The sequence below is a fragment of the Flavobacterium flevense genome, from assembly GCF_900142775.1.
GTDB lineage: Bacteria > Bacteroidota > Bacteroidia > Flavobacteriales > Flavobacteriaceae > Flavobacterium > Flavobacterium flevense.
Genome location: NZ_FRCC01000004.1, coordinates 57,672 through 115,342 on the forward strand (window position 1 = coordinate 57,672; position 57,671 = coordinate 115,342).

Below are 57,671 nucleotides of genomic sequence, written 5' to 3' on the forward strand. Positions count from 1 at the left end.
TTCAGTAAATGGAGCAAATACGGCTAACAAAGGATGGGAGCTAAGTGTAGGATATGCTGATACCCTTGAAAATGGATTGTTTTTTAATGTAACAACTAATTTTGGAGCAACAAAAAACAAAATTACCCAACTACCGGAAGAAGTAAGAGCTGCCTATCCGGGTACAGCAACTAACTCAATTGTGGGGCATTCTCAATTTGAAATATTTGGATACAAAACCGATGGTTTGTTCCAGAGTCAGGAAGATATAGATTCACATGCTACACAAGTGGCTTCCAGATTAGGAGGTATTAAATACATTGACCTTGATGGTAACGGTGTAATTAATTCTGATGACAGAACTTTTATTGGAAGTACATTGCCTAAATTGGAATACGGAATCAATATTAGTTTAGCGTATAAAGATTTTGATTTCTCTGTGTTTGGTTCAGGAGTTACAGGTCGTATTGGTCAGGATCCATATATTTATTATAATAATTTTGTTCAGGGTAGAGAAAACGCCGGTCCCGGTACTTTGAATGCATGGACACCTACGAACACTAATACCGATGTACCTTCTCTTTCTTTGGCAAACAATGATAATCAGGCGTCTGATTACTTTTTCAGAAACAATTCTTATTTCAAAGTAAGAAATATGCAGCTTGGATATACACTTTCTGAAAAACTAATGGCAAAGACAGGTTTTATTACCAGATGTAGAATTTATGCACAAGGAGAAAATTTATTCTGGTTTACACCAAAAGGCTATATAGGACAGGATCCAGAGCGTACAAGTATAGACAGAATACCTGTTCCTACTACATTTTCATTAGGTCTAAACATTAATTTTTAAACAAGTATCATGAAGAAATATAATATAATAGTTATTAGCTGCCTGTCAATTTTATTTTTGGCATCATGCAGTTCCGATTTTTTAGATTATGAACCTACAGGAGTTTTAACTTCTGAAAGTGTTGCAACAGCAGAAAACGCTGATGCTTTGGTTACAGCAGCTTATGCTGCAATAGGTAATGACGAGATGGTAGGACCAATAACCAATCAATGGGTGTACGGAAGTGTACGTTCAGACGATGCTTACAAAGGCGGTGGAGGTCGTAGTGATGTAGATGTAATTGACCGTTATGAACAATACAATACTACTATTGCTGATTTTGGAGACTGGATGTTGCCAAGAACCTGGACAAATCATTACAAGGCGATTTCAAGAGCTAATTTTGCTTTAGCTGTTATTAATGAATTATCAGAAGCAGAATTTCCAAAAAAGAAAGTAAGACAAGCAGAATTACGTTTTTTAAGAGCGCATTCACATTTTATGTTGAAATTACTATTTAATAAAGTGCCTTTTATTACAGAAGATCTTTCTAAAGAGGAAATTTTGAAAACTTCTAATGATTTATCAAGTGATGCACTATGGAATAAAATAGCCGAAGATTTTCTTTTTGCTTTCGATAACTTAGAACAAGCACAAGATCAGGTGGGAAGAGCTGATAAAAATGCAGCAGCAGCTTATTTGGCAAAATTAAGATTATACCAGGCTTATGAGCAAAACGAAGATCACCAGGTTACTAATATAAATGCGGCCAGATTACAAGAAGTGATTGATTATGCCAATGCAGTAACGGGAGATTTAGAATCAGATTATGCTAATAATTTCTTAGACGGGCATGATAATGGTCTGGAATCTATTTGGGCAGTTCAATTTTCAATCAATGATGGAACAAATGTAGGAAGAGTTAGTTTTGTTACCGGATTAAACTCTCCTCACGGAACACCTCTTTATGGATGTTGCGGTTTTCACTTAGCAAGCCAGAATATGGTAAATGCATTCAAAACAGATGCTAATGGATTACCATTATTAGATACTTTTAATGATTCGGATATATTTAAAACAATTGATGCTAATGGAAATGCGCCTTTGAGTGCAGGAATTACACTTGATCCAAGAATTGATCACACAGTAGGAGTTCCCGGAAGACCATTTAAATATAAAAATACGCTGAAAAATGCAGGTGATATGGTTTATAAATTGAGTTGGGCCAGAGATCCGGGTGTTTATGGTTTTTTTGGAAATATGAAAGAACAACAATCTCCGGACTGTTCTTGTTATGTGAAAAACGGACCATTCATCGGTACCTCAAAAAATGTTGATTTTATCAGATATGCTGATGTGTTATTATTTAAAGCAGAAGCATTAATTCAATTAAACAGATACACAGAAGCCTTGCCTATAATCAACCGAATCAGAGCTAGAGCTGCAGCAAGTGCTACTAAACCATTGGCTGCGGGAGCATCTAATGTGTATAAAGTAGAACAATATCTTTCTTTTCCTTCCAAAGAATATGCTTTGAAAGCATTGATGTTTGAAAGAAGATTAGAATTTGGTATGGAAGGTCCTCGATTCTTTGACCTTGTAAGATGGGGTATTGCAGAACCGGTGTTAAATGCATATCTTGATGAGGAGAAAACGAAAAGAGATTTCCTTTCTAATGCTAAGTTTACAGCAGGAAGAGATGAATATTATCCAATACCTCAAAGAGAAATTAATTTCACAGGAGGATTGTACAATCAAAATCCAGGATATAATTAAGGTTAATAATTGTTGTTAAATTAGTGATTGAATCAGATTAAGGGTGAGTATCTACTTGCCCTTAGCTGTTTCTTGTTTTTTTAATCTAAATAGCTGTTGCTTGTGTTTTGGTAACAAATATTTGCATTGAAAATATTCGAAAAAAAGCATTCTAAAAATAAGGATTATGAAAAAGGGACAACTAAGGTATTTGAATAGAATCATGTTTTTTTGTGGTTGTATGTTAGCTATAGCTGATGTATCGGCACAAGCCATCATTCCCATTGCTACTGAAAATAATATGTTATTGATGCAAACAGACGATAACAATAGATTGCGAACGGTGTATTTTGGGAAACCACTTGAAAACGAAAGGGAATATAAGGCCGTTGTTAGTAATTATAATTACGATGAATCGAATGCCGGGATTTATAATTCAGCATACACTCCTGCGGGAACCTGGAATCTTTCTGAGCCTGCCATTCAGGTAAAACATGCTGATGGAAATCCGTCATTGGAATTAAAGTATGCGAGTCATAAAAAAGAACAGATAGATGCCAATACTTCGGTAACCAGTATCCTTTTAAAAGATCCTGTTTATCCCTTTGAAGTGACTTTGTTTTATAAAGTTTGGAAAAAAGAGAATGTAATTGAGCAATGGACAGAAATAAAACATAAGGAGAAAAAACCGGTTTTGTTGCAAAAATATGCTTCGGCTAATTTATATTTTGCCAATAAAAATTTTTATCTCACGAGTTTTCAGGGAGAATATCTAAAAGAAATGCAACCTGTTGAAACCAGGCTTTTACAGGGAATAAGAACTGTAGATTCTAAACTGGGAACCAGAGCAATGTTGTTGCAAACGCCTAATTTTATCTTGTCATTTGGTAAGCCAGCTTCCGAAAATGAAGGGACAGTGATGTTAGGACAATTGGCTTGGAGCAGTAATTTCAAATTGGATTTCGAGATTGATTCGCACAAAAATCTTCGTCTTATTGCAGGAATCAACCCGTTTGCATCGGAATATTCATTGGCTCCAAACGAAACCTTTAAAACTCCTTCTTTAATTTATGCATTGTCGAATAACGGTACAGGAGAAGCCAGTAGAAATTTGCACAATTGGGTCAGAAAACACAGGATATTAGATGGTCAGGGAGAACGCCTTACTTTATTGAATAATTGGGAGGCGACCTATTTTGATTTTGATGAAAATAAAATAGCCGATTTGTTTAAAGATGCTAAAGATTTAGGTGTCGACATGTTTTTGTTAGACGATGGTTGGTTTGGGAATAAATACCCACGAAATAACGATGATGCAGGATTGGGTGACTGGCAGGAAAATAAAAAGAAATTACCTAGCGGGTTGGGTTATTTAGTTAAAGAAGCTAAAAAAGAAGGCGTGAAATTTGGTATCTGGATTGAACCTGAAATGGTTAATCCCAGAAGCGAATTGTATGAAAAACATCCTGATTGGGTAATACGACAACCGGAAAGACCTGAGATTTATTATAGAAATCAACTGGTTTTGGATTTGTCAAATCCCGAAGTACAGGATTTTGTTTTTGGAATCGTGGATGATTTGTTTGTAAAAAATCCTGAATTAGCGTTCATCAAATGGGATTGTAATGCGGTTATTTATAATGCTTATTCGGCTTATCTAAATAAAAAAGGAATTCCTCAATCTAATCTGTATGTAGATTATGTCCAAGGATTATACAAAGTATTGCAGCGCATTCGTGCTAAATATCCAACAGTTCCCATGATGCTGTGTTCCGGGGGTGGTGGTCGTGGAGATTATGAATTTTTGAAATATTTTACCGAGTTTTGGCCTAGTGATAACACTGAGCCTTTAGAGCGTATATTTTTACAATGGGATTATTCTTATTTTTTTCCTTCTATTGCAACAGATAATCACGTAACCGACTGGGGAAAACAACCGCTAAAATTCCGGGTGGATGTAGCTAGTATGGGTAAATTAGGGTTTGATATTGTAGCCAGTAAATTAGATACAAATGACAAAATATTTTGTAAACAAGCGATCAGCAATTATAACTCCTTCAAAGATATTGTGTGGCACGGAGATATGTTTCGTTTGGTAAATCCACATGAGAATGATATTGCAGCCTTAATGTATGTTAATGAAAATAAAAGTAAAGCGATTGTTTTTAACTATTTGGTAAACAATAGATTTAGTATTACAGCAACAAAACAGCCAGTAGTTTTAAACGGCTTAGATCCAAAGAAAAAATATGCGGTAAAAGAAATTAATCTGTATCCGGATATTTCCTCTTCATTAAAAGGAGATAATATCTTTACAGGTGATTTTTTGATGAAAGTAGGCTTTAATCCTCATGTTACTTTACAAAGGACTAGTGTAGTTCTTGAGATTAGTGAAGTTGAATAATAAAGTGTAATTTGTATTGTTTGTAGAACAGCTTATGTTCTTAATTTTAAAATTATGAAAAATAAAAAAGAATTAAAAGCAGTTTGCTTTGGAGAGGTGCTTTGGGATGTTTTCCCTACACACAAAAAAATTGGAGGTGCTCCGCTGAACGTGGCGCTGAGATTAAATTCTTTTGGAATTCAAACCACCATCATAAGCAAGGTAGGACTTGATGAAAACGGTTCGGATATCAAAGAATTTATTGCTGAACAAAATAATGATATTGATTTTATTCAGGAAGGAGATAATTACAAAACCGGCGTGGTTAATGTCATGATTAACGAAAAAGGTAATGCCTCTTATGACATTATGTATCCTTCAGCTTGGGATAAAATTCAACTGACTGATGAAATGAAGGAATTAGTTTCAAAAGCAGATGCATTTGTTTTTGGGAGTTTGATTTGTAGAGACGAAGTGTCAAGAACAACCTTGTATGCTCTGTTAGATGTTGCAAAATATAAAGTTTTGGATGCTAATCTAAGAGCTCCTTATTATACTACCGACGTGCTTATCGAATTAATGTCAAAAGCTGATTTTATCAAATTGAATGATGAAGAATTACGAGAAATAAGTCGTGAATTAGATTCTCCATACAATTCTTTTGAGCAAAATATTAAGTTCATTGCTAAGAAAACAAAGGCTAAACACATTTGTGTGACCAAAGGAGAATTTGGAGCGGTATTGTATTATGATGAAAAGTTCTATTATAACAGTGGTTACTTTATAAAAGTTGTAGATACAGTAGGTGCCGGAGATTCTTTTTTAGCGTCATTAACCATGAAATTACTCAAAGGGAAATCCCCTCAAAAAGCATTAAATTATGCTTGTGCAGTAGGAGCTTTAATTGCCGGGCAGGAAGGTGCAAACCCTAAGATTTCAGATGTTGAAATTAGAAAATTCATGATGCTTAAAGAACCTAAAAGTAAATAAATTTTCATCAGTTCTCTGTTTTTTCAGACCACTGTTAAATGAAAAATAGTCTTATAACCTCGAAACACCATACAGTTTCGAGGTTTTTTAATATAAAGCAATTTCTTTAAAAGGATTTTCTTTTTTACAAAGAACCTCTCACAATCAGGCTGCTTTTGTTTTCTATTTGTTCTTTTCTTTGGTTGATAATTAATTCGGCCAGTGTGCGTCCCATTTCTTTAAAATCAGTTGAAATAGTGGTAATTCCTTCGGAGACTACTTTTTTTAACGGAGTATCATTATAGGAAATGATACCAAAATCTTTCCCAATAACTAATTTTTGCCTTTTCGATTGTTCAATCACATTTACTAAGTGGCGGTCATCAGGAATGATATAAAGGTCACCCGTTTGAATTTCATGATTCTCAAAATCCGAGCTAATATCATAATGAAATTGATGCTTTTGGCAAAATGCTGTAAATCCTTCTCTCATCCCGATGGGCTGTTTGTAACTGGAAAAAATTAAGATAAGTTTTTTGTATTTTTTAATTTTATTTTTTCCCGATTCTAAAGCATTAAAAGTGTCTTTAGCGTGATTTTGATGTACCGATGGATAGTTTTTTAATTCTGCATTTGTCTGATCCAGAATCAGTACATCTTCAGGTGGTAGGGTTTTGATTATCGAGGCGGCATGAACCAGATTAGTAGGCATGATGATGTATTTCGAATAATTGCCATTATTGTCATGGATGAGTTTTTTAAAAACTTCGGGATTAAAATAATGGAAGAAAATATCTATTTGCGCATTTCTGTTGATTGTGTCCAGAAACGAATTGTAAAGGTCTTCCTTAAAGGCATTCAATTCATCAAATAATAAAAAAATACGCTGTTCGAAACTAAAGTCTTCACTTTTTACATAATAGCCTTTGCCTAAAATAGCATAAATAATCCCTCTTTTTTTAAGTTCATCATAAGCCAGTAAAACAGTATCTCTCGAAATCCCGAATTCCAACGAAACTTTGTTTACCGAAGGTAGTTTATCACCTCTTTTTAAGCGTTTTTCGGCTATTGATATTTCAATAGACAAAATAATCTGTTTGTATTTTGGTAAATTCTGTCTTTTGTTAATAGCTATTATTTTCATAATAAAAATGTAAGGGTATAAATATAATAAATAACTGGTATGTAGTGGTGTGGTTTTATACTCCATTTTTTTTTAAAATCACATTTTTAACGGATGTGGAGTGAAAATGCTGTTTTTACCGCCCTATCTGGTAGATAAATCTAAAAACTGGTTGGTACTGGTTTGTTTCTGTACATGTTGTACATATATTTGTTATTTACTCCATAAAAAAAACATTAAAAAAAAATAGATTTGCTATTTTATTATGGTTTTTTGAAAAGCAATTTTTGTCTGCAATATTAATTTGGGTTTTTATAAAAGAAAAGTGATGAATGTAAATTTAGGGAATCAATTAAGTAAACAGATTTCAATAGTTAAAAATTTGTTTTTAATAATGACTTTTTTTTCTGTTGCAGTGAATGCTCAGTTAAAGACTCAAATAAGTGAAATAGGTTTGGGCTGGAGTAATAACTCCGTAAACACGGTGGTTTTTAGAAATAAGGCGCTTACTACTTTTAAAAATATTCAATTTACGGCTTACTACAATCCCGAAGGGAAAATGGTGCTGGCAAAGCGTAAACTGAATTCTCAAAAATGGGATGTAGTAATAACTCCTTACAGTGGAAATGTAAAGGATGCACACAACGATATTAGTATTGCAATAGACAGTGACGGTTACCTTCATGTAAGCTGGGATCATCATAATACCCGTTTGCGATATGCCAGAAGTACAAAACCTTTTAGTTTAGAATTAGGAGGAGAAATGCCCATGACCGGCAAAGATGAGGATAAAGTGACTTATCCTGAGTTTCATAATCTGCCTAATGGGAATTTGTTGTTTTGTTACCGTTCCGGTGCTTCCGGAAGAGGGAATATGGTCATGAAATTATATGATGTTCCAACTCAGAAATGGACTTCTTTGCAAAATAATTTAATTGATGGCGAAAATCAGCGTTCTGCCTATTGGCAAATTTGCGTAGGCAAAAAAGGAATTTATATTTCCTGGGTTTGGAGAGAAAGCTGGGATGTTTCCACAAATCATGATATTTGTTATGCCTTTTCGGACGATGATGGAAAAACCTGGCAGAAGTCAACTGGAGAAAAATACAATTTACCCATCACTGAAAAAACTGCCGAAATTGCCTGGGAAATACCTCAAAACAGTAGTTTAATCAATCAAACCGCAATGACTGTAGATGAGGATGGGAATCCGTATATTGCTAATTATTGGGCAGTTAATGGACTGCCTCAGTACAAAATTGTGTATTTGAAAGCGGGAAAATGGCACTTAATGGATACTGATTTTCATCAAAATGCATTTACTTTAGGCGGTGGAGGAACTAAAAAAATTCCGATTTCACGTCCTAAGATTGTAGTCAACAAATCTATGTTGTATCTCTTATACCGCGATGAAGAAAGGGACAATAAAATAACATTAGCATATACTAATTTGCATAAAAAACAATGGAAATCAGAAGATATTAGCCCTCTTACGGTAGGACAATGGGAACCTAATCTGGATCAGGAGCTTTGGGCAACGAAAAAACAATTACATATTTTTTCTCAAAATGTAAGTCAGGCAGACGGAGAAGGCTTAGTTAAAGTAAAACCCCAGCCAGTACAGGTTTTGGAAATAAAAAAATTACCCGTACTGAATTAAATTATAAAAAAGCACTAAAAACCACTAAATAAACAAAAATGAGAAGAAAAATAATTTTGTCGCTTTTGTTAGCCGTGCAGCTTATTACAGCACAGCAACAGCAAAATGAATGGGAAAATCCAACTATCGTTGACAGAAACAAAGAAGCGGGGAGGGCTACTTTTGTTTTATATCAAAATGAGGATGTGGCTACTAAAAACAAACCCGAAGCATCGGCTTATTATCAAAGTTTAAATGGCGACTGGAAATTTGATATTGTTAAAAAACCGGCCGATCGTCCACAGGATTTTTACAAAGTCGATTTGGATGATAAAAGTTGGAAAACAATTCCAGTACCGTCTAACTGGGAAATGCACGGATTTGATATCCCAATTTATACTAATATTACGTATCCCTTTCCACGAAATCCGCCTTTTATAGGAGGTGATTACAATCCGGTTGGGAGTTATCGAAAAACATTTTCCGTGTCCGAAAATTGGAATGGCAAAGAAGTATTGCTTCATTTTGGTTCTATTTCTGGTTATGCCCGCATTTTCTTAAACGGAAAAGAAGTAGGAATGACTAAAGCTTCAAAAACGGCTGCCGAATTTAATATAACTTCATTTTTACAAAAAGGAGAAAATCTTTTGGCAGTACAAGTGTTTCGCTGGCATGACGGAAGTTATCTGGAAGATCAGGATTTCTGGAGATTAAGCGGAATCGAGCGCGATGTGTATTTGCAGGCAATCCCTAAATTGACTGTTTGGGATTATTTTGTCAATGCTGATTTAGATGAAAATTATACGAATGGACTTTTTAAAACAACGGTTCAGTTAAGAGCTTTTCAGCAAAACAAAATCAAAAATGCCAATCTAACCTTGACTTTGTTAGATGCTCAAGGCAAAAAAGTGTATAGCGAAACTAAAAAAGTGACCAATACAGCTAAGGAAGTAGCGTTCAATTCCGTTGTAAATAATGTGAATAAATGGAGTTCAGAAACACCTTATTTGTATCGTTATATTATCAAATTAGAAAATGCTAATGCTGTCGAAAATTCGGTGTTGTCGGGTAAAATAGGTTTTAGAAAAGTTGAAATTAAAAATGCCCAACTTTTAGTTAACGGAAAAGTAATGCTGGTACGTGGAGTAAATATTCACGATCACCATGAGACTAAAGGTCATGCTCCTGATCGTCCTACAATGCGCAGGGATTTAGAATTGATGAAGCAAAACAACATCAATGCCATCAGAATGAGTCATTATCCACACGATCCTTATTTATACGAGCTATGCGATGAATATGGTTTTTATGTAGTGGACGAAGCTAATATTGAAAGTCATGGAATGGGTGTGGACGGACAAAACATTTCGGTGGAGTCTAAACATCCTTCTTATGTACCCATGTGGTTTCCGGCACACATGGATCGTGTTCAGCGCATGCTGGAGACCAATAAAAATCATTCTTCCGTTATTATCTGGTCTATGGGGAACGAATGTGGGAACGGCCCGGTTTTTTACGAAACTTACAAATGGTTGAAAAACAGAGATACTTCTCGTCCGGTACATTCGGAACAGGCTAAAGAAAATGCCAATACGGATATTGTTGCGCCAATGTATCCTACCATTAAATACATGAAAGAATATGCTGCTGCAACCGATAAAACACGACCTTTTATCATGTGTGAGTATTCACACGCTATGGGAAACAGTAATGGAAATTTTCAGGAATATTTTGATATTATCAACAGCAGTCCACATATGCAGGGTGGATTTATCTGGGATTGGGTAGATCAGGGAATCAAAACTCAGGACGAAAACGGAACTCCTTTTTATGCTTACGGAGGAGATTTAGGAGGTAAAGATTTGTATAATGATGAGAATTTTTGCGCTAACGGATTAGTAAATGCAGGGAGAATTCCGCATCCGGGATTGGCTGAGGTGAAAAAAGTGTATCAGGATATTTTGTTTAGTTTGAAAGGGTCAAACCAATTGACGATTAAAAACATATTCCATTATACCAATTTAGATCAGTACCAATTTAAATTTGAATTACTTAAAAACGGACAGTTAATTCAGGAAAAAACATTCAATGTTGATTGTGATCCGGAAGAAAGTGTAACCATTGATCTGCCTGTTGAAGATTTGAATTCAAATGGAGAATATTTCTTAAATGTGTATGCTTACACTAAAACAGCAACCGATTTAGTGCCGGTAAATCACGAAATTGCCAGAGAGCAATTTGCTATTGGAAAAGGCAATTTCTTTGGAAAAAGTGCAACAGTAAATGCTAAAAAGTCAGCTTTAAAAATCAAGAAAAAAGGCAGCATTTTAGCATTCGAAACAAAAACAATTGCCGGTTCTTTTGATTTAGAAAAAGGAGAAATTAAAAGTTACAACTTCAAAGATGAGAATGCTGAAGTTATTACTCATTTCCCAACACCTTATTTCTGGAGAGCACCAACAGATAATGATTTTGGAAACAAAATGCCAACAAAATTAGCAGTTTGGAAAGACGCACATCTACATCCTGAAGTAAAATCGGTGACGGTAGGAAAACAAACAGATTTAGGTTTACGAATTGCCGTTGAATATGCTTTGGCTGGAGCCAATGTACCTTATTTTGTGAGCTATCTGATTCAGAATAACGGAGAAATAAAAGTGACGGCAAGTATGGATATGACTGATAAAGACTTACCGGAATTACCGCGTTTCGGAATGCGTTTGCAACTTCCGGGTTCGTATGAAAATTTGAGTTATTATGGTCGTGGCCCATTAGAAAATTATTCGGATAGAAAAACAGCTTCTTTTGTTGGGACGTATCAGGATAAAGTGGCAAACCAGTTTATTTGGGAATACATTCGTCCGCAGGAATGTGGTTATAAAACCGATACAAGATGGTTTAGTTTGCAAAATGATAAAGGAGCAGGGTTGAAAATCACAGGTGAACAAGCTTTAGGTTTTAGTACGCTAAATGTTTCAACAGAATCTTTAGATCCCGGAACAACTAAAATGCAACGTCACACCACTGATGTGAAACCGCAAGATGCTATTTTTGTGCATGTAGATTTAGCACAACGTGGTGTGGGTGGAGATAACAGCTGGGGTGCACTTCCGCATGAACAATATTTGCTTACAGCTCCAAAATACAGCTATAGCTATACGTTGAGTTTGTTAGATTTAAATAAATAATAAAATTTAAGAAGTCAGTTCGAGGTTTAATTTGTTCTAAAAAGATAAATCTTCCAGTTCTTTGATTGTCCTTAGCTTCCGGAGTCGAGCGTCAAATGTTTGAAGAATACGTAAAAAGAAAAGCTGTTTGAGCGTTAGCGAGTTCTTTTCTTTTAGTATTCGAAAACTAATTTGACCGATGAGGAAGCGTAAGACTTGAAATCGAAGATTCATGAATACCAAAAAAAACAATAAGAATGCATGAATATTTTTTTGTTTCTTTTTTGATCAAGCAAAAAAGAAAATTAGTAAACCATAATTCCTTTAACTGATAATATTAAGATAAATGAAACAAATACAATCCGCATTTTTTGCTGCTTCAATAAGTTTAATTCTAGTCTTGTTTTCGTCGTGTAGTGTCACTAAAAAAGTTGCTGAAAATAACAGCGCTTACTTATTTGTGTATTTCACAGGAAATGCAAAAACAGAAGAAGCCATTCGTTTTGGACTAAGCAAAGACGGTTATAATTATTATGCTTTAAATGATAACAAACCCGTTATTGCTTCCGAAACAATTAGCACTACTGGAGGCGTTCGTGACCCCCATATTTTAAGAGGTGCTGACGGCGTTTTTTACATGACAGTAACCGATTTACAAACAGCCAATGGTTGGGAAAACCAAGCTATGGTACTTTTAAAATCGAATGATTTAGTCAATTGGACTGCTGCAAAAGTGGATATTTCAAAAGTTTTTGAGGATTTCAAAGATGTAACCCGTGTGTGGGCACCACAAACTATTTATGATGCTAAGGCTAAAAAATACATGGTGTACTTCTCGATGTTACAACCCGGCGGAACAGATATTGTGTATTATGCGTATGCCAATAAGGATTTTACCGCTTTAGAAACGGCACCAAAGCAATTGTTTTTTAGTCCCATAAATCGTTCTTGTATCGATGCTGATATTATAGAAAAAGACGGCAAATTTCATTTGTTCTTAAAAACAGAAGACACTGCTGATAAAGGAATTAAACTAGCTATTTCGGACAAATTGACTTCAGGCTATGTTTTGCAGGACGGATATGTAGATCAAACCAATGAATCAGTGGAAGGTTCAGGCGTCTTTAAACTAAATAATTCTGATACTTACATTCTGATGTATGATATGTATCGAAAAGGCAAATATCAGTTTACTTCTTCAACGGATTTGAAAAATTTTAAAGTAATTGATGAGAATGTTGCTATGGATTTTCATCCAAGGCACGGAACGGTTTTACCAATTACTAAAACCGAAGCTGATGCATTAATCAAAGCATATGGCTGGGTTCTAAATGATGGAATTCTAAAATCACAGTCGGAAGCTGTAAAGCAAAATAATGTTATCATTGATACTGAAAATAAAAAAATCCTGCTTCCGGTAAAAAACGGAACTGATTTGGCACATTTTGATCCTCAGTTTAAAGGAAATACGGGATTGTCAGTTAGTCCTTCCAGAGCTCAGGATTTCTCAAAACAAGCTGTAAAATATGATTTTGAGCTGGAAGGTTTGGCAAAAGTATCTTATGATGTCGAAGCGGCGGTTAGAAATAACCCTTCGCTGACTGGTTATTATGCTGATCCGGAAATTCTGTATTCCAATAAAGACAACCGCTTTCATTTGTATCCTACCAGCGATGGTTTTCACGAATGGAGTGGCGATTACTTCAAGAGTTTTTCGTCAACTAACTTAGTGGATTGGGTGGATGATGGCGTATTATTAGATTTGAAAAAAGACGTTTCCTGGACAGATGTAAAAGCCTGGGCACCTGCAGCAGCCGAGAAAAAAATAAATGGTCAATACAAATATTTCTTTTATTACACTGGCGATGCAAAAATAGGTGTGGCGACAAGTGATCACCCTCAAGGGCCGTTTACGGATATTGGAAAACCATTAGTAGCTGCAAAACCTAACGGAATTACCAGAGGTCAAATTATTGATCCGGATGTATTCACTGACCCTGTTTCGGGAAAAAGCTATTTGTATTATGGAAACGGATTTATGGTGGGAGTCGAATTGAATGATGACATGATTTCGGTGAAAGAGAATACGTTGACGGTTTTAAAGCCGGATAACACTTTTAGAGAAGGAACAGAAGTTTTTTATCGAAAAGGGAAATATTATTTCTTATGGTCAGAAGATGATACCCGAAGCGAAAATTACAGAGTGCGTTATGCCACTTCGAATGCTCCGTTGGGTGGTTTTAACATCCCTAAAGATAATTTGATATTGGCTAAAGACCCTTCTCAGGGAATATATGGTACAGGTCATAACTCGGTCATTCAGATTCCTGGAACGGATGAATGGTATATGGTGTATCATCGTTTCACCATTCCAAAAGGAATTACAATGGGGCGTGCAGCAGGATACAACAGAGAAGTGTGTATTGACCGACTTTATTTTGATGAACAAGGAAATATCATTGCGGTTAAACCAACATTAGAAGGAATTCAACCAGTTAAGAAATAAATAAAACCATTTTTATGTTTTTAACCATTAAGAAATTAAGTTACATTAAGTCTAATTTCTTAACTTCTTAATGGTGAAAATAAAAATCAAAAGTAATGAGATGAGAAACGATATTAATTTGTTGAAATGTTTGTTGGTGTTTTTTTCGTTTTCAATTTTGGCTAATGCCCAAAATACAGCAGCGAAAATTTCGATAAAGAATAATTTGAATTTTGATCGAAAGGAAATTATGTCTGTTTCAGGAAAGCAACTTTCGAATTTGATAAAAGGAAAAAAAGAAAAGGAACTTCGAATAAAAAAAGAAGCAACATCTGAATTTATTGTTTTACAATGGATTGATTTCGATCAGGACGGAATTCAGGATGAGTTATTATTTCAGGCTGAGGTTCCGGCTAAAGCCAAAGTCAATTACCAAGTGGTTTTTGATGGCACCATTCCGTTGACTGAAAGCAAAATCACAACTTATTCGCGTTTTGTACCGGAACGTACAGATGATTATGCGTGGGAAAATGATAAAGTAGCTTTTAGAACCTATGGTCCGGATGCTCAAAAAAGAACAGAAGAAAAACGTCCTGAAGGAACACTTAGCAGCGGAATTGATCTTTGGTTAAAAAGAACCGATAAATCCATCATCAATAAATGGTATGGCGAGAACGTAAAAAAATCAGGCTATTATCATATCGATCACGGCGAGGGTTATGATCCGTATCATGTGGGTGCGAGCCGCGGTACTGGAGGAACGGGAATTTGGGAGAACAACAATTTAGCTGTTTCTAAAAACTTTGTCAATTATAAAACCCTTGCAGTTGGACCATTACGTACCGTTTTCGAATTAAATTATGCTTCGTACAGCCCTTATGAAGTCAAGGAAACCAAAAGGATTTCATTAGATTTAGGTTCGAATTTTTCTAAGTTCGAAATTACAATGGATTCGGATAAAGCAGTTCCTAATATTACAACCGGAATAACTTTGCATGATAACAAAGGCGAAGTAAAAATCAATAAAAAAGAAGGTTGGTTTCGTCATGCTGAAAAAATTGATGGCGTTTTTCTGGGCGAAGGAATTGTAATCAATCCAAAATTGCTTAGTGATGCTTTTCCGAATGTTTCTAAAGAAAAAGATCAAAGTAATTTAGTAGTAATTGGAAAACCAAAAAACAATCAGTTGACTTATTATGCCGGTTTTGTGTGGCAAAAGAGTGGACAAATTGCAGGTGAGGCGGATTGGGATACTTTATTACAAAAACAAGCTAAAATGTTAGCTAATCCCCTTAAGATAACGATTAAAAAAAATAAATAAATCTTTTTTTGTAGTTTCGCTACAAACTTTACAAAATACTAGAATGGATATAATTGCAGGACTAAAAGATAAGGTAGTCGTAATAACAGGAGGTGCCGGAGTACTGGGATCCGGATTTACGAAAGCATTAGTAAAACAAGGAGCTAAGGTTGCAATACTGGGTAGAGACTTAGTAAAAGCACAAAAATTAGCCGAAGAAATTAATAATGCCGGTGGAAAAGCCTTAGGTGTTTCTGCTGATGTTTGTGATGAAGCGAGCTTAAGAAAAGCACATGCAGCAATTAATGCCGAATTAGGATTAGTTGATATTCTAATCAACGGAGCAGGAGGAAATCACCCAAAAGGGACTAGTGCTGATGTATCTTTTGACAGAGAAAATAAAACGGAAGGATTGCAAACTTTCTTTGGTTTAGATACGGAAGGTTTACGTTTTGTATTCGACCTGAATTTTATTGGAACTTTATTACCCACTCAGGTTTTTGCCGCTGATATGATCGGGAGAGAAGGCTGTAGTATTTTGAATATTTCTTCGGTAAGCGCTTTCCATCCTTTGACAAAAGTGGTTGCTTACAGTGCTGCTAAAGCGGCTATCAGTAATTTAACCGAATGGTTGTCGGTTTATTTTGCTAAAGAAGGAATTCGGGTAAATGCAATTTCCCCTGGTTTTTTCTTAACCGAACAAAACAGAACTTTATTGACGAATGAAGACGGTAGTCTGACTGAAAGAGGAAATAAAATCCTTTCGCAAACCCCAATGGGAAGATTTGGTCAGCCTGAGGATTTAGACAGTACTTTATTATGGCTTTGTAATCCGGATTCTCGTTTTGTAACCGGAATTGTTGTTGCTGTAGATGGAGGATTTTTAGCTTATAGTGGCGTTTAATATATTTATAATTTATACAAAATAATGGGAATAGAACAAACCTGGAGATGGTACGGACCAAAGGATTCTGTGCCACTTTCTCATATTAAAATGGCTGGTGCAACCGGAATCGTAACGGCTTTGCATCATATTCCAAATGGAACTGTCTGGACAATTGAAGAGATTCAAAAAAGAAAAAAGGAAATTGAAGATGCTGGGTTAACATGGTCAGTTGTGGAGAGTATTCCTGTTCACGAAAATATCAAAACCAGAAAAGGGGATTATAAAAAATACATTGAAAACTATTGTCAAAGCATTGCTAATTTAGGAGCTTGCGGAATTGATACTGTTTGTTATAATTTCATGCCGGTATTAGACTGGACCAGAACTGATTTGGCTTTTGAAGTAGAAGATGGTTCTAAAGCTTTGCGTTTTGACCGAATGGAATTTGCAGCTTTCGAATTGTTTTTGCTAAAAAGAAAAGGAGCTGAAAACGATTATACAGCTGAAGAAGTTGCTAAGGCTACTAAAGTTTTTGAAGCGATGACTGAAGATCAAAAAAAGCTTTTAGTAAAAAATATTATTGCAGGACTACCAGGAGCCGAAGAAGGTTATACAGTAGAGCAATTGCAGGTAGCTTTAGATGATTATGCTGAAATAGGCGATGCTGAACTGAGAAATAATCTATACGCATTTTTAAAAGAAATTATTCCTGCAGCTGAAAAAGCAGGAATTGTAATGGCCATTCATCCTGATGATCCGCCTTATGCTATTTTAGGTTTACCAAGAGTGGTTAGTACGGAGGCTGATGCAAAACAACTGATCGAAGTTGTAGATAGCAAAAGCAATGGTTTGTGTTTTTGTACCGGTTCTTACGGCGTAAGAGCAGACAATGACTTGGTAGGAATGGTACAACGATTGGGTCACCGTATTAACTTTATTCACTTAAGAGCAACGAAACGTGATGAAGTTGGTAATTTCTATGAAGCAGACCATTTAGATGGTGATGTGGATATGTACGGCGTGATGAAAGCCATTGTGGAAGAACAAGATAAAAGAATCGCTAATGGCCGTCCTGATTACCGATTGCCTATGCGTCCTGATCACGGTCACCAGATGCTGGATGATTTAGATAAGAAAATGAATCCCGGTTATTCTGCAATTGGTCGATTAAGAGGTCTTGCTGAGTTAAGAGGTTTGGAAAGAGGAATCAGAGGAAACCAAAAATAAATAATATTAAAAGGAGCAATTTTTTTGCTCCTTTTTTGTTTTAATATTTTAAGAGTTCTATTTTAAAATAGCTAATTTTACCATTAAGGAATTAAGGGAATTTAGACTTAATGAATCTTAATTACTTAATGGTTCAAAGACAATCTATTAATAGTAGAATTTAAAAATAAAGAAAACAGCAAACCAAATGAATCTACTTTCGAATCCATTCAAGAAAAAAATATTTTTTAGTGTTTTGCTGCTATTGCCTTTCTTTAATGCTTTGGCACAAGAAGAAATAGAATCCAAACCCGAAATGCAGGAAATAAAAGTCGATTCTTTGTATCGGGAAGACCAGTTTTATTTTGGATTCAATTATAATACCTTGCAGCAAAAGCCTGATGGTATATCACAGCAAAAATTCTCAATAGGAATTTCAGGAGGTTTCCTGAGGGATATGCCCATAAATAAAAACAGAACCAAAGCTTTTGCCACCGGTTTAGGGGTGAGTTATAACAATTATAATCAAAATTTAGGAATTACAGGAACAGCCGAAAATGCTGTTTATACTGTTTTAGATTCCGATTCTGATTTTGATAAAAATAATTTCAAGCAGTTGTTAATTGATGTTCCTGTTGAGTTCAGATGGAGAACATCAACTTATGAAAGTTATAAATTTTGGAGGATTTATGGCGGAGTGAAATTCAGTTATCTGGCTTACAGTAAATCGGTTTTTAAAGATGGGCAAGGAAAAACAGTGATTACCAATAATCAGGATTTTAATAAATTTCTATATGGCTTGTATTTGTCTGCGGGATACAATACTTTGAACGTATATGCGTATTATGGTTTGAATCCAATATTCAAATCAGCCGAAATTGAGGGTCGAAAAGTAGATATGAAAGCCCTGAGTGTAGGTGTGATTTTCTATATTTTATAGCCATAAAAAGAGCAGAAGTATTTGCGGAATACTTCCTAAAAGTACACCAATAATCAGTTCTATAGGTGTATGTGCTTTCATAATCAGTCGGGAAGAAGCCACAAAGCCGTTCATCAAAACCAGAAAAACAATCAGTAAGGTATTTTGATTATGGTTATGAATACTTAGTCCAAAGACAAACAATGTCAAAGCACTCAATGCCATCATGTGTAAACTGGCTTTTTTATTAAAAAACAACAGAATTAATGCAATAAGCGTACTCATCAAAGCTCCCAGAAAAAAGAAATGAAGTTCAGGGTAACGCTCTATTGTAATGCTTTTTCGAACCAAAAGAATAATCAGAAAACATTGAATAACTAAAGGTAATTTCCGTTCCGATAATTCAGCAGCCATGATCGAATTAATCTTTCCTGTTAACCGAAGCAGAAAAAAGAATAATACCGGAATTATAAAAGTTATGGTTGTTACTTCCAGCAAAACAAGGTATTTTTCTTTATTCAAAAAATAGGAATGGTTAGAAAAAAGATAGAATAACGTGGCATAAATGGGAATAAATACCGGATGGAACAGATAAGAAAAGAAAGGAAATATTTTTTTTGGCATTGTAAAAACAGCTTAGTTTCACAAATATAACGAATCTTATAAAAAGAGATTGTTTTGTACCATCGTAATTATGCTGTGTCCCTTTTTTTAACGCCCACTGTGTGGTTTCAATTTAAAAAGAAGTCTTACTTTTGATGCTATAGTTTTTAAGCCTATTTTAAATCCATGAGTATATCCATTAAAAACAGCATTGCAATCCTCAATGCCACCTGGATTGGGATAAATCCTGATACAACTGTAGATACTATTTCCATTGACAGCCGGTCACTGCAAAATAGTGAACACACTTTGTTTTTTGCTTTGACAGGTCCTAATAATGATGCCCACCATTATATCAATGATTTAATTGCAAACGGAGTGCAAAATTTTGTTGTCACGTTTATTCCTGAAGAATGTAAAGACCGGGCAAATTTTTTAATTGTCGAAAATACCCTGGTGGCGCTGCAACAATTTGCTTCTTATTACCGCAGTCTTTTTCATTTTCCCATAATTGGTTTAACGGGAAGTAACGGAAAAACCATTGTAAAAGAATGGCTTAATTTTCTTTTAAGTCCGGATTATAATGTGATTCGAAGTCCTAAAAGTTACAATTCTCAGGTAGGGGTTCCTTTGTCAGTAATTGCAATTAATGAAAAACACAATTTAGGGATTTTTGAAGCAGGAATTTCTACCGTGAACGAAATGGATAAACTGGAAAAAATCATCAAACCTACCATTGGTATTCTGACCAATATTGGTTCTTCTCATGATGAAGGTTTTACTAATTTAGAAGAGAAAATCCAACAAAAAATGCTGTTGTTTCAAAATGCAGCAGTTTTGATTTACCAAAAAAACAGTGAAGTTGAAAAATATATTTCTGCAAAAACAAATCCTTTTTCGTGGAGCTATAAAGAAGAGAATGCCGATGTTTTTGTATTTAAAAAAGAAACTGAAAACCAACAAACAACATTATTCTATACCTATAAGAACAATAATTACCAATTAAAAATTCCTTTTATAGATAAAGCTTCTGTCGAAAATGCTGTTTCCAGTTTGATGGTATTGCTGTATTTTGGTTATGAAAGCAGCGTCATCCAATCCCGAATGGAAATGCTTTTTCCTGTCGAAATGCGTTTAGAAGTTAAAAACGGAATCAACAATTGCAGTATTATTGACGACAGTTACAGTTCGGATTTTCAGTCTTTGAAAATTGCGTTGGATGTTTTGGAAAGTCAGAATAAGTTTAAGAAGAAAACCGTTATTCTTTCGGATATTTTTCAAAGCGGATTTCCTAACGAACAATTGTATGCAAAAGTAGCACAGTTGATTATTTCGAATAAAATCAATCGGGTAATCGGCATTGGAGAAACCATTTCAGAGTTTAAAGATCAGTTTTTAAATTGCATTACTTTTAAAACAACAGCCGATTTTATTGCCAATTTTGATAAGTTGGATTTCTCCAATGAAAGCATTCTGATTAAAGGCGCGCGTTCGTTTCAGTTTGAGGAAATTGTTACTTTACTGGAAGAGAAAACACATGAAACAGTTCTGGAAATTAACCTGAATGCGATAAGTTACAACCTGAATTTCTTTAAATCTAAGCTGAAACCAAAAGTGAAAATTATGGTGATGGTGAAGGCTTTTGGTTATGGAAATGGCGGACTCGAAATAGCCAAATTACTGGAACATCATAAAGTAGATTATTTAGGTGTGGCTTTCGCCGATGAAGGAATTTCGTTGAAAAACGGCGGAATCAAATTACCCATTATGGTTTTGAATCCTGAAAACACCAGTTTTTCGGCAATTATTCAGCATCAGTTAGAACCCGAAATTTATAGTTTAAAAGGCTTGCATGCTTTTTTAAAAATAGCCAAACAAAAGAATTTGCAACATTTTCCCATTCATATTAAAGTAGATACAGGAATGCATCGTCTGGGTTTTGAAGAAAATACAGTTGACGAGTTGATTGCAACATTAAAAGGAAATTCTACCGTTAAAGTACAGAGTATTTTGTCCCACATGGCTACCAGTGATGATGCGAAACATTATGATTTTGCGCTTTCGCAAATACAGTTGTTTGACCGATTATCATCTAAAATTAGGAATGAATTAGATGTTAAACCGATTCGCCATATATTAAATACCTCGGGAATCAGTAATTTTCCGGAAGCACAATTTGATATGGTTCGTTTGGGAATTGGGTTGTATGGTGTTTCGAATGATGAAAATGAACAAAAAGAGCTAGAGACTGTAGGTACATTAAAATCGATAATTTCGCAAATCCGAATCATTCCGGCTGGTGACAGCGTGGGTTATGGTCGTCGATTTATGGCTGAAAAACAAACTAAAGTAGCTACTATCCCTATTGGTTATGCTGACGGAATTTCGAGAGCCTGGGGCAATGGAATTGGATTTGTTAGCATTAAAGAACAACAAGCACCTATTTTGGGAAGTGTGTGTATGGATATGTTAATGGTGGATGTAACCCAAATTGAGTGTGCCGAAGGAGACGATGTAATTATTTTTGGCGAAAGCCCAACCGTTTCTTATATAGCTCAAAAACTACATACCATTCCTTACGAAATCCTGACTAGTATTTCTCAGAGGGTCAAGCGGGTATTTTATCGTTAGTTTATTTTTTAGTTCAAAATGCTTTTTTTGTTAAAAAATATGTTAATTTAGATTCTCAATCAAGTTCAATTTTAAAACCAGGATACCTATGGGATTTTTTAGCGATTTTAAAGCCTTCTTAATGAAAGGTGAAATAGTAACTTTGGCAACAGCCGTAATTGTAGGTGGTGCTTTTGGAAAAATAGTAACCTCTTTTACTAATGATGTTTTAATGCCGCCAATAGGTTTGTTATTAGGGAAAGTAGATTTTAAAAATTTAAAAGTAGTATTGCAGGAAGGAATTCCGGCAGTTGTTGAAAACGGAGCCGAAATAGCCCCGGCAGTTGCAGAAGTTTCCATTAATTACGGAGCTTTTATTCAAACTGTTTTTGATTTTGTAATCATTGGTTTTTGTATTTTTATGGTGTTGAAAGCCTATGAAAAAACTAAAAAGAAAGAAGAAGCTGTCGCTGCTGCACCAGCCGGACCTACTCAGGAAGAATTGCTTATGCAAATTAGAGATTTATTGAAAGAGAAGAAATAAATACCGCCACACTATATGTTCAACTAAACCATCCCATAAAGGATGGTTTTTCTATTTTTGTTATATTTATAACTTTTTGTTACTTTTTGTGAACGTGCTTGTTTTCGTTTGAATATTAATTACTTTTGCAGTTCAAAATTAGAATTTAATAAAAAATATATATTATGAAATGAGCATAACAGAGATTCAATATTAAAATTGAATAATGTTTGCGAATTACATATAACCAATTTAAAAAAATAAAAAAGCATATGAAAATAGCAGTTGTAGGTGCAACCGGAATGGTTGGTGAAGTGATGTTACAGGTATTAGCAGAAAGAAATTTTGTGACTGCTAATGACGAATTAATTCTTGTAGCTTCTGAGCGTTCAGTAGGAAAAGAAATGGAATTTCAAGGTAAAACTTATAAAGTAGTAGGATTAGCTACTGCTGTAGATATGAAACCGGAAATTGCTTTGTTTTCAGCTGGTGGAGATACTTCATTAGAGTGGGCACCAAAATTTGCTGCAGCCGGAACTACTGTAATTGATAATTCTTCTGCATGGAGAATGGATCCAACTAAAAAATTAGTAGTTCCTGAAATCAATGCTGGTGAATTGACTAAAGAAGATAAAATTATTGCTAACCCAAACTGTTCTACAATCCAGATGGTTTTGGCTTTAGCGCCTTTGCATAAAAAATACAATGTAAAAAGAGTTATCGTTTCTACGTACCAATCCATCACTGGAACGGGAGTAAAAGCGGTAAAACAATTAGAAAATGAATACGCCGGAATTGACGGAGATATGGCTTACAAATACCAAATTCACCGTAACGCTATTCCTCAATGTGATGTTTTTGAAGAAAACGGATACACTAAAGAAGAAATGAAATTAGTTCGCGAAACTAAAAAAATCTTAAGCGATAATACCATTGCAGTTACTGCTACTGCTGTTCGTGTGCCTATTGTTGGTGGACATTCTGAGGCAATCAATGTAGAATTCTCAAATGATTTTGATATCAACGAAGTAAGAAGCATCCTGGAAAGCACTGACGGAGTAATTGTTCAGGATAACCTGAAAGAGTTTGAATACCCAATGCCTCTTTTTGCTCAAGGTAAAAACGAAGTTTTCGTAGGTAGATTAAGAAGAGATGAGTCTCAACCAAATACTTTAAACATGTGGGTTGTTGCGGATAATTTAAGAAAAGGTGCTGCAACTAACACAATTCAAATCGCTGAATATTTAGTAGCTAACAAATTGGTTTAATACCAATAAATTTATAGAAAGGAAGCTTCTCGAATTTTTTTTGAGAAGCTTTTTTTATGGGTTTTATTGAAAATATTACATTTTAATTTTTACAATTTTATTATCTCTAATAACGACAAGTTCGCTTTTGCGTTCTTTTTTGAAATCAATCATTTTCTCATAGGCTTTTTCAAGTCCTTTAAGAATTTTATTTCTGCGTTCTATTTTAGCTTCAGATGTCATAAGTAACTTTTTAATTCGTTAAATTTTTGTTCGTCGAGAATATTCAATTCATCACTGCTCGATTTGTCAGCTATTAATTTATGTTTACCTTCTGAGTTATCAAAGATAAGGACTTGATCTGTAATAGGAATGTAAATTTCGAATAAGTTTTTAATTCCTTTAATATATCTTCGTTCAATAACATCTGCAGGAATGTTATGACCTCCTTCCATTACTCTTGTTTTAACTCTTTCTTTAGCTAATTCAGTATTTTTAAGCCAAAAGAAAAGTAAGGTTACATTATAATTTTTGCTTTTAGCTTCCAAAACTTTGTTTTTATAACTTCTCGTTGAGAGTGTCGTTTCAAAAGCAAAATTTTCATTTTGTTGAAGAAGTTCATTAATTCGATGAAGCATTATTCTTCCAGCTTCAAACGAAACTTTTTCGGGTTGAAAAGGAGAAAGGCCTTTGGCAATTTCATCAGCATTTACAAACTCTTTACAATCTAAAATTTCAGGTAGAATTGTAAATGAAGCTGTAGTTTTTCCAGCTCCATTGCATCCTGCTATTATATATAGATTTCTCTCTTCCATAGTAGTAAATATAGCTAATTCAAATGAATATTTCTTTTGTTAAAACTGATGGTTTTCTTTTTTATGATTTCTTACCTTTGCAACCAATGAAAAGGAAGCAACTTCTATTTAGTTTTACTCTGGCAGCAGCGGTATTGTTCTCGATACTGTTCCAGTCTTTTCATGGTTATGAGCATTTAGAAAAACAACTTTCTCATAAATTCTGTGTTCACGACCACCAGCAAAATAAAGCAGAACTTACTCATGAGCATAAAATAGTCGAACATTGTGCGATATGTCAATTTGCATTTGGGAGTTGTCTTTATCCTAAATTTATAAGTTACCATTTCTTTTCTGATTTCAGGGCGATTCCTTTTTTTAGTAAAGAACAGCAAACTATTTTTTCTTTCACGGGAAGTTTGTATGCGCACCGAGGTCCTCCTTCTTTTGTGTAAAACACAAATTTAATTCAACAGCTTTCGACTAAATAAAAGTATAGCCCACAGATTATACTGATGCAACGGATTGATACAGATTTTTATCTGTGTAAAATCTTTTTGGATATCAGTGCTAATTTGTTAAATCCGTTTTTATCCGTGGGCTAAATAACCTGCGGGAATTTATCTTTTGTCTTTATTTATAAAACACAACAATCTTCTTTAATGAAAAAATATATTATTGCCCTATTCTTGGGGTTTTCAGCTATGCTACAGGCTCAAAATGTAGTTTCAGGAACAGTTACGGATATTTCAAACCAACCCATAATTGGTGTTTCGGTTTATATTCCTGAATTACACAAAGGAACTATTACCAATGCAGATGGAAAATACATCTTAAAAAATCTGCCCAACGGAACTTTGAAACTCAGTTTTCAATATGTGGGTTACACTACAAAGCATCAGTTTATTGATAAGCTGCAAAAGGAAAATGTTTTGAATGTACAATTAGAAACTTCGACTTTTGAGATGGATGAGGTAATTGTTTCTACTGCTTTTAGCAAAATCCAATCGCAAAATGTGATGAAAGTAGAGCACGCCACAATGCGGGATTTGGAAAAAAACGGAACATCAACGCTTATTGAAGGATTGGCAACCATTCCGGGAGTTTCTCAGGTTTCTACGGGAACTTCTATTGGGAAACCGGTCATTCGGGGTTTGAGTGGCAACAGGGTTTTAGTGTATTCGCAAGGTGTTCGAATAGAAAATCAGCAATTTGGTGATGAGCATGGTTTAGGATTAAATGCTTCCGGTGTAGAAAGTGTCGAAGTAATCAAAGGACCTGCTTCGTTGCTGTACGGTTCGGATGCATTGGGTGGTGTTTTGTATTTTAATCCCGAAAAATTTGCAGAAGCACATACTTTGAAAGCCGATTATAGTCAAAAATTATTCTCGAATACACTGGGAAGTAATTCCAGTATGGGAGTAAAAACATCTACTGAAAACTGGAAATTCTTGGCTCGCGGAAGTTACAATACCCATTCGGATTATCAAATTTCAGGCGGAGATCGTGTAACCAATACCCGTTATAACGAAACCGATTTCAAAACAGGAATCGGATACAGCAACTCTGTATTTTCTTCGGTTTTGCGATACAATTTCAATAAACTGGATTTAGGAATTCCAGAAGATGGTCCCGACGCTTCGGGAGCAGAACAATCTAAAAGTAAAAACACCCTTTTTCCAAGACAGGGAGTTGATAACCATTTGTTGAGTTGGAATTCGGTTATTTATTTAAAAAACTCTAAACTGGATGTTGATTTAGGATATATTGCCAATGATCGAAGCGAATTTGAAGACAGCAACGAGGCTATTTTGCAAATGAAATTAAAGACTTTTAATTATGATGCCAAATACTATTTGCCTAAAATAGGAAATCTGGAATCCATATTTGGAATTCAGGGAATGCACCAAACCAATACTAATTTTGGCGAAGAATATTTAATTCCGGATGCGACTACGAATGATTTTGGTGTTTTTGGAACGGCTAATTACGAATGGAAAAGCAACGTAATTCAGGGAGGACTGCGATTTGATAACCGAAAAATCACTACCGTAGCTCACGGAATTGCTGGTGAAGAAGGTTCTTTTGAAGCTATTAATAAATCGTTTGACAGTTTCAATGCTTCCTTGGGGTATAAAACGAATCTGGCCGATAATTTAACGATGCGACTGAATGTTGCTTCTGGTTTTAGAGCGCCAAATTTAGCCGAATTAACGTCGAATGGTGTTCACGAGGGAACTAATCGTTATGAAATAGGAAACAGCGATTTAAAAACCGAACAAAACCTGCAAACCGATTTGAACCTGGAATACGGAAACACGCATTTTGAGTTTTTTGTAAATGGATTTTACAACCATATCAACAATTATATTTATACCTCACCCACCGGAGAGCAGCTGGAAGAGAATGCTGTTTTTGAGTATGTTCAGGACAATGCTAAATTGTATGGAGGAGAAATAGGACTGCATTTACACCCGCATCCGTTGGATTGGTTGCATTATGAAACGAGCTTTGAAACCGTAACCGGAAAGAAACAATCCCGAAGTGTAGGGAGTGATTATTTACCTTTAATTCCGGCTAACAATTGGAACAATACCATTAGAACTGAATTCAAAATTAAAAACTGGTTCGAAGAAGGATTTGCCAGTTTGAATGTCAATACCACTTTTGATCAGAATAATGTAAGTGGTTTTGAAACAGCTTCCAACGGTTATACCTTAGTGAATTTAGGTTTTGGAGGAAAAGTAAAATGGGGTAAAACGGCTTTTAATGTCAATTTGAACGGAAACAACTTATTCGATAAAAAATACATCGCTCATCTTTCGAGATTAAAAAACGATGGAATTCCTAATATTGGACGAAATATTGTATTGGGAGTGAATTTTAATTTATAGATAATTATTGGCTTAGTAAAAAAAGAAAGGCACACAGATTACGCAGATAAGCACGGATTTTATTTTAATCTGTGGAAATCTGTTTAATCCGTTAAATCTGTGTGCCCATTTTTATATTCGTATAAATGAAAATCCTATTTTTGTGTAAATCAATAGTTCCGTTGCTATGCGAAAAACAATTATTATAACCACAATTATCAGTTCTGTAATGACCTCATTTGCCCAGACTTCAAAACCCATTCACTATCCTGAAACCCGAAAAGATGCAACAGTAGATGATTATTTTGGAACTAAGGTAAATGATCCGTACCGTTGGCTGGAAGACGATCGTTCAGAAGAGACTGCTGCATGGGTAGTTGCCGAAAATAAAGTAACGAATGCTTATCTGGAACAAATTCCGTTTCGAAATCAACTTAAAGAAAGATTGGAGCAATTATGGAATTATGAAAAAACAGGAGCGCCATTTATAGAAGGTAATTTTACCTATTATTTTAAAAATAACGGACTGCAAAATCAATCGGTTTTGTATAGAAAAGATACCTCGGGTAAAGAAACTGTTTTTCTGGATCCCAATACTTTTTCTAAAGATGGAACGACTTCTTTGGGCGAATTTGCTTTTTCTAAAGACGGTTCTAAAATGGCTTATTCCATTTCCGAAGGCGGTAGTGACTGGCGAAAAGTCATCATCATGGATGCTCTGAATATGAAAGTACTCGAAGATACTTTGGTTGATATAAAATTCAGCGGTTTGTCCTGGAAAGGAAATGAAGGGTTTTATTATTCGAGTTATGAAAAACCCAAAGGCAGCGAATTATCGGCTAAAACGGATCAGCATAAATTGTATTTTCATAAACTGGGAACATCCCAAAAAGAAGATAAAATCATCTTTGGCGAAAGCCAAAAAAGAAGGTATGTGGGCGGAACTGTTACCGAAGATGACCGCTATCTGGTCATTACAGCGGCGACTTCTACGTACGGAAATGAATTATATATTCAGGATTTATCAAAAGTTGGTAGTCCAATTGTAACCGTAGTTGCTGATTTTAACAGCGACAACACTGTTATTGATAATGAGGGAACAAAGTTGTTGATCGTCACCGACAGGGATGCACCTAATAAGCGAATTGTAACGGTTGATGTCAATAATCCTAAACCGGAAAACTGGAAAAATTTAATTCCGGAAACAACTCAGGTTCTGGAACCGGCTACCTGCAGCGGATATATTTTTGCACATTATATGAAAGATGCGGTTTCGTTAGTAAAACAATATGATTATTCCGGAAAATTACTGCGCGAAATTCAGCTTCCGGGATTAGGTACAGCAAGCGGATTTAGTGGAAAGAAGAAAGATATAAAGGTGTACTATACCTTTACTAATTACATCACGCCCGGAACTATTTGTGCATTAGAACCGCATTCCGGTAAATCAGAAGTTTATCTAAAATCCAAGTGCCAATTTAAAACCGAAGAGTACGAATCGAAACAGGTTTTTTATACTTCGAAAGACGGAACTCGAATTCCGATGCTGATTACGCATAAAAAAGGATTACAGTTAAATGGTCAGAATCCAACTATTTTGTATGGTTACGGCGGTTTTAATATCAGTTTGACTCCGGCATTTAGTCTTTCTAATGCAGTGTGGATGGAAAACGGAGGGATTTTAGCTATTCCCAATTTACGTGGAGGAGGAGAATATGGTAAAGAATGGCATGATGCAGGAACAAAGATGCGAAAACAAAATGTTTTTGATGATTTCATCGCTGCCGCCGAATATCTGATTGCTGAAAAATACACCTCTTCTGATTTTCTGGCTCTTCGCGGAGGCTCAAATGGAGGTTTGCTGGTAGGAGCCGTAATGACGCAACGCCCTGATTTGGCTAAGGTGGCTTTGCCCGCTGTTGGCGTTTTGGATATGTTGCGTTACCATACGTTTACCGCAGGAGCAGGTTGGGCTTATGATTATGGAACCGCTCAGGACAGCAAAGAAATGTTCGAATATCTTAAAGGATATTCGCCATTGCACACTATTAAAAGCGGAGTGCAATATCCCGCAACTATGGTTACCACAGGCGATCATGACGACAGAGTAGTGCCGGCACACAGTTTTAAGTTTGCCGCCGAATTGCAATCCAAACAATCCGGTAATAACCCTGTTCTCATTCGTATTGATGTAAAAGCAGGTCATGGCGCGGGAAAATCAGTCGCGGCCACCATACAGGAAAATGTAGATATCCAGGCTTTTACGTTATTTAATATGGGGATTACTCAGTTGCCGGAATAATATTTAGGAGCAGAACGACACCGTTTTCAACAACGCCTCGTCCCGCTGTACGCTGTATCTCTTGTTCCGCAAGCTCCACAAGAGGATGCCGCTTCCATCGGGGCTATTTACAAACTTCTTCCGAAGAATGTGGGATCTCCACAGGCTGCACCACGGATTGTGTTGTTACTTTGTAGAAATTCTAACGGAGTTCCTTCCTTCGTCAGGAAGACAAACTGGGTGGTGATCTTCATCCGCAAACTTGTCCTCCCGAAGAATGAGGGATCTCCACAAGCTGCATCACGGATTGTGTTGTTACTTCGTAGAAATACTAACGGAGTTCCTTCCTTCGTCAGGAAGACAAACTGGGTGGTAATCTACTTCCGCAAACTTGTCCTCCCGAATAATGAGGGATCTTCACAAGCTGCATCACTAATTGTGTTGTTATTTAGTAGAAATACTAACGGAGTTCTTTTCTTCTTTAAGAAGACAAACTGGATGACTTTATTGAAATAAATCATTTAAAAAATTCAAATCGGGATTAATTATTTTAATTAAATCCAATTTCTTTTCTCTTCGCCAGCCTTTGATTTCTTTTTCCCGGACGATAGCTTCTTGAATCCAAGTGAATTTTTCGTAGTATAGTAAATAATGAACTTGGTAGCGAGAAGCAAAAGTTGGATTATTAAATTCGATATTATCTTGGTGTTGCTGTAACCGAATTTTTAAATTATTGGTCACACCAGTGTATAAAACAGTTTTCGCTTTATTGGTAATGATATAGATGTAATAGGTATGATAACCTTCTTTGAATTGCATGATGCTAAAGTACAGAGTTTTAGCACTTAAAACACATCTTCTCTTCCCCTTTTAGATTTGATTTAAAAATTTTGACACACAAACAATAATCATAATGTTTTATTAATTTGTTCGCTTTTTGAATTAGGGTTGGTTAACTTTGAGAGACAATCATAAAATAATTATACTATGAAAATACAATATAATACAGACAAAAACGTAGAAGGTCACGAGAGAGCAGAAGCTTATTTTTCTTCTGAATTAGAAAGAGAATTAGCTCGTTTTGAAGAAAAAATCACTCGTATTGAAGTGCATGTAGGAGATGAAAACAGTGCCAAATTTGGATTAAACGACAAGCGTTGTCTGATTGAAGTGCGACCTGCAAAACTTCAGCCTATTGTGGTTACAGAACATGCTGAAACAGTTGAGAAAGCCTTTAGTGGTGCTTTAGCAAAAATAAAGAAAACGCTGACTACTACTTTTGATAAACAAAAAGTACATTAAAATAAATCCTATTTTGGATTATAAAAAGACAGTTACATTGCGTAGCTGTCTTTTTTTATTTTTCAAATAATAAGGAAGCCAGTTTTTCATCTCTTTTATAAATATCATCATAAAAATGAATCTGGTTCTCATTATCAACCCAGGCCGTGAAATACCCAATGTAAACCGGAATTTTGTTTTTTAATGTGTACCACGTTTCTTTCCCACTATTCATGGCTTCCTCAATTTTTTCAGGAGTCCATTCAGGATCATCTTTCAGAATTTCAATAGCCAGTTCTTTAGGTTTGGCTAAGCGAATACAACCGTGACTAAAAGCACGTGTTTCTCTTTCAAACAGGCTTTTGGATGGTGTGTCATGCAGGTAAATATCATTCGAATTTGGAAATAAAAATTTGATTAATCCCAGTGAATTTTTAGGACCTGGTTTTTGTCTGATGTTGTTGCCATTCCATTCCATGTTATGTTCAGCCAGATAATTGGGGTTTTTGGCTATGCCCGGAAGAATTTCGTTTTTCTTAATACTTGAAGGAATATTCCAGTACGGACTAAAAACAATGTATTTCATAGGAGCGCTAAAAATCACGGTTTTATTCATGGTTTTGCCCACCACAACTTTAGAACGTAAAACTACTTCCTGATTTTTAAAATAAGATAATTGAAAAGCAGGGATATTAATAGCGATTAATTCTTTTGATTTTGGGATGTCACTTGATACCCAGCGGCAACGTTCCATGTTGATTATAATGGTTTTAATGCGTTCGCTTATTGGAACATTTAAGTCAGTAATTAAATTTTTTGATATGATACTGTTGACCAAAAATCCTCTTCTTTGTTTGTAGTTTTGTATTCCTTTAGATAATTCTTTGTCATAAACTGCACTGCCTGAATTATTTTTAAGATCATTAGATAGAAAAAGTCGTTGTCTGATTGCTGCAATTGCTGTGGCGCTGTCTCCTATTTTGTAAGAGTTAATAGTGGTGTCTACAGGAATAGGATTCCATCCTCCTTGTTTTTCTGTTTTTCGGTATTGCTGAAGCGCTTTTTTAAGTAAAAAATACTGACCAATAAGATTTTTTTCTTCTTTGTTAATCAATGAAGGATTCGTTAAAAGAGAATCCAGATAGCTAATATACGATTGTCTTTTTCGGGGAATATACCATTCCACGGCTTTTGATTTTTCTGAATCTAAGCCTTCATATACATTCATTGTATAGAAAAAATACAAACAGGAATGCAAAAGTTCTGTTTCAGTATTTGGTTTTTGTTTTTCGGCAGGATTGTTATGAATTGCTTCAAATTTTTCTTTGTATGGCACATTTGTTTCAACTCCTTCGTCTTTTAAATTATTGGTTTTGTCATATAAAAGATAAGCAAATTCATTGATGCCATTTTTATCAAACCATACATAATGGTATTGGTGTTTTCGATAAAGCTGCTTTACATCTGATTTGTATTTTTTTAATAGCGGATAGGTATCAAAAAACGAATCCACTGCGGTACTGTCAAATGCACTTTGGTATGCTTCAACTTCAGCTACAGGGCTGGGATTTTGGTTTTCTGATGATTTATTTTTACAGCAGAGCAATGTCAATGTAACACACAGAGTGATAATTAAAAACAGGGTAATTCTTTTTTTCATCAGGGACAATTTAAGCTTTTATAAAATGAATAAACGCAATGAAAATTTACAACTTTTTTTTATATTTTTTTAACCTATGAGTTAGTTTTTACATAAATATTACAATTTGGAAAAATATTTTTCTCATTGAAAAGCTGTAAAATCCTTAAAATCGATAATTTTTTATATTAAAATTTTCTCTGGAGCGTTCAAAAGGGGTGGTTTGTTGTGGAGTTTCTTATTTTACAGCCCATTTAGGCATAAATGTAAATTATTTTTAAATTTGCCCCCAAAAATTAATGGGTTAAAGTTAGAAAATATGAAAATAGAGAAACGTTGGATCATTTCTTTTGTTGTAATTAGTATTGTTTGTATTTCGGGACTTTTTTGGGAAGTGCCTTTAGAGCCAGAAAACGTACATTCGCAATTTGGTACCATAGACCAGATTGTTCCGGCTGATGTGGCCTGGATGCTTACTTCTTGTTGTCTGGTTTTGATTATGACGCCGGGATTAGCCTTTTTTTATGGAGGAATGGTAGGAAAGAAAAACGTGATTTCAACTATGTTACAGAGTTTTATCTGTATGGGTGTAGTAACTTTAATCTGGGTTGTTGTGGGCTTTAGTATGGCTTTTGGAGAACCTCTTGGAATTCAGATTGGAGACGGTTTTTACAGTTTTGTGGGTGATCCTTCTACTTTTACTTTTATGGATTATGTTGGGGTTTTACCTCATAAAGAAATTGCAAAAACAGTTCCTTTTATGCTTTTTGCTTTGTTCCAAATGAAGTTTGCAGTTATTGCTCCGGCAATTATAACAGGTTCGTTTGCGGAGCGAGTTCGTTTTATTTCGTATTTACTTTTTATCTGTTTGTTCAGTATATTTATTTATTCGCCTTTATGTCACGCTGTCTGGTACCCAACAGGGATTTTAGGTTCTTTCTTTGGAGTTAAGGATTTTGCCGGAGGAACAGTAGTACATATGAGTGCAGGATTTGCTGCATTAGCAGGTGTTATTGTTTTGGGAAAAAGAAAAAACAGCAATCATGTACCCACAAATATTCCGTTTGTTTTATTAGGAACGGGAATGCTATGGTTTGGATGGATTGGTTTTAATGCCGGTTCTTCTATGGAAGCTAATGGTGTTGCGGCAATGGCTTTTGGGACAACAACTACTGCATCGGCAGCGGCGATGTTAACCTGGATCTTTTTTGACAGGATTAATGGTCGAAAAGTTTCTGCACTTGGTGCTTGTATTGGTGCTGTTGTAGGACTGGTATCCATTACACCTGCAGCCGGTTTTGTTTCGGTTCCTGAAAGTATGTTTTTTGGCTTTATTGCTGCAATCGTTTCTAATGTGGTGGTGTATTCTAAATATTTAAAGGGAATCGATGATACACTGGACGTTTTTGCCTGCCATGGAGTAGGTGGAATTATGGGAATGATTTTGACTGCTATTTTTGCTCATGGAGAAGATGCAAGTTTGTTACACGGTGGTTGGGGTGTTTTTGGGCATCACATGACTGCTTTGTTACTGGTTTCGATTTACACTTTTTTCGGGGCTTACATCCTTTTTAAAATTACAAATAAAATTATTCCGATGCGTGTGTCAGAGGAAAACGAAATTATAGGATTGGATTTGTCACAACATGATGAAACACTGTTTCCTATTGAATGTGCGGAATAAAAGTTGATTTTTTAGTATAAATTCTTAACATAGGGCAAGTTTTTATTTTTATAAAAGCTTGCCCTATGTCTTATTTATTTGCTTAATTTTGCTCAAATATTTAAAAAACAGTGGGAAGTAAAAATAAATTAAAACGATTTAAAGAGAACGAAACATTTAATAATGTTTTTCAGCCAACAAGAGAAGAAGTAGTAGGTAATTTATTTCCTTTAAGAGGAAAATGGAATGCGGATTTCTTTAAGAATGACAATCCTTTAGTATTGGAATTAGGTTGCGGAAAAGGAGAATATTCTGTTGGTTTAGCCGAAAGATATCCTGATAAAAATTTTATCGGAATTGATATCAAAGGAGCCCGTTTTTGGCGTGGAGCTAAAACTGCTGTCGAAACCGGTTTGCATAATGTGGCTTTTGTTCGTACTCAGATCGAATTGATTAATCATATTTTTGCGGAAAATGAAGTAGACGAAATCTGGATTACTTTTCCGGATCCTCAAATAAAATACAAACGTACCAAACACCGAATGACCAATTCGGAATTTTTACAGCTGTATAAAAAAATCCTTAAAAAAGAAGGTGTTGTCAATCTAAAAACCGACAGTGAATTCATGCATGGTTATACGTTAGGATTGCTTCACGGTGAAGGTCACGAAGTTTTATATGCTAATCATAATGTATATGTAAATTCAGGTAGTCCGGAGGAAGTGACTGCTTTTCAGACGTTTTACGAAAAACAATATCTCGAAATTAACAAAGCAATTACTTATATTCGTTTTAAAATAAAAGATTAATTGCTCTGATGAATAGCTTTCAGACTTTCCTATAAATAGGCTTATGAATTTAATTATATCCTTGTTTTCTGGTTTTATTTCGGCTTTTATAGGAATTACTCCTCCCGGTTTGCTGAACATGACAGCTGCTAAGGTAGGAATGAAAGAGGGAAGGCGTAATGCTTTCTGGTTTGTTTCGGGAGCAGTTCTGGTTATTTTTGTTCAGGTGTATCTGGCGGTTTTGTTTGCCCGGATTATTAATACACGTCCGGATATTATTTTGTTGTTGCGGGAAGTAGGATTTGGAATCTTCGGAACATTAACGGTTTATTTTTTATGGATTGCCAAGAAACCTAAAATCAAGCAGCCTAAAATTAAAAAATACAGTGAGAAAAAGCGTTTTTTTCTTGGAATGTTGCTCTCTGTACTCAACTTTTTCCCGGTACCTTATTATGTTTTTGTGAGTATTTCATTGTCTTCTTATGCGCTTTTTTCATTTGACATTACCTCCGTTTTTCTTTTTGTAAGTGGCGCTGTATTAGGTTCTGCTGTTGTTTTTTATTTTTACATTATCTTTTTTGAAAAAATAGAAAAAAGAGCCGATTATCTTCTTAAAAACATGAACACTATTATAGGATGTATTACAGGTGTAATTTCGATAATTACCTTGATTAATATTTTAGAACATTATTTGAAATAATTTTATTTTTTAAGAATTTACGTATTCAAAAAAGCGCAATTAGTGCCGTGTTGACGGTTTTTTGAGTTTTATAACGAATGTTTTTTTTAGGTTAACAAGAAAGTTGGATTATTTTATATCTTTAATTTTTTATCCTGAGAAATTCTAATCGAGTATGTTTTTAAGTATTGTGTTTTTTGTAACGGGTTTGTTAGGGTTTCTGACATTTACTGTTGTAATTACACAGTATAAATCGAATAGAAAAGTAAATTTTTATCTTTTAGTATTATTCTTTTTTATTGCCTTGCGCTTTTTTCTTTGCGGGATTTATAATCTGATACCTTTCTCGATTGATGAGGAAATTGCTTGTGTTTTCAGAACTTTTGGTACCATTGTATTTCCTTGTATGTTTCTGTATTTTAGGAATTTAATTAGTAATCGAAAAAATCCCGTTCCCGCAGATTTGTGTCACTTTATTATTCCGGTTGTATTTGGATTTACAAGTATTTTGATTCGTAAATATGCTCCTTATTTACAATTTTATATTTATTTTTTGTTCTTGTTAATTCCGTTATACTATTTGGTTTTGAGCTACATGGCGTTAAAAAATAAGGTTTGGTTTAAAAAATCTAAAGTTCTTATTGTTGACAGGCAAAAATTATTGATTAGAAATTGGTCTTGTTTTTTCTTTACGGTTTGTCTCCTGTTTGTAATCCGTTTAGAAGTTTCGCTTTTGTTTGATGTCTTTGTTTCGGGTTTTTCTCATGGAACAAGTTATTTGTGGATTTCGGCGATTATCAGTTGTGTTTTGTTCTTTAAAATTTTGTTGACAGATGAGGTTTTGTTTCTCACTCATAAAAACCTGAATAAAGAGGAGCGAAAAGATAATTTCGAATTGGTTTTTGATGATCTTTGGATTAGTTCTAATGACATTGCAATTGATAACATTGAGGATTTGAAATTACAAGAGCGTGTTGAGAGTAATCTGTCAGCCTATATTCGTAAAGTGGAGATAATGGCTTTAGAGCATTTTTGCTTTAGAAATCCTTCCGTTTCCATGCGCGATTTTGCAATTAGTTTAGGGATTCCTAAAAGTCATTTGCTGTATCTTTTTAAATACCATTCGGGTGTTAATTTTATAGAATTCAAGAAAACGGTTCGCATTTATGATGCCATTAGTTTAATTGAATCTGGTTATTTAAATTTGAATACCGTAGAATCGTTGTCTGAAAAAGCGGGTTTTTCTTCCTGCAATGCTTTTTTAAAGAGTTTTAAGGAAATTACAGATGTTGATCCTCAAGACTATAATGCAATTGTTAAAAAGATATGAAGGATTTAGAGCATATAAATTTTTTCGAAAGAGTTTATGAGGTAGTTAGAAAAATACCTTATGGCAGAGTAACTTCTTATGGTGCTATAGCAAAATTCCTTGGGGCAGCACGTTCGGCAAGAATGGTAGGCTGGGCAATGAATGCATCGCATTCCATGGAAGATGTTCCTGCACACAGGGTGGTGAACAGGAAGGGATTGCTTACAGGTAAATTCCATTTTGACGGAACAAATTTGATGCAGCAATTATTGGAAAATGAAGGAATCAAAGTAGTCGATAATCAAATTGTTGATTTCGAAAAAATATTTTGGCATCCCGAAGAATAAATTTATAAATAAAAGCCATAAAATCACAGTTAAAGGCTTTATAGTTAGAACTAATCCTGACATCGATAATTACAATTTAAATACTTTAAATTAAGAACTTAATCTCTTATCTTTGCTCCCGAAACGTCGGGACTCAAATCAGTTTAAATAAAATAAGCATTTAACTGAAAAATAGCAATTGAAAAACAGTATACTTAGTAATGAAATTAGATAGAAAAGAAATTCTTAAAGCATTAGAGACCATCACTATTGCGGGAGAAGGAAAAAATATGGTAGAAAGTGGTGCTGTTAGCAATGTAATCACTTTTGGGGATGAAGTAGTAGTCGATTTAGTTTTAAATACACCAGCCATGCACATTAAAAAACGTGCAGAGGATGATATTAAAAAAACAATTCATAATCTCGTTGCTGCAGAAGCTAAGATAAAAGTTAATATCAAAGTTGAAGTTCCTGAAAAACCTGAAATTAAAGGAAAAGCCATTCCGGGAATTAAAAATATTATTGCTGTAGCTTCCGGAAAAGGAGGAGTAGGGAAATCTACTGTTACAGCAAATTTAGCAGTTAGTCTTGCTAAAATGGGATTTAGCGTGGGTGTGCTTGATGCTGATATTTACGGACCATCAATGCCAATTATGTTTGATGTTGAAAATGAAAAACCAATTTCCATTCAGGTAGATGGAAAATCAAAAATGAAACCTATTGAAAGTTATGAAGTAAAAATGCTTTCTATAGGATTTTTTACATCACCTAATCAGGCCGTTATCTGGAGAGGTCCAATGGCTTCTAAGGCTTTAAATCAGATGATTTTTGATGCGGATTGGGGCGAATTAGATTTTATGTTAATTGATTTACCGCCAGGAACAGGTGATATTCATCTTTCAATCATGCAGTCTCTTCCGGTAACCGGAGCGGTTGTGGTGAGTACTCCGCAGGCAGTAGCTTTGGCTGATGCCAAAAAAGGAGTTTCCATGTTTATGTCAGAAGCTATAAATGTACCAGTATTGGGAATTATAGAGAATATGGCTTATTTTACACCTGAAGAATTGCCAAATAATAAATATTATATCTTTGGTCAGGAAGGAGCTAAAAATCTTGCAGAAGATTTAAATGTACCTTTTTTAGGAGAAGTTCCAATTGTTCAGTCTATTCGTGAAGCTGGTGATTACGGTCGCCCGGCTGCATTGCAAACAGGCTCAGTAATTGAAACTGTTTTTGAGAATATAACACGCAAAGTCGTGGAAGAAACAGTAGCCAGAAACGAAAGTTTACCTGCTACAGAAGCAATAAAGATTACTACAATGGCTGGTTGTTCAGCAGTTAAAAAATAATTTAATAGAAGAAAATGACAACAGAAGAATTAACAATTGAAGTTCAAAAGGCGCTTGATGAAATCAGACCTTTTTTAGAGTCAGACGGAGGTAATATCAGCCTTATTTCTATTGAAGACGATAAGCATGTAAAAGTGCGTCTTGAAGGAGCGTGTACTAATTGTAGTGTCAATCAGATGACACTTAAAGCAGGTGTGGAAACTACTATTAAAAAGTTTGCTCCGCAAATAGAAACTGTTGTAAATATCTTGTAAGAAAGGCTGGTTTTGCCTGAAAGAATTATTTGCTAAGACTGTTATATATTAAATCAATCAATTCCAAATAGTAAAAATGGATGTATTAATAAAAATCAAAGATAGAGAAGGAGTTATTCATGAATTACAAGCTCCTACTGATATGGCAATGAATGTCATGGAACTTTGTAAAGCTTATGAATTACCTGTAGAAGGTACTTGTGGCGGAATGGCAATGTGTGCTTCCTGTCAGTGTTATGTTTTAAATGATGTAAGTTTGCCGGAAATGGGAGAAGATGAAGAGGCAATGCTTTCAGAAGCATTTTATGTGAAGTCTAATAGCCGTTTAGGTTGTCAGATCCCAATTACTGTTGACTTAGAAGGTCTTGAATTAGAATTAGCTCCAGAGAGTTAAAAAATTTATTTCAATACTATAAAAATCGGCTGTTTTTCTAATTGAGAAACAGCCGATTTTAGTTTTTTAATATAGTAACAGCTTTTGGCAGCAAGCGATCTGTAAATAAACGATATGCTGATTCCGATGGATGTAAGCCGTCATTGGCAACTAAGGATGGTGTGTTTAATCCCTGGCGTGTAATATCAGTGATATTTATAAAAAGTATCGCATTAGATTCACAATAAGATTTTGCAAAGGCATTGTATTGATCAATTTCAGTCGAAATACTGGTCTGATTGCCGTAACTTTTTCCAAAAGGAGTGTAAGCATAATCAGGAATAGAAACCACAATTACATTGGTCTTATCTCCTTTGGCAAGCTGAATAGCCTTAGCTACTAATTCCGGAAATTCTTTTTCGTAAAGGCTAAAACTCTTTCCCTGATATTGATTGTTTACACCTATTAACAGGGTAACTAAATCATATTGAGGAGTTGGATTTTTAGATTGAATTGCCGAAATTAAATTGTTTGTTGTCCATCCGGTCTGAGCAATTATTTCCAGAGATAAATTGTTTTGCAGGTTAATATTTTTTAAAGATTTTGTGAGTTGTTCGGGAAACCTGCAAGTTACACATACACTTTCACCAATGGTGTAACTGTCACCCAGAGCCAGATAGCGTATGGTTTCTGTTTGGGTAGGAAGTTGTAGTGAGTTGTCTGTTGAAGGCGGTTTTATTTCAGATGGCGTCGGGATATCTTCACTGCTGCAGCCTGTGGCTAGTAGATAACTAAAAAACGTAACTAGTATTTTTAAGGTCGTTCTCATGAGTAATGAAATTGATTTTAATACTAGTTACGTTTTTTTTATAATTACGGATTGAAGTTTAAGCCATTTCAACTTTCATCGTGATGATTTCTTCGATAGCATCCCAGAGGTCAATTCTTTTTTCTAATGCTAATATAGAAACTTCTTCTACTTCTTTCCATTTTTGAGGGTCTTCCTCGCAAAGTTCTGTAATCATTTGCATGGCCATAGGTCCGTGTTCGTCAGCATCTAATTCGATATGTCTTTCAAAATAGTAAACCAATTTGCTTAAATCAATTTCCGGGAATTGTTCTTGGAAATTTTTTAAAATAGCATGAAACATTCCAGGGATTAAATCTTCTCTTCCAAAAGTGAATGCTGCTGCAATTTCGTGTGGTTTTCCTTCTTCAATCACACGGAAAGTGAAATCTAAAAATGCTTTGATACTGGGATGTAAGTCACTTTTTTTAATAGCAACAAATATGTTTTGTAACGATTGAATTTCCGATAGGAAAATTTTGATTTTATTAGTATCCGCTCCACAAGCTTCCATTGCCTCAACATACATCTCGTAATGACTCTGACGCTTGCCATCAAGTGTTAAATCAGTTTCTTCTGCTAAAACAATTTCGTTGATTAAATATCTTGTTTCCGGATTTTTAGTTGCAAACCACGGAGTTGTAGTGCAGGTTAATTGAGATTGTAATGCTTTTAACAATGACATAAAATCCCACACGGCATAAACATGACTTTCTAAAAACGTATGCAAGTCTTCGATAGTTTTTACCTTGTTATAAAGCGAATGCTGTAATAAAGCGCTCTTTTGGGATTCGATACTGTTGTTGATATGCTGAATATTCATTGTGAAATAATTTTGTGTAAAGATAAAAAAGCTGCCAGTTCTCAAAAGTATTCTGCATCGATTTTATCAATACTTTAATAAATGTTTATCTAATATTATTTACGAATTTATTCCGGATTAGGTTTTTTTTAGCTACTGAAAAAAGGAAGGATTATTTAAACGCCGAAATTCCGGTAATATCCATTCCGGTAATTAATAAATGGATATCATGCGTTCCTTCATAAGTAATCACCGATTCTAAATTCATCATGTGTCTCATTATCGAATATTCACCTGAAATCCCCATGGCACCCAGAATTTGGCGCGCTTCACGGGCAATTTCGATAGCCATGTTTACATTATTCCTTTTTGCCATAGATATTTGTGCTGAAGTTGCTTTTCCTTCATTTCTTAAAACACCCAATCGCCAGGTTAATAGCTGTGCTTTGGTGATTTCAGTAATCATTTCGGCTAATTTTTTCTGTTGTAATTGCATTCCTGCAATGGGTTTGTCAAATTGAATTCTTTCTTTGGCATAACGCAAAGCGGTATCATAGCAATCCATCGCTGCCCCAATAGCACCCCAGGCAATACCATAACGTGCTGAATCCAGACAGCCCAGTGGAGCACTTAATCCGGATTTATTAGGTAAAATATTTTCTTTAGGTACTTTAACATTGTCAAAAATCAATTCCCCGGTTGCCGATGCACGAAGCGACCATTTGTTATGTGTTTCAGGAGTAGAAAAACCTTCCATGCCGCGTTCTACAATCAATCCGTGAATTCTTTCGGTTTCATCTTTTGCCCAGACAACGGCAATGTCAGCAAAGGGTGCATTCGAAATCCACATTTTAGCCCCGTTTAACAGATAATGATCCCCCATGTCTTTAAAATTGGTGGTCATGCTTCCGGGATCAGAGCCATGATTGGGTTCGGTCAGGCCAAAGCAACCCATCCATTCTCCCGAAGCCAGTTTGGGTAAATATTTTAAACGTTGTTCTTCACTGCCGTATTTCCAAATAGGATACATAACTAATGAAGATTGAACCGAAGCCGTAGAACGAACACCGGAATCACCCCGTTCTATTTCCTGCATAATCAAGCCATACGAAATTTGGTCTAAACCTGCACCTCCATATTCTTGTGGAATATAAGGACCAAAAGCACCAATTTCGGCTAGTCCTTTTATTATCTGTGTTGGAAATTCTGCTTTTTGGGCATAGTCTTCTATGATGGGCGAAACTTCGCGTTTGACCCATTCCCGTGCGGCATCACGCACCAATTTATGTTCGTCCGTCAATAATTCATCAAGGTTGTAATAGTCCGGGGCTTGAAATAAGTCAGGTTTCATAATTTGGGAATTGAGTGTCTAATAAAGCTACGGAAAAAAAGAATAGTTTGTCACGTTTTAAGAATGTTTAACGTTTCATTTTCTTGTGTTCATTTATTAAATAATAAATTATTAAGGGTTATTGTTTCTTTTTTATCGGTGCAAATAATAAATAAAAAATCCATGCAAACCATGATATAAAAATCACTGCCAATAGCCAGGCTATTTTTTCATTTCCTGTGGTTTTTCGGGAGCATAAAATTATCAATATGGGTAAAAACCAGCAGAAAGCTACTATGGCTATTATTATTAAAACTGAAAAAGCAGAAGATTCCATACGTTTTATTTTTAGAGATTGAAAAATCAGATTACTAATGCTTAAGGTTTTTTTTTTTTTTTTTTTTCAATATAGCAATTTGAAATTTATCCAGTAATTATTTATCAAAGTTTAATTCAAATTTAAGAAATTATTTATGTGTTAATTTGTTGGGTGTAATTATCAAAAAATGTCAAAGGAATGTTTTTTTTGCGTAATGAAATGGAGTGAAAAATGTATCGAGAATCGTTTTTGATAATGATTTTTCTTGTCCTCGGTACAATCCCGTCCGAAAACGGGATTACTCGAACTGATGAAAAATTTTTATCAGAAACTAATTACACCCAACGGGTATGTGTTAATTTGTTTTAATTCGAAAAGAGGATTGTAATAAATTATAGCAAAAAAACCTCGTAGAGGTGTACTCTTTGTAGATAATAATACCGCAAAGGATATAAGCTCTGTAGGAGCGACCTGAAATCTATAAAACAGTTCACTCCTACGGAGTTTCGTTTTCGAGACGAATCACTTTTTCTACAAACAGCATACCTCTCCGAGGTTGTAATTAGAAATGTTTTTGAGGTGAATCTTTTTTCTGCAAACAGTACACTTCTACGAGGATACTGATTTCGAAATGAAATTTATCTTATGCATATTTGAAACAGGATTTTTTTTCAGATAAAAGTTTTACATCTTCAAGTAAAACTCCTTCGTCAAATCAATATATTCCGGAGTGTAAATGTGTCTTGCCGTTTCGATGATTAATTCATCAATAGGAAAAGGGGTAGTTTTATTTCGGCTAAAAGCCAAAAGGCTGCGTTTGATTTCGGAAGTTGGCGTTCCTTTTACGCGGGTAATTTTTATGGGATATAATTCGTATTCATTGGCAAGAGCCACGAAATTTTCTTCTTCTTTGTAAGGAATAATAACAGAAAAAATTCCGTTTTCAGAAAGTAATAATGCAGCGGCTTCAACCAAATCTTTAAAAGGCATAGCATCCTGAAAACGGGCTAAGTCTCGCTGATCGTTGCTGGATTTGTAATCTTCGCTGTAAAAAGGGGGATTAGAAACAATTAAATCGTATTCGTCTTCCGGTTCTTCGACAAATTCGTCTAAACCGGCATGAAAACAAAACAAACGATCATTCCACGGGGAATTTTCAAAATTATCTGTCGCTTGTTCGTAAGCGTCTTCGTCAATTTCTAAAGCATCAATTTGTTCTGCATGACTTCTTTGTGCTAGCATCAAAGCAATAATTCCGGTTCCGGTTCCAATATCTAAAATGCTGAAAGGTTTGTTTTCAACAGGAGTCCAGGCACCCAATAAAACACCATCGGTGCCAACTTTCATAGCACAACGATCTTGTTCTACAGAGAATTTTTTTAACTGGAATTTTGTCAAAATAAGAATTTCAAAAATTAAACCATTAAGAAATTAAGGTATTTAAGTAAAAAACTTGATGAACCTTAATTTCTTAATGGTTCACAATATTTTTTAAAGATACATCTCAATCAATCCCTCAGGAAGATCCATGATGATTTTTTTGTTCTCGCGATCTACTTTAACCAGGAAATGGTCAATCATCGGAATAAGAATTTCTGCTCCGTCTTTTAATACTTCAAAAAGGGGCTGGGCAGTAGTGTCATTAATGGACTGAATTTCTCCCACGAATCCTAGTCTTTTATCTTCGATTTCGAAACCAATTACTTCATGGAAATAGAATTTATTACCGGAAAGCTTAGGTAACATGTTCAAAGGCAGATAGATTTCACTGCCAATAAGTGCGTCGGCATCATCTTCTGTATTGATGTCTTCAAAGTGAACTCTGAGGAAATCATTTTTATGTAAGGAGCTGTTTTCAATAAAAAAAGGAACCAAGTGTTTGTTGCGTTCAACAAACACTGATTCCAGGTTTTCGTATAACTCAGGTTCGTCTGTATCCAGATAGATCAGAACTTCTCCTTTAAAACTAAATTTTTTGGCGATCTTGCCTAAATAGAAACAATCTTCTTTACGCATTTTCGCTTCTAAATTATGCTTGAGCTTCTTCGTTGTTTTCTTCAGTAGCAGCTTCTTCAGCAGCAACTTCAGTTTCTTCTTCTACAGCAGGAGTTGCAGCAGCAATAGCATCAGCTTCAGCTTGTGCAGCAGCAGCGATACGTTTTGCGTTTACTTCTTGTTCTGCTTTTAAAGCTTTAGATCTGGCATCAGCTTGCGCTTTTGATAAACCGTCTTTTTTAGCATCAACTTTTCCAGCTTTAGCTTCTAACCAAGCAGCTAATTTTGCATCAGCTTGTTCTTGAGTTAAAGCACCTTTACGAACTCCTCCATCAAGGTGGTGTTTCAATAAAGCTCCTTTGTAAGAAAGAATTGCTTTAGCAGTATCAGTTGGTTGTGCACCATTGTGCAACCATTTTACAGCGCTATCCAAGTTTAATTCGATAGTTGCAGGGTTTGTGTTTGGATTGTAAGTACCGATTTTCTCTAAGTATTTACCATCTCTTTTTGAGCGAGCATCAGCTGCTACAACCCAGTAAAACGGTTTTTGTTTTTTACCGTGTCTTTGTAATCTAATTTTTACTGACATAATCTATATGATTAAATTTTGAGGTACTCGACCTCGATTAATTAAGGCTGCAAAGATACATTATTTTTCTATATGACAAATATTTAATTTAGTATTATGATACATAATTGTTTAACTGTTTTTCGAATCGTTTTTTTTTCAGAATAATCAGAATGTTTTAGCTTTAATAGTTTATTTTTGTGGGTAAATTTTTTTATCTATGAAAAAACATTTTTTGTTTTTAATTGTACTCTTTTCTTTATTTTCCTGTCAGGAAGATGTGAAATTCAATAATCCCGCTTTTCAGGGAATGAAAGATAATGTTTTTTGGAGAGCTGTTCAAACGACTGCCAGAGTGAACTCAGGGGGTGCATTGGTAATTGAAGCTTACACGGCAACAGAAATTGTTACTTTAAAAACAAATTCGGCAGCTACAGCAACTTATTTTATTAGCACGCCTCGAATCAACACTGCAACTTATGTCTATACAGACCCAAGCACTCAAGAAAGCACTACATTCTCTTCTGGGTCCGGAGTTGGGGTTATCGATGGACAAATTGTAATTACCGAATACAACCAGGTTGACAAAACTATTTCAGGAACATTCAAGTTTAATTTAGAAAACACTTTTGATAATCCATTAGCAGGACCTAATTTGAACTTTCAATATGGAGTTTTCTATAAAATTCCAGTAACTGTAGAATAAACCTGGCTGCGGCTATTTTGTTGGTTTTTACTTTATTCTGTATTTTATCTTATTTTCTTTTGTATCAAATATTAAATAAAAATATAAATAAGCTTATTTATAGTGGGTTATAAAAAAATAAGACTACATTTGTCACAATTATTATAAATAAGTATATATGAATATTTTTGTTGGAAGCCTTCCATTTAGTATTGAGGAAGCAGATTTAAGAGAGTCTTTTGAGGCTTACGGAGCAGTTGATTCTGTTAAAATTATTACTGATAAATTTACTGGAAGAAGTAAAGGATTCGGTTTTGTTGAGATGCCAGTTGATGCTGAAGCTCAAAAAGCAATTGATGAATTGAACGGAGCTACTGTTCAGGGACGTGCAATTGTTGTTAATAAATCTGAGCCGAAACCAGAAGGTGAAAGAAGAAGTTTTAACAACAACCGTGGAGGTGATTCTCGCGGAGGTTACGGAAACAGCCGTGGTGGAAATGACCGTGGTGGTAACAGAGGAGGATATTAATATTTTTTCTTTTATATAAAAAAAGGGGACAATGTAAATTGTCCCCTTTTTTGTTTTCCTCATCCCGTCCCTCTCCAAAGGAGAGGGAGAAAAATAGTTTTTTTTAGATATTAGCAGCTAGCCAGTCTCCAACTTCTTTAGTACCATAAGCTTTTCCGCCGTCAGCTAAGTCTTCAGTAACAACTCCTGCTTCTAAAGCTTTGTTTACCGCATCTCTCATTGCTTTTCCTTCTTCCATCAATCCGAAGTTTTCAAACATCATAGCAGCAGATAATACCGTAGCCATTGGGTTAGCAATGTTCAAGCCAGTTGCTTGTGGGTAAGAGCCGTGAATAGGTTCGAATAAAGATACTTCAGCTCCCATAGATGCAGATGGCATTAATCCCATTGATCCTGAAATTACAGAAGCCTCATCTGTTAAGATATCTCCAAATAAGTTTTCCGTAATTAATACGTCATAAGAATTTGGCCATTGTACTAAACGCATTGCAACTGCATCAACAAATTCGTAAGAAACAGTAACTTCTGGATAATCTTTTTCCATTGCCTGAACTGTTTCTCTCCATAAACGTGAAGTTTCTAATACGTTAGCTTTATCTACACAACATAATTTTTTAGAACGAGTCATAGCTAATTCAAAACCTTTTTTAGCTAAACGTTGTACTTCAGCTCTTGTGTAAACACAGTTGTCAAAAGCAGTATCTCCGTTGTCTCTTCTTCCTTTTTCTCCAAAGTAAATACCTCCGGTTAATTCTCTTAAGAATACTAAGTCAGTTCCTTCAATTCTTTCTCTTTTCAATGGAGATTTATCTAATAAAGAAGGGAATGTAAATGTAGGTCTGACATTTGCAAATAAACCTAAAGCTTTACGCATTTTTAACAAACCTTGTTCCGGACGTACAGGTGCAGAAGGATCGTTGTCGTATTTAGGATGTCCAATAGCTCCAAACAAAACGGCATCAGCATTTTTACAAACTTCATGTGTAGCATCAGGATAAGGTTCGCCTACTGCATCAATCGCAGCAGCACCTGTTAAAGCTGGTTTCCAGGTAATTTCATGTCCAAATTTTTGTGCAATTGCATCTGATACTTTTACTGCCTGATCAATTACTTCCGGTCCGATTCCGTCCCCTGCTAAAAGTGCGATATTTAACTTCATTATTATTTTGTATTTATATTAATTTACTATTTGTTTTTTCCTCCCTGTTTCATTTAGTCTCCCTTCCCTTTGGGGAGGGCTGGGGTGGGGATTACACCACGTTAAGCATTTTTTGAGTAGCAATAATAGCCGCTACCGTCTGATCAGAGTCTAAGCCTCGTGTTTTAAATTCTTTTCCGTCATTTAACCAGGTAATGATGGTTTCGCATAAAGCATCCGAACTACTTCCGGGAGGGATTCTCACAGCGTAGTCAATCAGTTTAGGTAAAGTCATTTTTTTAGTTTTATACACTTTTGCTAAAGCGTTCATAAAAGCATCAAACTGACCATCGCCTTGTGCGTGTTCCTCAATAATTTGTCCGTCAATTTTAAGACAAATAGTTGTTGAAGGACGCATCCCTTTAGCATGAGATAATAAATAGGATTCTACCGTTATTTTTTCCTCATAAGTATGGCTGTCTAAAACATCTGATATGATATAAGGTAAATCTTCTTTAGTAACGGTTTCTTTTTTGTCGCCCAATTCAATAATTCTTTGGGTAACCAATTTTAAATCTTCCTGGTTTAATTGTAAGCCTAATTCCTGAAGATTTTTTTCAATATTTGCTTTTCCGGAAGTTTTTCCTAAAGCATATTTTCTTTTTCTTCCAAAACGTTCCGGCAATAAATCATTAAAATATAAATTGTTTTTATTGTCTCCATCAGCGTGAATTCCTGCTGTCTGAGTAAAAACATTATCGCCTACAATAGGTTTATTAGCCGGAATTCTATATCCTGTAAAGGTTTCGACTAATTTACTTACTGAATATAATGAAGTTTCTTTTACACCAATTTCAATCTCAGGCATAAAATCATTAATTACAGCAATTGTACTGGCTAAAGGTGCATTTCCGGCACGTTCTCCCATTCCGTTTACGGTAACGTGTAGTCCGTGAATACCTGCTTTTAAGGATTCCATTACGTTAGCAACACTTAAGTCGTAATCGTTGTGTGCGTGGAAATCAAAGTGAATTCCAGGATATCTTTTAGTAATCGCTGAAATAAACTGGAAAGTTTCCGAAGGAATAAGTACGCCCAAAGTATCCGGAAGCAAAATTCTTTTTACAGGTTGGGTACTAATAAAATCTAAATATTGGTACACATATTCGGGTGAATTACGCATACCGTTACTCCAGTCTTCCAGATAAACATTGGTTTCAATTCCGTTTTTATGAGCCAGAGCGATGCTTTCGGCTATTTCTTCAAAATGTTGTTCCGGTGATTTTTTTAATTGATGGGTCAAATGATTCAGAGAACCTTTAGTTAAAAGATTTTGAACTTTAGCTCCTGATTTTTTCATCCATTCGATAGAAAGTCCTTTATCAACGAATGTTAAAACCTCAATTTTGTTAGCATATCCTTTGGTTTCTGCCCAAGTCATAATTCCTTTCACGCCTTCAAATTCTCCTTCGCTTACTCGAGCCGAAGCAATTTCGATACGATCAACGTGTAATTCTTCTAATAATAATTGGGCAATGGTTAGTTTTTCTGCAGCAGAAAATGATACTCCTGAGGTTTGTTCACCATCACGAAGTGTCGTATCCATTATTTCAATTTTTCTTTTTCCCATTATAAATTTGATGCTAAAAAAGGTTCTGATTTCCTGATTTTGAAATCATTTTATGGTATGTTTGATAAACGCTAAAAGCAGCTGCTAGTCACAATCCTGAAAAGGTTGCTTTAGCAGCTGCATTTTTATATGATACTATTATTTAGTAAGGAAGTTTGTCAGCAAAGCTTACAATTTCTTCTTTGATGTTTTGTAAATAATCAATGTCATCAAAACCATTGATCATATTGTTCTTTTTGTATCCGTTGATGTCAAAAGATTCTTTTTCACCTGTAGCTTTCAATGTAATAGTTTGCTCCGGTAAGTTGATTTCTAATTCTGTTTTAGGATCAGCTTCGATAGCAGCAAAGATTTTATCTGAAAATTCAGGAGAAACCTGTACTGGTAAAACTCCGATGTTTAAACAGTTTCCTTTGAAAATATCTGCAAAGAAAGAAGAAACCACAGCACGGAATCCGTAATCATAAACTGCCCATGCAGCGTGCTCACGAGAAGAACCTGAACCAAAGTTTTTTCCTCCTACAAGGATTTTTCCGCTGTAAGTTGGATTGTTTAATACAAAATCAGCTTTTGGAGTATCGTCTCCATTGTATCTCCAGTCTCTGAAAAGGTTGTCTCCAAAACCTTCACGTTTTGTAGCTTTAAGGAAACGAGCCGGGATAATTTGGTCAGTATCTACGTTTTCTATCGGTAGTGGCACTGCACTACTGGTAAGTATATTAAATTTATCGTATGCCATTTGATTTTTGATTTTTGATTAACGATTTTTGATTTTTGATTTACCGTAGGTAAAAACAATCGTAAACGCTAATGTTATTTTGTGTAACCTAAATTGTATTCTAAACTGAATGTTATAAAAGAATTTGTCGATTAACGAAATCTGAATTCAGAAATCGTTAATCTGCATTCATCAATCTTTTATAACAAATCTCTTGGGTCAGTTAATTTTCCGGTAACTGCTGCTGCTGCTGCCATAATAGGAGAAGCTAACAAAGTTCTTGAACCAGGACCCTGACGACCTTCGAAGTTTCTGTTAGAAGTACTTACTGCATATTTTCCTGCAGGTACTTTGTCATCATTCATCGCTAAACAAGCGGAACAACCTGGCTGACGCAATACAAAACCAGCTTCAGTCAAGATATCTAAAATTCCTTCTTCTTTAATTTGAGCCTCAACAACGTGAGAACCCGGAACTAGCCAAGCAGTTACGTTATCCGCTTTTTTACGACCTTTTACAATTTCAGCAAAAGCTCTAAAATCTTCAATACGACCATTAGTACAACTTCCTAAGAAAACATAATCAATTGGTTTGCCAATCATTACATCATCTTCTTCGAAGCCCATGTAAGCTAATGATTTTTTGTAAGTTTCCGCACCACCTTCAACCTGATTGGCAGCCGGGATATGTTTAGAAATACCAATTCCCATACCCGGATTTGTTCCGTAAGTAATCATTGGTTCAATATCTTCGGCATTGATGTTTAATTCAGCATCAAATTTAGCACCTTCGTCTGTTTTTAAAGTTTTCCAGTATGCTACTGCTTTTGTCCAGGCTTCTCCTTTTGGAGCATGTAATCTACCTTCTAAGTAATCAAATGTTTTTTGATCAGGAGCAATCATACCTCCACGAGCACCCATTTCGATAGAAAGGTTACATACAGTCATACGACCTTCCATTGTCATTTCTTCGAAAACATTTCCTGCGTATTCAGCAAAATATCCTGTACCTCCGGAAGTAGTCAATTGAGCAATGATATAAAGTGCAACGTCTTTTGGACCAACACCTTTGCTTAATTTTCCATTTACGTTAATACGCATTTTTTTAGGCTTCGGTTGCATGATACATTGTGTAGAAAGAACCATTTCTACTTCAGAAGTACCAATTCCGAAAGCAATAGCACCAAAAGCACCATGAGTAGAAGTATGTGAATCTCCACATACGATTGTAGCACCTGGCAAAGTAATTCCGTTTTCAGGACCTACTACGTGTACAATTCCATTTTTTTGATGACCTAACCCCCAGTGAGAAATTCCGTATTCTGCGGAGTTATCTTCTAATGCCTGTAATTGATTAGCAGATAAAGCGTCTTCAACAGGTAAGTGCTGGTTAATGGTAGGTGTATTGTGATCGGCAGTTGCAAATGTGCGTTCAGGATACAATACTGAAACGCCTCTTGATTTTAATCCAAGGAAAGCTACTGGACTTGTAACTTCATGAATGAAATGACGATCAATAAAAAACACATCTGGTCCGTCTTCAATTTTACGCACAACATGCGAATCCCATACTTTGTCAAATAATGTCTTACTCATTTTTTAATTTTTTTTAGTGTATTTCTGTGTTTTGTACTGCCCTGTTTTTGAAGAGGGTGGTAACAAGAAGGCAAAAGTATAAAAATGAAATCATGTATTCAATTAATATTATCGATTATATACGATACCCAAACAATATTAATAAGATGATGAGCTTTTGTTTTGCATGCTTGTGTTTTAGAGAGTTAGTTTTTTTTATTTCTATTTTCTTTTATTAAGTTGTGTTTGTAACAGTTGTTAATGGATTTGTCTTTTGTGAATTTTTAGGCTTTTTCAGCTTATTGTTTGTTTTTGTTTAATAAAATGTTAAATGTGTGGTTGAAAATATAATAATCAATAATGTTTGTGTAAGCTAAGTCCTTTTGGGAAACGTTTTTATATTTGAAAATAAATCAGCTTGCTAATCTCTTTAAGGGGTGTGTTTTTTTGATAAAATATTACGACAACCAAAAAAAATAGAAAATTAAATTCAGTAGTTCTTTTTTATACTCCATTATGGTTTAGATTATCAGGAGTTATGTATTTTATATGCTCTATCTTTGTAGTTTAAAACCTTGAAAATGTTTAGCGATATCTTACATAATTATAAATTAGTTAAAAAGACTGTTATGGTGTTCATAACACTCTTAAGTATGCTGAATTCTTATCCCGGTTTTAGTCAGATGCGTACTGTTTACAAAGATATTGAAACTAAAAATGTACTGTATTATAAAGTAGAAGAGATAGTGAATATGGTTTTTGGGGGTACTACAACACGTTACACAGTATCTGATTTAAGTTTAATAAGCAAGATTGAATTAGGACCTGAAAATATTAGAATTATCACTCCTGTTTATAAAGACGAAAGATACAAGAAGAAATATTATATAGAGACTAAGAATTTAGATAAAAAAACAGAGAAAAACAGAGAGCCAACCAGTTTACTCGAAATTGCCATTGAAAGTGGGGAAATCGAAATTTCTCAGAATGCCGAGATAGAACAAAGTAAATTAGCTCTTGTAATTGGTAAAATAACAAAAACAGAAGTTGTTCCTGTAGTAGAGAATGAGTCTAAAGGAGAAAAACAAGATTATATTTTAGTAAATGTTGTGCATGTTTATGAGAGGGTACTTGAAAAAGGTTATAAATCGGCTTTTATGTTTCAAAAAGTAGCCGATCATTACTACTTTAAAGATCAAATGGAAAAAGCAGTAAAATGGTATGAAGAATTATTTGCTTTAACTAATGATTTAGATCCCATGTACTATTATCGTTTTGGAAATGCATTGTTAAAAACCGGAAATACAGACAGAGGTAATGCTATAATTGAAAAATTCAATCAATTGGGGGAATAAAATAATAACTTAAAAACTCCTCTTTTTTGTTCATAACTTCCCTTTATTATCCTCTAAAAAAAAACTAAATTTGAAATTCAAATTTTGTGATTCATCATTAATTTAAAACATTTATAACCAGTTAAATAAATAGCCAAAACTTGATAAAAGTTTCGGCTCCCTCTCCTTTGGCGAGGGCTGGGGTGAGGCTTATGTACTTAATATTCGATACCGAAACAACCGGATTACCAAAAAATTGGAATGCTCCAATAACTGATTCTGATAACTGGCCACGCTGTATTCAAATTGCCTGGCAGTTGCATGATGAGATGGGAAATCTTATCGAAAATCAGGATTATTTGGTACAACCAGACGGATTTAATATTCCTTATGATGCGGAGCGTATTCACGGAATTTCAACCGAATTAGCTCAGGCGGAAGGAATTTCTTTAAGTGAAGTTTTAGAGAAATTTAATGTTGCATTAGGCAAAGCCAAATTTATTGTGGGTCAGAACCTGGGTTTTGACGTCAATATTATGGGGGCTGAATTTCATAGAATGGGTGTTGATTCGCCTATGGCTTCCATGCCGGTTTTAGACACTTGTACGGAGGTTACCGCTTCTTTATTGAAATTGCCGGGAGGTCGTGGAGGAAAATTCAAGTTGCCTACTTTAACAGAATTACACGAATATTTATTCAATGTTCCTTTTGCAGAAGCACATAATGCTACTGCCGATGTGGAGGCAACCACGCGTTGTTTTCTGGAATTAATTAAAAGAGAAGTTTTTACTAAGGAAGAACTGGATGTTCCTGCTTCTTATTTTCAGGAATTTCAAAATAAGAATCCGCAGGAAATTCAACTCATCGGGTTAAAACATATTAATTTAAAAGCAGCTTCAGATAAAATCAGGGAGCAGCTGAAAAAGGCAGAGCAAAACGTTTCGCAAACTTCCATTTCGGAAGCGGATAAAAGGGATTTAAATCAGGCGAAATTTGCACATTTGCACAATCACACACAGTTTTCGGTTTTACAATCGACCATCGGAATTGGACCTTTGGTTTCGATAACAGCTAAAAATGGTTTTCCGGCTGTTGCCATGACAGATACCGGAAACATGATGGGTGCTTTCCATTTTGTGAGTGCAGTTATGAATCACAATAAAGGGGCTTCCGCCAAAAATAAAGCTTTAGTAGAAAGTGGTGAGGAACCAACAGAAACTGAAATCAAACCAATTGTAGGTTGTGAGTTTAATATTTGTGAAAACCATTTGGATAAATCCAAAAAAGACAATGGTTATCAGGTTGTTTTATTGGCAAAAAATAAAAAAGGTTATCATAATTTGGCTAAAATGGCTTCCATTGCTTACATAAATGGCTTTTATTATGTACCAAGAATTGATAAAAGCATTGTTGAAAAATACAAGGAAGATATCATGGTTTTATCCGGGAATTTATACGGAGAGATTCCGAGTAAGATTCTGAATATTGGTGAAAACCAAGCCGAAGAAGCTTTGCTGTGGTGGAAAGAACAATTTCAGGATGATTTTTATCTCGAAATCATGCGCCACAATCAGGAAGATGAAAACAGGGTGAATAAAACCCTGATTGAGTTTGCACAAAAACATGAAGTAAAATTAATTGCGACTAACAATACCTATTATTTAAATAAGCAGGATGCTAATGCACATGATATTTTATTGTGTGTAAAAGACGGGGAAAAACAGGCCACGCCTATTGGTCGCGGACGTGGTTATCGCTACGGATTGCCTAATCAGGAGTATTATTACAAGTCGGAAGAAGAGATGAAAAACCTCTTTGCCGATTTGCCGGAAGCCATTATTAATATTCAGGAAATTGTTGATAAGGTCGAAATTTACTCTTTGTATCGGGATGTATTGCTTCCTAAATATGATATTCCGGAGGAATTTATTGACCCCGAAGATGAAAAAGATAATGGAGTAAGAGGGGAAAATGCTTATTTGAGGCATTTGACGATGGTAGGAGCCGAAAAAAGATATGGCGATATTACACCTGAAATTCAGGAACGATTGGATTTTGAGTTATTAACGATTTCGAATTCCGGTTATCCGGGTTATTTCCTGATTGTTCAGGATTTTATTGCTAAGGCGAGAACCATGGATGTTTCGGTAGGGCCCGGTCGTGGATCGGCAGCGGGATCGGCAGTTGCTTATTGTTTGGGAATTACTAATATTGACCCCATTAAGTACGATTTGCTTTTTGAGCGTTTCCTGAATCCGGATCGTGTGTCGATGCCCGATATTGATATTGACTTTGATGATGAGGGACGTGGTCGTGTAATGGATTATGTTATCAAAAAATACGGAGCCAATCAGGTGGCACAAATTATCACTTATGGTAAAATGGCAACCAAATCGGCAATTCGTGATACAGCGCGTGTACTGGATTTGCCACTTTTTGAAGCAGACAGAATAGCCAAGCTGATTCCCGCCATGATGCCGGGTAAATGGAATCTGGCTCGTTTCCTTTCTGAATCAGAAGATGAGGTTAAAAAAGCATTAAAAGGAGCTGATGAATTTGAACTTGTAAAACAATTAATCGGAATTGCCAATGAAGATGATTTGGCAGGAGAAACGATTCAGCAGGCGAAAATTTTGGAAGGTTCGATGCGAAACACTGGTATTCATGCCTGTGGAGTAATTATCACGCCATCGGATATTACCAATTATGTTCCTGTAACTACTGCTAAAGATTCTGATTTATATGTGACTCAGTTTGATAACTCGGTTGCGGAGAGTGCAGGATTACTGAAGATGGACTTTTTGGGCTTGAAGACCCTTACTTTGATAAAAGATACGGTTAAACTGGTAAAATACCGTACGGGAATCGAGTTAGATCCGGACAACTTCCCTATTGATGATGAAGCTACTTATGCGCTTTTCCAGCGTGGAGAAACAGTCGGGATTTTCCAATACGAGTCACCCGGAATGCAAAAATACATGAAGGATCTGAAACCCACGGTTTTTGGAGATTTGATTGCGATGAATGCATTGTATCGACCGGGACCTTTGGAATACATTCCTTCTTTCGTTCGAAGAAAAAACGGTGAAGAGGAAATCAAATACGATCTTGATGCCTGCGAAGAATATTTAGGAGAAACGTACGGAATTACCGTTTATCAGGAGCAGGTAATGCTTTTGTCGCAGTCGTTAGCCGGATTTACTAAAGGTGAAGCTGACGTATTGCGTAAGGCGATGGGTAAAAAACAGAAGGATGTACTGGATAAAATGAAACCTAAGTTTGTCGAACAAGCTTCGGCAAAAGGACATGATGCAAAAATTCTGGAGAAAATCTGGAAAGACTGGGAAGCCTTTGCAAGTTATGCCTTTAACAAGTCGCACTCTACCTGTTATGCCTGGATTGCGTACCAAACCGCTTACTTAAAAGCACATTATCCGGCAGAATATATGGCGGCAGTACTTTCGAATAATATGAATGATATTAAGCAGGTTTCGTTCTTTATGGAAGAATGTAAACGAATGGGCTTGCAGGTTTTAGGACCTTGTGTGAATGAATCGTATTATAAATTTACTGTAAATGATGATTATGCCGTTCGTTTTGGGATGGGAGCGATTAAAGGAGTAGGAGCCGGAGCGGTTGAAACGATTGTAGAGAACAGGAAAAACGGAAAATACAAATCGATTTTTGATTTGGCTAAACGAATAGATTTGCGTGCCGCCAATAAAAAAGCGATTGAAAATCTGGCTTTAGCAGGTGGATTTGATGCTTTTGAAGGAACCACCAGAGCCCAATATTTTCATGATGAAGGCGACGGAGTTACTTTTTATGAAAAAGCGATTCGGTATGGTTCTAAGTTTCAGGAAAATGAAAATTCGTCTCAGGTAAGTTTGTTTGGGGAAACCAGTGAAGTGCAAATTGCAGAGCCTGTTGTTCCGCCCTGTGAAGACTGGAGTACGATGGAAAAACTGGCCAAAGAGAAGGAAGTAGTGGGAATTTATATTTCCGGTCATCCGCTGGATGATTTTAGATTTGAGATGAAATATTTTTGTAATGCGAAGCTGGAAGCGCTTAAAAACTTAGAGGCTTATGTGGGTAAAACACTCACTTTTGGCGGAATTATTAATAATGTTCAGCATCGTGTGGCTAAGAATGGTAAGGGATGGGGAATGTTTTCGCTGGAAGGTTATGATGAGAGTTATGAATTCCGAATTTTTGGCGAAGAATACCTGAAATTCCGCCATTTCCTGATTCAGAATAATTTTACGTTTATGAAATTAACAGTGAAAGAAGGCTGGATGAATCAGGATACGGGGAAAAAAGGAGATCCAAGAATACAATTTGTTGAAATAAAACAGTTGCAGGATGTGTTAGAAGCTCTGGCTAAACGATTGATTGTACTGCTGAATATTAAGGATTTGCAACCGGAATTTATCCATAAGTTAAGTCGTCTTTTTAGTGAAAATAAAGGAGATAATCAGGTGACTTTTGAGGTAATGGAAATAGAAAAAATCAAAAAACTCATAGAAACAGTAGCGGCTGTTGAAGAAAATGAAGAAGTAGTTTTTGAAGATGAAAACGAGGATGCAGAATCTTCGGATATGTCAGAAAACAAAGCCGTTCAGGTGACTGAGGTGGAAGAAGTTAAGGTTGTGACTAAGCTGAGTATGGTAAGCAGAAGGCTGAAAATTAAAATTTCGACTGAATTGTTGCAGGAATTAGAGAAAATGCAGGTGAACTTTAAGTTGAATTAAAGCACCAGATTCCCTAGCCCTGATGGAAGCGGCATCCTTTCTAGCCGGGGTTCGGCTGGAAAGATAGAGCGGACAGCAGGAATAGCTACTGATAATAATTAACAATACATTAATAGCCAAAACTAATTTTGGAATGGTGTTTTGTTGGTTTTTAATTTCTAAATTTGCATAGTGTTTAAGGAATTAAAGACTTTAAATTTATAAACTTTAAATAAA

The 57,671-nt window shown here is 35.3% G+C and carries 47 protein-coding genes (1 of these 47 only partly in view); 30 read left to right on the forward strand and 17 right to left on the reverse strand.

Going from position 1 to position 57,671, the window contains the following annotated elements; all coding sequences use genetic code 11:
• From BUB89_RS08295 to BUB89_RS08310, 4 genes are all read left to right on the forward strand, one after another.
• Positions 1–832 carry the 3' end of a SusC/RagA family TonB-linked outer membrane protein gene (locus BUB89_RS08295; protein WP_073243923.1) on the forward strand. 2,318 nt of this gene lie to the left of the window's left edge, so only the last 832 of its 3,150 coding nucleotides appear in the window; the start codon falls outside the window, past its left edge; the stop codon is at positions 830–832.
• A 9-nt stretch (positions 833–841) separates the two neighbouring features.
• Complete coding sequence (locus BUB89_RS08300) at positions 842–2,587, forward strand: RagB/SusD family nutrient uptake outer membrane protein (RefSeq protein ID WP_073243925.1); 1,746 nt, start codon at positions 842–844, stop codon at positions 2,585–2,587.
• A 166-nt stretch (positions 2,588–2,753) separates the two neighbouring features.
• A complete protein-coding gene (locus tag BUB89_RS08305) occupies positions 2,754–4,970 on the forward strand; it encodes an alpha-galactosidase (protein ID WP_073243927.1) in 2,217 nt (738 codons plus the stop codon).
• Between the two features lie 54 nt (positions 4,971–5,024).
• On the forward strand, positions 5,025–5,939 hold the full coding sequence (locus BUB89_RS08310) for a carbohydrate kinase family protein (RefSeq protein ID WP_073243929.1): 915 nt from the start codon (positions 5,025–5,027) through the stop codon (positions 5,937–5,939).
• Between the two features lie 124 nt (positions 5,940–6,063).
• Here BUB89_RS08310 and BUB89_RS08315 read toward each other — a convergent pair whose 3' ends face one another.
• A complete protein-coding gene (locus BUB89_RS08315; protein WP_073243931.1) occupies positions 6,064–7,062 on the reverse strand; it encodes a GntR family transcriptional regulator in 999 nt (332 codons plus the stop codon).
• A 373-nt stretch (positions 7,063–7,435) separates the two neighbouring features.
• Here BUB89_RS08315 and BUB89_RS08320 point away from each other — a divergent pair, with 373 nt between their 5' ends.
• From BUB89_RS08320 to BUB89_RS08350, 7 genes are all read left to right on the forward strand, one after another.
• Positions 7,436–8,701 (forward strand): BNR repeat-containing protein, encoded by a 1,266-nt coding sequence (locus BUB89_RS08320; protein ID WP_234982591.1) that lies wholly within the window; start codon positions 7,436–7,438, stop codon positions 8,699–8,701.
• 38 nt (positions 8,702–8,739) lie between these two features.
• Entirely contained in the window at positions 8,740–11,868 is a 3,129-nt protein-coding gene (locus BUB89_RS08325; protein WP_073243933.1) for a beta-galactosidase, LacZ type, read from the forward strand.
• 325 nt (positions 11,869–12,193) lie between these two features.
• Positions 12,194–14,353, forward strand: coding sequence for a glycoside hydrolase family 43 protein (locus BUB89_RS08330; RefSeq protein WP_073243935.1), 2,160 nt, complete (start codon positions 12,194–12,196; stop codon positions 14,351–14,353).
• Positions 14,354–14,453: 100 nt separating this feature from the next.
• Positions 14,454–15,653 (forward strand): DUF4861 family protein, encoded by a 1,200-nt coding sequence (locus BUB89_RS08335; RefSeq protein ID WP_073244371.1) that lies wholly within the window; start codon positions 14,454–14,456, stop codon positions 15,651–15,653.
• A 43-nt stretch (positions 15,654–15,696) separates the two neighbouring features.
• The gene (locus BUB89_RS08340) at positions 15,697–16,536 is read left to right on the forward strand and encodes an SDR family oxidoreductase (RefSeq protein WP_073243937.1); all 840 of its coding nucleotides are present in this window, start codon (positions 15,697–15,699) and stop codon (positions 16,534–16,536) included.
• Positions 16,537–16,566: 30 nt separating this feature from the next.
• Positions 16,567–17,745 (forward strand): mannonate dehydratase, encoded by a 1,179-nt coding sequence (uxuA, locus tag BUB89_RS08345; RefSeq protein WP_200806825.1) that lies wholly within the window; start codon positions 16,567–16,569, stop codon positions 17,743–17,745.
• 187 nt (positions 17,746–17,932) lie between these two features.
• On the forward strand, positions 17,933–18,664 hold the full coding sequence (locus BUB89_RS08350) for a porin family protein (protein WP_073243941.1): 732 nt from the start codon (positions 17,933–17,935) through the stop codon (positions 18,662–18,664).
• Here the strand turns inward: BUB89_RS08350 and BUB89_RS08355 are convergent.
• Positions 18,659–19,267: a hypothetical protein gene (locus tag BUB89_RS08355; protein ID WP_073243943.1), complete on the reverse strand. Its 609-nt coding sequence runs from the start codon at positions 19,265–19,267 to the stop codon at positions 18,659–18,661. The two genes, BUB89_RS08350 and BUB89_RS08355, sit on opposite strands and share 6 nt — an antisense overlap.
• 165 nt (positions 19,268–19,432) lie before the next feature.
• On the opposite strand from BUB89_RS08355, the gene BUB89_RS08360 reads away from it, so the two are divergent.
• The 3 genes from BUB89_RS08360 to BUB89_RS08370 all read left to right on the forward strand — a co-directional run bounded on the left by BUB89_RS08360 (position 19,433) and on the right by BUB89_RS08370 (position 23,647).
• On the forward strand, positions 19,433–21,877 hold the full coding sequence (locus tag BUB89_RS08360; RefSeq protein WP_073243946.1) for a bifunctional UDP-N-acetylmuramoyl-tripeptide:D-alanyl-D-alanine ligase/alanine racemase: 2,445 nt from the start codon (positions 19,433–19,435) through the stop codon (positions 21,875–21,877).
• A gap of 88 nt (positions 21,878–21,965) precedes the next feature.
• Positions 21,966–22,400, forward strand: coding sequence for a large-conductance mechanosensitive channel protein MscL (gene mscL / locus BUB89_RS08365; protein ID WP_073243948.1), 435 nt, complete (start codon positions 21,966–21,968; stop codon positions 22,398–22,400).
• 251 nt (positions 22,401–22,651) lie between these two features.
• Positions 22,652–23,647 (forward strand): aspartate-semialdehyde dehydrogenase, encoded by a 996-nt coding sequence (locus tag BUB89_RS08370; protein ID WP_073243950.1) that lies wholly within the window; start codon positions 22,652–22,654, stop codon positions 23,645–23,647.
• A gap of 75 nt (positions 23,648–23,722) precedes the next feature.
• Here BUB89_RS08370 and BUB89_RS18155 read toward each other — a convergent pair whose 3' ends face one another.
• Both BUB89_RS18155 and BUB89_RS08375 read right to left on the reverse strand, forming a co-directional pair.
• Positions 23,723–23,869: a hypothetical protein gene (locus tag BUB89_RS18155; protein ID WP_170215517.1), complete on the reverse strand. Its 147-nt coding sequence runs from the start codon at positions 23,867–23,869 to the stop codon at positions 23,723–23,725.
• Positions 23,866–24,441: an ATPase gene (locus BUB89_RS08375; protein ID WP_073243952.1), complete on the reverse strand. Its 576-nt coding sequence runs from the start codon at positions 24,439–24,441 to the stop codon at positions 23,866–23,868. Before BUB89_RS08375 ends, BUB89_RS18155 begins: the two co-directional genes overlap by 4 nt.
• A 23-nt stretch (positions 24,442–24,464) precedes the next feature.
• On the opposite strand from BUB89_RS08375, the gene BUB89_RS08380 reads away from it, so the two are divergent.
• From BUB89_RS08380 to BUB89_RS08390, 3 genes are all read left to right on the forward strand, one after another.
• Positions 24,465–24,875: a hypothetical protein gene (locus BUB89_RS08380; protein WP_083552613.1), complete on the forward strand. Its 411-nt coding sequence runs from the start codon at positions 24,465–24,467 to the stop codon at positions 24,873–24,875.
• A gap of 207 nt (positions 24,876–25,082) precedes the next feature.
• Entirely contained in the window at positions 25,083–27,314 is a 2,232-nt protein-coding gene (locus tag BUB89_RS08385) for a TonB-dependent receptor (RefSeq protein WP_073243954.1), read from the forward strand.
• A 166-nt stretch (positions 27,315–27,480) separates the two neighbouring features.
• Positions 27,481–29,595, forward strand: coding sequence for a prolyl oligopeptidase family serine peptidase (locus BUB89_RS08390; RefSeq protein WP_073243956.1), 2,115 nt, complete (start codon positions 27,481–27,483; stop codon positions 29,593–29,595).
• A 107-nt stretch (positions 29,596–29,702) separates the two neighbouring features.
• Here the strand turns inward: BUB89_RS08390 and BUB89_RS18315 are convergent, their stop codons facing one another.
• Positions 29,703–29,828, reverse strand: a complete 126-nt coding sequence (locus BUB89_RS18315; protein ID WP_255312596.1) for a hypothetical protein — start codon at positions 29,826–29,828, stop codon at positions 29,703–29,705.
• 250 nt (positions 29,829–30,078) lie between these two features.
• A complete protein-coding gene (locus BUB89_RS08400; protein ID WP_073243960.1) occupies positions 30,079–30,393 on the reverse strand; it encodes a GIY-YIG nuclease family protein in 315 nt (104 codons plus the stop codon).
• Positions 30,394–30,561: 168 nt separating this feature from the next.
• Here BUB89_RS08400 and BUB89_RS08405 point away from each other — a divergent pair, with 168 nt between their 5' ends.
• The gene (locus BUB89_RS08405) at positions 30,562–30,876 is read left to right on the forward strand and encodes an HPF/RaiA family ribosome-associated protein (RefSeq protein ID WP_073243962.1); all 315 of its coding nucleotides are present in this window, start codon (positions 30,562–30,564) and stop codon (positions 30,874–30,876) included.
• Between the two features lie 55 nt (positions 30,877–30,931).
• Here BUB89_RS08405 and BUB89_RS08410 read toward each other — a convergent pair whose 3' ends face one another.
• Complete coding sequence (locus BUB89_RS08410; RefSeq protein WP_073243964.1) at positions 30,932–32,515, reverse strand: L,D-transpeptidase family protein; 1,584 nt, start codon at positions 32,513–32,515, stop codon at positions 30,932–30,934.
• Between the two features lie 298 nt (positions 32,516–32,813).
• Here BUB89_RS08410 and BUB89_RS08415 point away from each other — a divergent pair, with 298 nt between their 5' ends.
• From BUB89_RS08415 to BUB89_RS08450, 8 genes are all read left to right on the forward strand, one after another.
• A complete protein-coding gene (locus BUB89_RS08415; RefSeq protein WP_073243966.1) occupies positions 32,814–34,178 on the forward strand; it encodes an ammonium transporter in 1,365 nt (454 codons plus the stop codon).
• 110 nt (positions 34,179–34,288) lie between these two features.
• Entirely contained in the window at positions 34,289–34,966 is a 678-nt protein-coding gene (gene trmB / locus BUB89_RS08420) for a tRNA (guanosine(46)-N7)-methyltransferase TrmB (RefSeq protein ID WP_073243968.1), read from the forward strand.
• 43 nt (positions 34,967–35,009) lie between these two features.
• Entirely contained in the window at positions 35,010–35,645 is a 636-nt protein-coding gene (locus tag BUB89_RS08425) for a LysE family transporter (protein WP_073243970.1), read from the forward strand.
• 154 nt (positions 35,646–35,799) lie between these two features.
• The gene (locus BUB89_RS08430) at positions 35,800–36,954 is read left to right on the forward strand and encodes a helix-turn-helix domain-containing protein (protein ID WP_073243973.1); all 1,155 of its coding nucleotides are present in this window, start codon (positions 35,800–35,802) and stop codon (positions 36,952–36,954) included.
• Entirely contained in the window at positions 36,951–37,280 is a 330-nt protein-coding gene (locus BUB89_RS08435) for an MGMT family protein (RefSeq protein WP_073243975.1), read from the forward strand. Before BUB89_RS08430 ends, BUB89_RS08435 begins: the two co-directional genes overlap by 4 nt.
• A 200-nt stretch (positions 37,281–37,480) precedes the next feature.
• Positions 37,481–38,608 carry an Mrp/NBP35 family ATP-binding protein gene (locus BUB89_RS08440; protein WP_073243977.1) on the forward strand — a complete coding sequence of 376 codons (1,128 nt, stop codon included), beginning with the start codon at positions 37,481–37,483 and terminating at the stop codon, positions 38,606–38,608.
• 14 nt (positions 38,609–38,622) lie between these two features.
• Positions 38,623–38,862, forward strand: coding sequence for a NifU family protein (locus BUB89_RS08445; protein WP_073243979.1), 240 nt, complete (start codon positions 38,623–38,625; stop codon positions 38,860–38,862).
• Positions 38,863–38,938: 76 nt separating this feature from the next.
• Positions 38,939–39,256 (forward strand): 2Fe-2S iron-sulfur cluster-binding family protein, encoded by a 318-nt coding sequence (locus BUB89_RS08450; RefSeq protein ID WP_073243981.1) that lies wholly within the window; start codon positions 38,939–38,941, stop codon positions 39,254–39,256.
• 58 nt (positions 39,257–39,314) lie between these two features.
• Here the strand turns inward: BUB89_RS08450 and BUB89_RS08455 are convergent, their stop codons facing one another.
• From BUB89_RS08455 to BUB89_RS08485, 6 genes are all read right to left on the reverse strand, one after another.
• The gene (locus tag BUB89_RS08455) at positions 39,315–40,064 is read right to left on the reverse strand and encodes an SGNH/GDSL hydrolase family protein (protein ID WP_073243983.1); all 750 of its coding nucleotides are present in this window, start codon (positions 40,062–40,064) and stop codon (positions 39,315–39,317) included.
• A 58-nt stretch (positions 40,065–40,122) separates the two neighbouring features.
• Positions 40,123–40,905 (reverse strand): DUF3050 domain-containing protein, encoded by a 783-nt coding sequence (locus BUB89_RS08460; RefSeq protein ID WP_073243985.1) that lies wholly within the window; start codon positions 40,903–40,905, stop codon positions 40,123–40,125.
• Between the two features lie 151 nt (positions 40,906–41,056).
• Positions 41,057–42,235, reverse strand: coding sequence for an acyl-CoA dehydrogenase family protein (locus tag BUB89_RS08465; RefSeq protein WP_073243987.1), 1,179 nt, complete (start codon positions 42,233–42,235; stop codon positions 41,057–41,059).
• Between the two features lie 982 nt (positions 42,236–43,217).
• A complete protein-coding gene (locus tag BUB89_RS08475; RefSeq protein WP_073244375.1) occupies positions 43,218–43,880 on the reverse strand; it encodes a tRNA1(Val) (adenine(37)-N6)-methyltransferase in 663 nt (220 codons plus the stop codon).
• Between the two features lie 144 nt (positions 43,881–44,024).
• Entirely contained in the window at positions 44,025–44,549 is a 525-nt protein-coding gene (gene rimM, locus BUB89_RS08480; protein ID WP_073243991.1) for a ribosome maturation factor RimM, read from the reverse strand.
• Between the two features lie 13 nt (positions 44,550–44,562).
• A complete protein-coding gene (locus BUB89_RS08485) occupies positions 44,563–45,117 on the reverse strand; it encodes a 30S ribosomal protein S16 (RefSeq protein WP_073243994.1) in 555 nt (184 codons plus the stop codon).
• A gap of 199 nt (positions 45,118–45,316) precedes the next feature.
• Between BUB89_RS08485 and BUB89_RS08490 the strand changes: the two genes are divergently transcribed.
• Together BUB89_RS08490 and BUB89_RS08495 are read left to right on the forward strand one after the other, a co-directional pair.
• Entirely contained in the window at positions 45,317–45,802 is a 486-nt protein-coding gene (locus tag BUB89_RS08490; RefSeq protein WP_073243996.1) for a DUF6252 domain-containing protein, read from the forward strand.
• Positions 45,803–45,959: 157 nt separating this feature from the next.
• Positions 45,960–46,310: an RNA recognition motif domain-containing protein gene (locus BUB89_RS08495; protein ID WP_073243998.1), complete on the forward strand. Its 351-nt coding sequence runs from the start codon at positions 45,960–45,962 to the stop codon at positions 46,308–46,310.
• A 103-nt stretch (positions 46,311–46,413) separates the two neighbouring features.
• On the opposite strand, the gene leuB is transcribed toward BUB89_RS08495, so the two are convergent.
• From leuB to leuC, 4 genes are all read right to left on the reverse strand, one after another.
• Positions 46,414–47,469 carry a 3-isopropylmalate dehydrogenase gene (gene leuB / locus BUB89_RS08500; RefSeq protein ID WP_073244000.1) on the reverse strand — a complete coding sequence of 352 codons (1,056 nt, stop codon included), beginning with the start codon at positions 47,467–47,469 and terminating at the stop codon, positions 46,414–46,416.
• A 91-nt stretch (positions 47,470–47,560) separates the two neighbouring features.
• Positions 47,561–49,078 (reverse strand): alpha-isopropylmalate synthase regulatory domain-containing protein, encoded by a 1,518-nt coding sequence (locus BUB89_RS08505; protein ID WP_073244003.1) that lies wholly within the window; start codon positions 49,076–49,078, stop codon positions 47,561–47,563.
• A gap of 142 nt (positions 49,079–49,220) precedes the next feature.
• Positions 49,221–49,817, reverse strand: coding sequence for a 3-isopropylmalate dehydratase small subunit (gene leuD / locus BUB89_RS08510; RefSeq protein ID WP_073244006.1), 597 nt, complete (start codon positions 49,815–49,817; stop codon positions 49,221–49,223).
• A 179-nt stretch (positions 49,818–49,996) separates the two neighbouring features.
• The gene (gene leuC, locus BUB89_RS08515) at positions 49,997–51,391 is read right to left on the reverse strand and encodes a 3-isopropylmalate dehydratase large subunit (RefSeq protein WP_073244008.1); all 1,395 of its coding nucleotides are present in this window, start codon (positions 51,389–51,391) and stop codon (positions 49,997–49,999) included.
• Between the two features lie 608 nt (positions 51,392–51,999).
• Here leuC and BUB89_RS08520 point away from each other — a divergent pair.
• Together BUB89_RS08520 and dnaE are read left to right on the forward strand one after the other, a co-directional pair.
• Complete coding sequence (locus tag BUB89_RS08520) at positions 52,000–52,725, forward strand: tetratricopeptide repeat protein (protein WP_141384613.1); 726 nt, start codon at positions 52,000–52,002, stop codon at positions 52,723–52,725.
• Between the two features lie 191 nt (positions 52,726–52,916).
• Positions 52,917–57,455 (forward strand): DNA polymerase III subunit alpha, encoded by a 4,539-nt coding sequence (gene dnaE / locus BUB89_RS08525; RefSeq protein WP_073244012.1) that lies wholly within the window; start codon positions 52,917–52,919, stop codon positions 57,453–57,455.
• Positions 57,456–57,671 lie beyond the last annotated feature (216 nt).

Bases quoted from the DNA above. Each gene is read 5' to 3' on its own strand.
- BUB89_RS08300 (WP_073243925.1), top strand. From the start codon at position 842: ATGAAGAAATATAATATAATAGTTATTAGCTGCCTGTCAATTTTATTT.
- BUB89_RS08305 (WP_073243927.1), top strand. From the start codon at position 2,754: ATGAAAAAGGGACAACTAAGGTATTTGAATAGAATCATGTTTTTTTGT.
- BUB89_RS08310 (WP_073243929.1), top strand. From the start codon at position 5,025: ATGAAAAATAAAAAAGAATTAAAAGCAGTTTGCTTTGGAGAGGTGCTT.
- BUB89_RS08315 (WP_073243931.1), bottom strand. From the start codon at position 7,062: ATGAAAATAATAGCTATTAACAAAAGACAGAATTTACCAAAATACAAA.
- BUB89_RS08320 (WP_234982591.1), top strand. From the start codon at position 7,436: ATGACTTTTTTTTCTGTTGCAGTGAATGCTCAGTTAAAGACTCAAATA.
- BUB89_RS08325 (WP_073243933.1), top strand. From the start codon at position 8,740: ATGAGAAGAAAAATAATTTTGTCGCTTTTGTTAGCCGTGCAGCTTATT.
- BUB89_RS08330 (WP_073243935.1), top strand. From the start codon at position 12,194: ATGAAACAAATACAATCCGCATTTTTTGCTGCTTCAATAAGTTTAATT.
- BUB89_RS08335 (WP_073244371.1), top strand. From the start codon at position 14,454: ATGAGAAACGATATTAATTTGTTGAAATGTTTGTTGGTGTTTTTTTCG.
- BUB89_RS08340 (WP_073243937.1), top strand. From the start codon at position 15,697: ATGGATATAATTGCAGGACTAAAAGATAAGGTAGTCGTAATAACAGGA.
- BUB89_RS08350 (WP_073243941.1), top strand. From the start codon at position 17,933: ATGAATCTACTTTCGAATCCATTCAAGAAAAAAATATTTTTTAGTGTT.
- BUB89_RS08355 (WP_073243943.1), bottom strand. From the start codon at position 19,267: ATGCCAAAAAAAATATTTCCTTTCTTTTCTTATCTGTTCCATCCGGTA.
- BUB89_RS08360 (WP_073243946.1), top strand. From the start codon at position 19,433: ATGAGTATATCCATTAAAAACAGCATTGCAATCCTCAATGCCACCTGG.
- mscL (WP_073243948.1), top strand. From the start codon at position 21,966: ATGGGATTTTTTAGCGATTTTAAAGCCTTCTTAATGAAAGGTGAAATA.
- BUB89_RS08370 (WP_073243950.1), top strand. From the start codon at position 22,652: ATGAAAATAGCAGTTGTAGGTGCAACCGGAATGGTTGGTGAAGTGATG.
- BUB89_RS18155 (WP_170215517.1), bottom strand. From the start codon at position 23,869: ATGACATCTGAAGCTAAAATAGAACGCAGAAATAAAATTCTTAAAGGA.
- BUB89_RS08375 (WP_073243952.1), bottom strand. From the start codon at position 24,441: ATGGAAGAGAGAAATCTATATATAATAGCAGGATGCAATGGAGCTGGA.
- BUB89_RS08380 (WP_083552613.1), top strand. From the start codon at position 24,465: ATGAATATTTCTTTTGTTAAAACTGATGGTTTTCTTTTTTATGATTTC.
- BUB89_RS08385 (WP_073243954.1), top strand. From the start codon at position 25,083: ATGAAAAAATATATTATTGCCCTATTCTTGGGGTTTTCAGCTATGCTA.
- BUB89_RS08390 (WP_073243956.1), top strand. From the start codon at position 27,481: ATGCGAAAAACAATTATTATAACCACAATTATCAGTTCTGTAATGACC.
- BUB89_RS18315 (WP_255312596.1), bottom strand. From the start codon at position 29,828: ATGAAGATCACCACCCAGTTTGTCTTCCTGACGAAGGAAGGAACTCCG.
- BUB89_RS08400 (WP_073243960.1), bottom strand. From the start codon at position 30,393: ATGCAATTCAAAGAAGGTTATCATACCTATTACATCTATATCATTACC.
- BUB89_RS08405 (WP_073243962.1), top strand. From the start codon at position 30,562: ATGAAAATACAATATAATACAGACAAAAACGTAGAAGGTCACGAGAGA.
- BUB89_RS08410 (WP_073243964.1), bottom strand. From the start codon at position 32,515: ATGAAAAAAAGAATTACCCTGTTTTTAATTATCACTCTGTGTGTTACA.
- BUB89_RS08415 (WP_073243966.1), top strand. From the start codon at position 32,814: ATGAAAATAGAGAAACGTTGGATCATTTCTTTTGTTGTAATTAGTATT.
- BUB89_RS08425 (WP_073243970.1), top strand. From the start codon at position 35,010: ATGAATTTAATTATATCCTTGTTTTCTGGTTTTATTTCGGCTTTTATA.
- BUB89_RS08430 (WP_073243973.1), top strand. From the start codon at position 35,800: ATGTTTTTAAGTATTGTGTTTTTTGTAACGGGTTTGTTAGGGTTTCTG.
- BUB89_RS08435 (WP_073243975.1), top strand. From the start codon at position 36,951: ATGAAGGATTTAGAGCATATAAATTTTTTCGAAAGAGTTTATGAGGTA.
- BUB89_RS08440 (WP_073243977.1), top strand. From the start codon at position 37,481: ATGAAATTAGATAGAAAAGAAATTCTTAAAGCATTAGAGACCATCACT.
- BUB89_RS08445 (WP_073243979.1), top strand. From the start codon at position 38,623: ATGACAACAGAAGAATTAACAATTGAAGTTCAAAAGGCGCTTGATGAA.
- BUB89_RS08450 (WP_073243981.1), top strand. From the start codon at position 38,939: ATGGATGTATTAATAAAAATCAAAGATAGAGAAGGAGTTATTCATGAA.
- BUB89_RS08455 (WP_073243983.1), bottom strand. From the start codon at position 40,064: ATGAGAACGACCTTAAAAATACTAGTTACGTTTTTTAGTTATCTACTA.
- BUB89_RS08460 (WP_073243985.1), bottom strand. From the start codon at position 40,905: ATGAATATTCAGCATATCAACAACAGTATCGAATCCCAAAAGAGCGCT.
- BUB89_RS08465 (WP_073243987.1), bottom strand. From the start codon at position 42,235: ATGAAACCTGACTTATTTCAAGCCCCGGACTATTACAACCTTGATGAA.
- BUB89_RS08475 (WP_073244375.1), bottom strand. From the start codon at position 43,880: ATGAAAGTTGGCACCGATGGTGTTTTATTGGGTGCCTGGACTCCTGTT.
- rimM (WP_073243991.1), bottom strand. From the start codon at position 44,549: ATGCGTAAAGAAGATTGTTTCTATTTAGGCAAGATCGCCAAAAAATTT.
- BUB89_RS08485 (WP_073243994.1), bottom strand. From the start codon at position 45,117: ATGTCAGTAAAAATTAGATTACAAAGACACGGTAAAAAACAAAAACCG.
- BUB89_RS08490 (WP_073243996.1), top strand. From the start codon at position 45,317: ATGAAAAAACATTTTTTGTTTTTAATTGTACTCTTTTCTTTATTTTCC.
- BUB89_RS08495 (WP_073243998.1), top strand. From the start codon at position 45,960: ATGAATATTTTTGTTGGAAGCCTTCCATTTAGTATTGAGGAAGCAGAT.
- leuB (WP_073244000.1), bottom strand. From the start codon at position 47,469: ATGAAGTTAAATATCGCACTTTTAGCAGGGGACGGAATCGGACCGGAA.
- BUB89_RS08505 (WP_073244003.1), bottom strand. From the start codon at position 49,078: ATGGGAAAAAGAAAAATTGAAATAATGGATACGACACTTCGTGATGGT.
- leuD (WP_073244006.1), bottom strand. From the start codon at position 49,817: ATGGCATACGATAAATTTAATATACTTACCAGTAGTGCAGTGCCACTA.
- leuC (WP_073244008.1), bottom strand. From the start codon at position 51,391: ATGAGTAAGACATTATTTGACAAAGTATGGGATTCGCATGTTGTGCGT.
- BUB89_RS08520 (WP_141384613.1), top strand. From the start codon at position 52,000: ATGGTGTTCATAACACTCTTAAGTATGCTGAATTCTTATCCCGGTTTT.
- dnaE (WP_073244012.1), top strand. From the start codon at position 52,917: ATGTACTTAATATTCGATACCGAAACAACCGGATTACCAAAAAATTGG.